The 57,671-nt window shown below is 60.6% G+C and carries 47 protein-coding genes and 4 pseudogenes (2 of these 51 cut by a window edge); 24 read left to right on the top strand and 27 right to left on the bottom strand.

Annotation, left to right across the window (positions count from 1 at the left end; translation table 11 throughout):
- From C4S73_RS20600 to C4S73_RS20580, 5 genes are all read right to left on the bottom strand, one after another.
- Positions 1-442, bottom strand: partial view of a gamma-glutamyltransferase family protein gene (locus C4S73_RS20600; RefSeq protein ID WP_103874404.1) — the beginning only. Its footprint begins 1,109 nt before the window's first position; 442 of the gene's 1,551 nt are visible here — the first part of the coding sequence; its start codon is at positions 440-442; its stop codon lies beyond the left edge, outside the window.
- A gap of 4 nt (positions 443-446) precedes the next feature.
- On the bottom strand, positions 447-1,205 hold the full coding sequence (locus C4S73_RS20595) for an ABC transporter ATP-binding protein (protein ID WP_103874403.1): 759 nt from the start codon (positions 1,203-1,205) through the stop codon (positions 447-449).
- A 4-nt stretch (positions 1,206-1,209) separates the two neighbouring features.
- Positions 1,210-2,196 (bottom strand): ABC transporter substrate-binding protein, encoded by a 987-nt coding sequence (locus C4S73_RS20590; protein ID WP_103874402.1) that lies wholly within the window; start codon positions 2,194-2,196, stop codon positions 1,210-1,212.
- Positions 2,197-2,234: 38 nt separating this feature from the next.
- Positions 2,235-3,002, bottom strand: a complete 768-nt coding sequence (locus C4S73_RS20585; protein WP_103874401.1) for an ABC transporter permease — start codon at positions 3,000-3,002, stop codon at positions 2,235-2,237.
- 68 nt (positions 3,003-3,070) lie between these two features.
- Positions 3,071-4,252, bottom strand: a complete 1,182-nt coding sequence (locus C4S73_RS20580) for a M24 family metallopeptidase (RefSeq protein ID WP_103874400.1) — start codon at positions 4,250-4,252, stop codon at positions 3,071-3,073.
- Between the two features lie 62 nt (positions 4,253-4,314).
- Here C4S73_RS20580 and C4S73_RS20575 point away from each other — a divergent pair, with 62 nt between their 5' ends.
- From C4S73_RS20575 to C4S73_RS20565, 3 genes and pseudogenes are all read left to right on the top strand, one after another.
- Positions 4,315-5,295 carry a LysR family transcriptional regulator gene (locus C4S73_RS20575; RefSeq protein WP_146071453.1) on the top strand — a complete coding sequence of 327 codons (981 nt, stop codon included), beginning with the start codon at positions 4,315-4,317 and terminating at the stop codon, positions 5,293-5,295.
- A gap of 365 nt (positions 5,296-5,660) precedes the next feature.
- Positions 5,661-6,980, top strand: coding sequence for an aspartate ammonia-lyase (locus tag C4S73_RS20570; protein WP_103874398.1), 1,320 nt, complete (start codon positions 5,661-5,663; stop codon positions 6,978-6,980).
- A 1-nt stretch (position 6,981) separates the two neighbouring features.
- Positions 6,982-7,141, top strand: a pseudogene (locus C4S73_RS20565) (amino acid ABC transporter ATP-binding protein); the annotation flags it as partial.
- Between the two features lie 468 nt (positions 7,142-7,609).
- Here the strand turns inward: C4S73_RS20565 and C4S73_RS20560 are convergent.
- Together C4S73_RS20560 and C4S73_RS20555 are read right to left on the bottom strand one after the other, a co-directional pair.
- Complete coding sequence (locus C4S73_RS20560; RefSeq protein WP_103874397.1) at positions 7,610-8,092, bottom strand: Lrp/AsnC family transcriptional regulator; 483 nt, start codon at positions 8,090-8,092, stop codon at positions 7,610-7,612.
- 317 nt (positions 8,093-8,409) lie between these two features.
- Positions 8,410-9,300, bottom strand: coding sequence for a GntR family transcriptional regulator (locus C4S73_RS20555; RefSeq protein WP_103874396.1), 891 nt, complete (start codon positions 9,298-9,300; stop codon positions 8,410-8,412).
- 194 nt (positions 9,301-9,494) lie between these two features.
- Here C4S73_RS20555 and C4S73_RS20550 point away from each other — a divergent pair, with 194 nt between their 5' ends.
- The 7 genes from C4S73_RS20550 to C4S73_RS20520 all read left to right on the top strand — a co-directional run bounded on the left by C4S73_RS20550 (position 9,495) and on the right by C4S73_RS20520 (position 18,038).
- A complete protein-coding gene (locus tag C4S73_RS20550; protein ID WP_103874469.1) occupies positions 9,495-10,520 on the top strand; it encodes a zinc-binding alcohol dehydrogenase family protein in 1,026 nt (341 codons plus the stop codon).
- Positions 10,521-10,694: 174 nt separating this feature from the next.
- Complete coding sequence (locus C4S73_RS20545) at positions 10,695-11,609, top strand: carbohydrate ABC transporter permease (protein ID WP_244595699.1); 915 nt, start codon at positions 10,695-10,697, stop codon at positions 11,607-11,609.
- A 4-nt stretch (positions 11,610-11,613) separates the two neighbouring features.
- On the top strand, positions 11,614-12,462 hold the full coding sequence (locus C4S73_RS20540) for a carbohydrate ABC transporter permease (RefSeq protein ID WP_244595698.1): 849 nt from the start codon (positions 11,614-11,616) through the stop codon (positions 12,460-12,462).
- A gap of 58 nt (positions 12,463-12,520) precedes the next feature.
- Positions 12,521-13,897 (top strand): ABC transporter substrate-binding protein, encoded by a 1,377-nt coding sequence (locus tag C4S73_RS20535; RefSeq protein ID WP_103874394.1) that lies wholly within the window; start codon positions 12,521-12,523, stop codon positions 13,895-13,897.
- Positions 13,898-14,086: 189 nt separating this feature from the next.
- Positions 14,087-15,481, top strand: coding sequence for an amidase (locus C4S73_RS20530; RefSeq protein ID WP_103874393.1), 1,395 nt, complete (start codon positions 14,087-14,089; stop codon positions 15,479-15,481).
- Between the two features lie 44 nt (positions 15,482-15,525).
- Entirely contained in the window at positions 15,526-16,620 is a 1,095-nt protein-coding gene (locus C4S73_RS20525) for an ABC transporter ATP-binding protein (protein WP_103874392.1), read from the top strand.
- A gap of 2 nt (positions 16,621-16,622) precedes the next feature.
- Positions 16,623-18,038 carry a M20/M25/M40 family metallo-hydrolase gene (locus tag C4S73_RS20520; protein WP_103874391.1) on the top strand — a complete coding sequence of 472 codons (1,416 nt, stop codon included), beginning with the start codon at positions 16,623-16,625 and terminating at the stop codon, positions 18,036-18,038.
- A gap of 197 nt (positions 18,039-18,235) precedes the next feature.
- On the opposite strand, the pseudogene C4S73_RS20510 reads toward C4S73_RS20520, so the two are convergent.
- The 4 genes and pseudogenes from C4S73_RS20510 to C4S73_RS20500 all read right to left on the bottom strand — a co-directional run.
- A pseudogene (locus C4S73_RS20510) lies at positions 18,236-18,430 on the bottom strand (electron transfer flavoprotein subunit beta/FixA family protein); the annotation flags it as partial.
- Positions 18,431-18,527: 97 nt separating this feature from the next.
- Positions 18,528-19,101, bottom strand: a pseudogene (locus C4S73_RS28745) (transposase family protein); the annotation flags it as partial.
- A gap of 192 nt (positions 19,102-19,293) precedes the next feature.
- Positions 19,294-20,085 (bottom strand): metallophosphoesterase, encoded by a 792-nt coding sequence (locus C4S73_RS20505; protein WP_103874390.1) that lies wholly within the window; start codon positions 20,083-20,085, stop codon positions 19,294-19,296.
- 51 nt (positions 20,086-20,136) lie between these two features.
- Positions 20,137-21,558 carry an HAD-IA family hydrolase gene (locus C4S73_RS20500; protein WP_160115856.1) on the bottom strand — a complete coding sequence of 474 codons (1,422 nt, stop codon included), beginning with the start codon at positions 21,556-21,558 and terminating at the stop codon, positions 20,137-20,139.
- Positions 21,559-23,604: 2,046 nt separating this feature from the next.
- Here C4S73_RS20500 and C4S73_RS20495 point away from each other — a divergent pair.
- From C4S73_RS20495 to C4S73_RS20470, 6 genes are all read left to right on the top strand, one after another.
- A complete protein-coding gene (locus C4S73_RS20495; RefSeq protein WP_103874388.1) occupies positions 23,605-23,835 on the top strand; it encodes a hypothetical protein in 231 nt (76 codons plus the stop codon).
- Between the two features lie 389 nt (positions 23,836-24,224).
- Positions 24,225-24,734: a PDDEXK family nuclease gene (locus C4S73_RS20490; RefSeq protein ID WP_103874387.1), complete on the top strand. Its 510-nt coding sequence runs from the start codon at positions 24,225-24,227 to the stop codon at positions 24,732-24,734.
- Positions 24,731-25,291, top strand: coding sequence for a hypothetical protein (locus C4S73_RS28025; RefSeq protein WP_146071452.1), 561 nt, complete (start codon positions 24,731-24,733; stop codon positions 25,289-25,291). The genes C4S73_RS20490 and C4S73_RS28025 overlap by 4 nt, the downstream gene beginning before the upstream one ends.
- On the top strand, positions 25,288-27,423 hold the full coding sequence (locus C4S73_RS20480) for a DDE-type integrase/transposase/recombinase (RefSeq protein ID WP_103874385.1): 2,136 nt from the start codon (positions 25,288-25,290) through the stop codon (positions 27,421-27,423). Before C4S73_RS28025 ends, C4S73_RS20480 begins: the two co-directional genes overlap by 4 nt.
- Before the next feature lie 20 nt (positions 27,424-27,443).
- On the top strand, positions 27,444-28,505 hold the full coding sequence (locus tag C4S73_RS20475) for an ATP-binding protein (RefSeq protein ID WP_103874384.1): 1,062 nt from the start codon (positions 27,444-27,446) through the stop codon (positions 28,503-28,505).
- Between the two features lies 1 nt (position 28,506).
- On the top strand, positions 28,507-30,336 hold the full coding sequence (locus C4S73_RS20470; protein WP_103874383.1) for a TniQ family protein: 1,830 nt from the start codon (positions 28,507-28,509) through the stop codon (positions 30,334-30,336).
- Here C4S73_RS20470 and C4S73_RS20465 read toward each other — a convergent pair.
- From C4S73_RS20465 to C4S73_RS20440, 6 genes are all read right to left on the bottom strand, one after another.
- Positions 30,333-30,779 carry a hypothetical protein gene (locus tag C4S73_RS20465; protein WP_146071451.1) on the bottom strand — a complete coding sequence of 149 codons (447 nt, stop codon included), beginning with the start codon at positions 30,777-30,779 and terminating at the stop codon, positions 30,333-30,335. The genes C4S73_RS20470 and C4S73_RS20465 overlap by 4 nt on opposite strands.
- Positions 30,780-31,034: 255 nt before the next feature.
- Positions 31,035-34,523: an ATP-binding protein gene (locus tag C4S73_RS20460; protein ID WP_103874381.1), complete on the bottom strand. Its 3,489-nt coding sequence runs from the start codon at positions 34,521-34,523 to the stop codon at positions 31,035-31,037.
- Positions 34,523-35,794, bottom strand: a complete 1,272-nt coding sequence (locus C4S73_RS20455) for a metallophosphoesterase family protein (RefSeq protein ID WP_103874380.1) — start codon at positions 35,792-35,794, stop codon at positions 34,523-34,525. The genes C4S73_RS20460 and C4S73_RS20455 overlap by 1 nt, the downstream gene beginning before the upstream one ends.
- Positions 35,795-35,859: 65 nt before the next feature.
- Positions 35,860-38,925: a TrlF family AAA-like ATPase gene (locus tag C4S73_RS20450; protein WP_103874379.1), complete on the bottom strand. Its 3,066-nt coding sequence runs from the start codon at positions 38,923-38,925 to the stop codon at positions 35,860-35,862.
- A gap of 214 nt (positions 38,926-39,139) precedes the next feature.
- Positions 39,140-39,988, bottom strand: a complete 849-nt coding sequence (locus C4S73_RS20445) for an HNH endonuclease (RefSeq protein WP_103874378.1) — start codon at positions 39,986-39,988, stop codon at positions 39,140-39,142.
- Positions 39,988-40,584, bottom strand: a complete 597-nt coding sequence (locus C4S73_RS20440) for an AAA family ATPase (protein WP_103874377.1) — start codon at positions 40,582-40,584, stop codon at positions 39,988-39,990. The genes C4S73_RS20445 and C4S73_RS20440 overlap by 1 nt, the downstream gene beginning before the upstream one ends.
- Positions 40,585-40,675: 91 nt before the next feature.
- Here C4S73_RS20440 and C4S73_RS20435 point away from each other — a divergent pair.
- Positions 40,676-42,043, top strand: a pseudogene (locus tag C4S73_RS20435) (response regulator); the annotation flags it as partial.
- Between the two features lie 1,287 nt (positions 42,044-43,330).
- Here the strand turns inward: C4S73_RS20435 and C4S73_RS28355 are convergent.
- Positions 43,331-43,477, bottom strand: coding sequence for a hypothetical protein (locus C4S73_RS28355; RefSeq protein WP_160115855.1), 147 nt, complete (start codon positions 43,475-43,477; stop codon positions 43,331-43,333).
- Between the two features lie 1,042 nt (positions 43,478-44,519).
- Here C4S73_RS28355 and C4S73_RS20420 point away from each other — a divergent pair.
- Positions 44,520-44,708: a hypothetical protein gene (locus tag C4S73_RS20420; protein WP_146071450.1), complete on the top strand. Its 189-nt coding sequence runs from the start codon at positions 44,520-44,522 to the stop codon at positions 44,706-44,708.
- Between the two features lie 142 nt (positions 44,709-44,850).
- Here the strand turns inward: C4S73_RS20420 and C4S73_RS28020 are convergent, their stop codons facing one another.
- The gene (locus C4S73_RS28020; protein WP_146071449.1) at positions 44,851-45,114 is read right to left on the bottom strand and encodes a hypothetical protein; all 264 of its coding nucleotides are present in this window, start codon (positions 45,112-45,114) and stop codon (positions 44,851-44,853) included.
- Between the two features lie 862 nt (positions 45,115-45,976).
- Between C4S73_RS28020 and C4S73_RS20415 the strand changes: the two genes are divergently transcribed.
- Positions 45,977-46,969, top strand: a complete 993-nt coding sequence (locus C4S73_RS20415; protein ID WP_103874373.1) for a sensor histidine kinase — start codon at positions 45,977-45,979, stop codon at positions 46,967-46,969.
- On the opposite strand, the gene C4S73_RS28015 is transcribed toward C4S73_RS20415, so the two are convergent.
- Positions 46,966-47,286, bottom strand: coding sequence for a hypothetical protein (locus C4S73_RS28015; protein ID WP_146071448.1), 321 nt, complete (start codon positions 47,284-47,286; stop codon positions 46,966-46,968). The genes C4S73_RS20415 and C4S73_RS28015 overlap by 4 nt on opposite strands.
- Between C4S73_RS28015 and C4S73_RS28490 the strand changes: the two genes are divergently transcribed.
- Together C4S73_RS28490 and C4S73_RS20410 are read left to right on the top strand one after the other, a co-directional pair.
- Positions 47,285-47,728: a hypothetical protein gene (locus C4S73_RS28490; protein ID WP_200828065.1), complete on the top strand. Its 444-nt coding sequence runs from the start codon at positions 47,285-47,287 to the stop codon at positions 47,726-47,728. The genes C4S73_RS28015 and C4S73_RS28490 overlap by 2 nt on opposite strands.
- Before the next feature lie 9 nt (positions 47,729-47,737).
- Complete coding sequence (locus C4S73_RS20410) at positions 47,738-48,616, top strand: hypothetical protein (RefSeq protein ID WP_103874372.1); 879 nt, start codon at positions 47,738-47,740, stop codon at positions 48,614-48,616.
- Positions 48,617-48,915: 299 nt separating this feature from the next.
- Here the strand turns inward: C4S73_RS20410 and C4S73_RS28340 are convergent, their stop codons facing one another.
- The 4 genes from C4S73_RS28340 to C4S73_RS20390 all read right to left on the bottom strand — a co-directional run bounded on the left by C4S73_RS28340 (position 48,916) and on the right by C4S73_RS20390 (position 50,753).
- Positions 48,916-49,089, bottom strand: a complete 174-nt coding sequence (locus tag C4S73_RS28340) for a hypothetical protein (RefSeq protein ID WP_160115852.1) — start codon at positions 49,087-49,089, stop codon at positions 48,916-48,918.
- On the bottom strand, positions 49,076-49,255 hold the full coding sequence (locus C4S73_RS20405) for a hypothetical protein (RefSeq protein WP_146071447.1): 180 nt from the start codon (positions 49,253-49,255) through the stop codon (positions 49,076-49,078). Before C4S73_RS20405 ends, C4S73_RS28340 begins: the two co-directional genes overlap by 14 nt.
- Before the next feature lie 625 nt (positions 49,256-49,880).
- Complete coding sequence (locus tag C4S73_RS20395) at positions 49,881-50,417, bottom strand: general stress protein (protein ID WP_103874369.1); 537 nt, start codon at positions 50,415-50,417, stop codon at positions 49,881-49,883.
- Between the two features lie 42 nt (positions 50,418-50,459).
- Positions 50,460-50,753, bottom strand: coding sequence for a PepSY domain-containing protein (locus tag C4S73_RS20390; protein WP_103874368.1), 294 nt, complete (start codon positions 50,751-50,753; stop codon positions 50,460-50,462).
- Between the two features lie 159 nt (positions 50,754-50,912).
- Here C4S73_RS20390 and C4S73_RS20385 point away from each other — a divergent pair, with 159 nt between their 5' ends.
- The 3 genes from C4S73_RS20385 (at position 50,913) to treY (ending at position 54,908) form a co-directional block, all read left to right on the top strand.
- Positions 50,913-51,416 carry a YciE/YciF ferroxidase family protein gene (locus C4S73_RS20385; protein WP_103874367.1) on the top strand — a complete coding sequence of 168 codons (504 nt, stop codon included), beginning with the start codon at positions 50,913-50,915 and terminating at the stop codon, positions 51,414-51,416.
- Between the two features lie 229 nt (positions 51,417-51,645).
- Positions 51,646-52,194, top strand: coding sequence for a DUF1345 domain-containing protein (locus tag C4S73_RS20380; protein WP_160115851.1), 549 nt, complete (start codon positions 51,646-51,648; stop codon positions 52,192-52,194).
- A 95-nt stretch (positions 52,195-52,289) separates the two neighbouring features.
- Positions 52,290-54,908, top strand: a complete 2,619-nt coding sequence (gene treY, locus C4S73_RS20375; protein WP_103874365.1) for a malto-oligosyltrehalose synthase — start codon at positions 52,290-52,292, stop codon at positions 54,906-54,908.
- 115 nt (positions 54,909-55,023) lie between these two features.
- On the opposite strand, the gene C4S73_RS20370 is transcribed toward treY, so the two are convergent.
- From C4S73_RS20370 to C4S73_RS20360, 3 genes are all read right to left on the bottom strand, one after another.
- On the bottom strand, positions 55,024-55,449 hold the full coding sequence (locus C4S73_RS20370) for a 4-alpha-glucanotransferase (protein WP_280177615.1): 426 nt from the start codon (positions 55,447-55,449) through the stop codon (positions 55,024-55,026).
- A gap of 73 nt (positions 55,450-55,522) precedes the next feature.
- A complete protein-coding gene (locus C4S73_RS20365) occupies positions 55,523-56,008 on the bottom strand; it encodes a pyridoxamine 5'-phosphate oxidase family protein (RefSeq protein ID WP_103874363.1) in 486 nt (161 codons plus the stop codon).
- A gap of 736 nt (positions 56,009-56,744) precedes the next feature.
- Positions 56,745-57,671 carry the 3' portion of an IS1182 family transposase gene (locus tag C4S73_RS20360; RefSeq protein WP_103874362.1) on the bottom strand. The gene runs 513 nt beyond the window's last position, so 927 of the gene's 1,440 nt are visible here — the last part of the coding sequence; its start codon lies off the right edge, out of view — the gene reads right to left on this strand; it ends in the stop codon at positions 56,745-56,747.

Here is a 57,671-nt window from a genome sequence, read left to right as displayed (position 1 = left end):
TATCCAGTGCGACGCCTCGATCTGCCAGTTCGATTGCTGGCTCCAGCATCTCGGCGAAGCTCCGCGAACCGAAGCGTTGCAACAACGTCGACCAGCCGTGCACCGCACCGCAAACGCTGATCGGCAACGGTCCGCGCTGCGGAATCTCATTCAGACCCCGTTCCGCGAAGGCGGCGACGTCAGCAGCTGCGGCGGTCTTACCGCTCCCATTGATGGCATAGACCCGCCGCTCGGAGGCGACGTAAGCCAAGGCTATGGCGTCACCGCCCAACCCATTCATGTTGGGAATTGCTACTGCTAGCGTGGCAGCGCAAGCGACGGCTGCGTCGAAGGCGTTGCCGCCACTCCTCAGGACTGCGGCCCCCGCTTCCGAAGCCTTGTGGTGCCCACTGACGACGACGCCGGCGTCCGTCATGAGAATGGGGCGGCTGATGTTGCTCATGTGCTTACTCCGTAAAGCCAGTCGCGTTCATCAGGAGCCGAACCTGATTGCAGGCATCCTGGAACTCCGGCGTCGCGATATCGGTGAAGGATCGTGGCCGAGGCAGCTTGACATCGATCACGCTGGCTATGCGCCCTGGCCGCGACTGCATCACAACAATACGGTCGGCCAAGAAAACCGCCTCAATGATGCTGTGGGTGATCAGGACGATCGTCTTTTTGGTCTCCATCCAGATGCGCTGGATTTCCAGATTCATCTGCTCCCTCGTCATCGCGTCGAGAGCACCGAATGGTTCGTCCATGAGTACGAGGGAGGGATCGTGTATCAGCGCGCGGCAGAGCGCCACACGTTGCTGCATGCCGCCGGACAACTGGTAGGGGTGGCGGTCTTCAAAACCGCGCAATCCGACCAGATCGATCATTCGGGTCAGTTCCGCCTGGTGGCGTCCGACATCGAGTTTCCTGACCTCGAGGGGCAGCTCGATGTTCTGCCGAACATTCCGCCATGGGAGCAGCACCGGCGTTTGAAAGGCGATGCCGACGTCATCGGTGGGACCCGTAACCTCACGGTCAGCGATCCGGATCGAGCCACCGCTGGTCGGCATGAGGCCGGCCACCAGCCGCAGCAATGTGCTCTTTCCACATCCGGAGGTTCCAACGATCGATACGAACTCCCCCTCCGCGACGTCCAGGGAGATCGATTCGAGCGCCGTGAACGGCCCGAACCGCTTCGAGACGTCTTCGAGCGCGATGATGCTCTTCATCACGTCAACTCGGCAGAAAGTCGTTAGAGTAGTACTGCTCCACCGGCAACGAACGCTTCATGCCGCCGAACTTCACGAGCACGGCCTGCGTTTCCTCCCAGTCACGCGGGTCCATCCACCCGAACGGCTTGCCCTGCGTGTTCTTGGTGGTGAGCGCCTTAGCCGACAATTCCAGTTGGCGCTTGAAAACGTCCCGATTCCTGCGCTGCTCAGGCAGCGTTTTGATGAGCGCATCGATAGCGAGATCGGGGTTATCTTTGGCTTTCAGGAAAGCCTCTTGAGTGGCTTTGAGAAATGCTTTCACCGCGTCCGGATTTTTCTCAAGGAAGGCCGCATTCGCCACGACGCCATTGTTCATCTGACTGAGGCCATAATCCGAAAGCAGGAAATACTCGACCTTGGCGCCGGCCTGCTCTAGCTGCGCCACTTGAACGTTATAGAATCCGGGGATGGCATCGGCGCGCTTCTGCAGAAACATGGCGTTCTTCGCCCCGAAAGCAGGGTTGAGGACGCTAACGCTGGCCGGATCGACGTTCTGTGACGCGAGCAACGCCGGGAACACCTGGGCTGTGGATTCCGAAGGAGCAAACGCCACCACCTTATTGGCGAGGTCCTTCGGCTGCTTGATAGGACTATCGGCGTGCGAGATGATGCAGGCCGCGTCGCTGATCACACGCATAACCGCCTTGAGTGGCAGGCCTTGCTCGACGGCACGCGCAGTGCTGCCGAAATCGACGAAGCCCAATTGGTCGCCGCCCTGTGCGACAAATTTCGCGACAGTCGCCGAACCTTGGCCTTCACCGATACGCACGTCCAGGCCAGCGCGATCGTAAAGCCCCTCTTGCAAGGCCAGAAAGAACGGCGCGTGGGTTCCGTAAATCGTCCAGTCCAGACGGAAGCTGATCGGAACTTTCTGCTGAGCATGCACGGTCGTCGAGACAGCTGCGGCAGTCGCCGCGGCAAGGCCTATCAGTGCTTCACGCCTGTTCATGGCTTTTCCCCTTGGTTTTGTGGTGAGCTAAGTCAGTCCTAGAGAGCGGGTACCTCCTTGAGGCGGACGCTGGCGTGCCAGGGAATGAGGCGCTGCTCGAACATCTCCACCGCGTAGTAGAGAACGATGCCCAGCACCGTCAGAATGGCCAGGACGGCAAACAGCAGCGCCGTGTCGAGATTGGCATTAGCGGTTAGCAGCAGATACCCGAGCCCTTCAGTCGCTCCGACCCACTCAGCGATAACGGCGCCGACAACAGAGAATGCGACCGAGACCTTGAGGCCGGAAAACAGGCTGGGAAGCGCCAAAGGAAGCCTGAACCTCCAGAAAATTTGGAAGCGGCTCGCCTTCATCGACCGGGCGAGCTCCAGCATCTCGTTTTCCATCGAACGCAAACCGACGACGGTCGAGATGACGACCGGAAAAAACGCGACAAGAAATGTCACCAGAATCTTGGGCACGATGCCCAGCCCGAACCACACGACGATAAGAGGAGCCAGAGCAACTTTTGGAAAGGTCTGGGACAGCACCAGCCAAGGCATGATAGCCTTCTCGACGATACTCGACGATACGATGATAAACGCCAGGGGGACGCCGATAAGAACGCTCAGCAAGAAGCCGCCGAGCGTTTCATAGGTCGTGACCCATGCATGGCGCATGAGGTAGCCGAAGTCCTGCCCGAGCCGTTCGATGACCGCTTCCGGGCGAGGCAGCAGATAGGCAGGGACCTCGAACAGAATCGAGATCGCATACCACCCGAGCACAAAAACGACGAAAGTACCGAGTGGGTAATAGGCGCTCTTCATCGGGTTGCTCCTGAGGCCTCGGTTAGCGAGATCGACACCGGCTCGCGAACGAGATGCGCTGGCTGCCCTTAGGCCACCGTACCGGGCACCAGCAGCTCACGCGGGTATTTGGCGAAGGTCTCCGCGCCGGAGGCCGTGACCACGAAGGACTCCGAAACCACCAAACCGTACTTGTCGAGCCAAAGCGCCGGTATACAGTGGAACGTCATGTTCTCTTCGAGAACAGTCTTGTCACCCGCTCGGAGGCTGCAGGTCAGCTCCCCCCATGTCGGGGGGTAACCAATGCCGACCGGGTAGCCGATGCGGGAATCCTTCTCGAGGCCGTGCTTAGCCGTGACGCTCTTCCAAGCGGCCGCCAGGTCTTCACACAGCACGCCGGGCTTAACCGCGTCGAGCACCGCTTCGAGCCCTTCGCGAATGATCGCAGTAGTGCGCACCAGTTCGCTTGGCGGCGTACCGATGTAGATGCAGCGGGAAAGCGGGGAATGATAGCGGTGACGAACGCCGCCCATCTCAATGTAGAAGATCTCGTCTTCTTTTAGCGGCGCGTCGGTCCAGCTCAAGTGCGGCGCGCTGCAATATTCGCCGACCATCGCGTTCGGCGGCTTGCATGGGAAGGTTCCGCCGAATTCAGGGGTGCCTGCGGTCGTAACCTTGTAGAGCTCCGCCATGACGTCGCATTGACGAACGCCGACTGCAGCCTTGTTCCGGGCAGCTTCCATGGCGGCCCCTGCAATCGTGCCGGCCTGGCGCATGAACGCAATCTCGTTCGGGGACTTCACCATCCGGATGCGGTTAACTAAAAGGAACGCATCCTTGAAGGTGGCGTTCGGGAGCTTCGACGTCAGAATGGAATGCCATTTCGCCGTGTAGTAGTAGTCGTCCATCTCCACGCCGATGCGCAGATCAGACCAGTTCCTCTCCTGGATCAAATCGGCGAGATACTGCATCGGATGCAATTCCGACGAGCCGACATATTTGTCCGGATAGGCAATGACATTCGCGCTCGACAAGAACGCCGTGAATTTTGCCCCCACGGCATCCATCTTGCGACCGAACCAAATCGGCTCTTCCTGATCCAGGGAGACGATGACCATCTGCGGGGTATAGAATGACCAACCGTCGTACCCCGTAAGATAGAAATGATTGGCGGGATTCGAAACGAGCAGGAGTTCGATGCCGGCCTTTTCCATGGCCCGCTGGGTTTTCCGCACCCGCTCCAAAAACTCTCCGCGCTCGAACAGGATCATCGCAAACCCTTTTTTCCGCCTGCGCTGATTAAAAACTAATCAGCGAACGCAGTGACTGTGCGGTGAGCAATTCGATAAGTCTATTGAGTTTATTTCACTATTTTCATACCTTTTTGGTTATGCGTTACCCCAACCTTCGCCACCTGGAAATTTTCCGGACACTCACCCAGACGTTGAGCGTCACCGAGACTGCGCGACTGCTGAACATCACCCAGCCGGCCGTCAGCAAGGCGATAGCTCAGCTACAGGATTCTGTAGGCATTCAGATGTTCAAGCGTGTCCGCGGGCGACTTCAAGCCAGCGAGGACACATTGAGGTTGCTCGCCGAGACAGAGCGGCTGCTCAATCAGGTCACGCTGTTTAGCGACGAGGTAACGGCACTGCACGAGGCCCGCCACGGTCGGCTCTCAGTCGCTGCCGTACCCGCGCTTGCAATTGGAGCAATCGCGGGAACGGTGGGCTCTTTCATGCGATCTCACCCGAAGGTGAAAGTCGACCTTTCCGCAGAGATGTCGTCAAGAATAGTGACGGAGGTGGCGCAGCATCGAGTCGAGCTGGGCTTCATCCATGGCGATCCGCAGAACCTCAACATCCGCGCCGTTCCGATGGGAGAATCGGAAATGGTCTGTCAGTTCCGGTCGGACCATCGTTTGGCGAAGAAGGACCTGATCTCGCCGCAGGATCTCGCGGGCGAACCCCTCGTTCTGCTCAGTCCCGCCTCTCCACCTAATCACTTGATCAGGGAAAGCTTCGCCAAGGTAGGCGTACATCCAGACGTGGTCGCCGAGGTCAATGCTTCTCATTTGTCGGGGGAGATCACCAGCCACACCGGCGTGGCCTTCGTCGACCCGATGTCCGTCGCTGCCAACCGCAGCCGCACAACAATCTGCAGGCGCTTCCACCCTTCAGTAGTATTGCGCGTTTACGCTATCTCCTCCGCCCTGCGGCCAATGTCACGCATCGCCACCGAATTTCAATCGTTGGCTCAGGCGTCAATCCATAAGGCGATTGCCGCGGCGCAGCGAGCCGTTGACCGCGGATAAGCCATGGAAACACGATCAGCGATAGGAAAACCGCGATCCGCTTTTCACATCAACGCTCGTCCAGACCGGAGCGTCACCCGTGACGCATGAAGATCCGGGTCTCGCACCGAGCATGCTCGACCTGTGCGCGGCTTCCCATGATGCTCCCGCCGATCCGCGTTCCCTTTCGAAACAGGGCGCCCCGCCGATGATTCGAAGGAATCCTGCGTTTTTTCCCGATTTTAGACCAAAAGCCTAACTCTACGTTCAAACATCGCAGGAAAAACACGCTGTTTCTCGGTAGCCTCATCGCATCCGAAAATTCCGCGATCGAACGAGTAGACGAGATCGCCCTTCGAGCAGCGTCAAGGGATGCAAGTAAGGCGATGAATACATCGACGCGAATTGAAGGCGATTCTCTTGGAGATGTCGAGGTTCCGGCTGAACGGTATTACGGTGCCTCGACGGCGCGAGCGCTGCGGAACTTCCAGATTTCGGGAGTTGCCTTATCGAGCATGCGACATCTCATCATCGCACTGGCAGAAGTTAAGATTGCGGCAGCCAGAGCCAATGCGGATGACGGGGCGTTAGATCCCAGAAAGCTGGCGGCGATCGAGGAAGCCGCGCGCGAAATCATCGCAAACGAGCTTCGCGACGAGTTCCCCATCGATGTTTTTCAGGGTGGAGCAGGAACGTCGACGAACATGAACATGAACGAGGTTATCGCTAACAGAGCTAGCGAAATCCTAGGCGGCCAGCGGGGCCAAGACCGGCTCGTTCATGCGCACGATGATGTCAACCGCTCACAGTCGACGAACGATGCGTATGCGACTGCGGTCAGGCTTTCGATGGTCTATGGTAGCCGGCTATTGCGGAAAGAGTTGACTGCTCTTTCAGCAGTGTTCCGTGACAAGCAGCTTGAATTCGCCGGGATCGCGAAACTCGGTAGAACCCAGCTGCAGGATGCCGTGCAGATGACCTTGGGCGACGAGTTCGGAGCTTTTGCGACGACCTTGTCGGAGGACGTCGAACGACTGGCGGAGACTGAAAAGCATCTGTGCGAGATCAATCTCGGCGGGACGGCGATCGGAAGTGGAATTGCAGCCAGCGAGAGCTACCGTCGGAACGTTTTGCCGCATCTGAGACACGTCACGGGGCTGCCGGTCGAACGGGCGCGCGATCTGTATGAGGCGAGCTGGGACATGGGCGTGTTCATGTTGCTGTCCGGTCTCCTGAAGCGGACTGCGTGTAAACTCTCCAAGATAGCGAACGATCTGAGATTACTGTCCAGTGGACCGACGGGAGGGATCGGCGAGATCAAGCTGCCCGCACTGCAGCCCGGCTCTTCGATTATGCCGGCCAAGGTCAACCCCGTGGCAGCCGAAGCCGTCAACCAAGTCTGCTTCTATGTGTACGGCTTGGACACAACCATCGGCAACGCGGCTGAAGCGGGCCAGCTTCAGCTCAATGCGATGGAGCCCGTGATCGCGTTCAGCCTCCATCAAGCGCTGTCGCTGCTCACCAACGTCGTCAAGTCTTTTGCAGAAACTTGCGTCCGCGGCATCGAAGCAGCCCCCCAAAGGTGCTCACACAACCTCGGCAATAGCTCTGCATTCGCGACTGAGTTGGTCTCGACCATCGGTTATGAGGCGGCGACTGTCCTCGCGAAAAGCAAGTTGGCGCCAGGGGACGGAGCAGTGGCTTAAAATTGCCGCCGCCCACGAGATGGGCTTTGCCCGTCAGGTCGCCGACCGCGTCATCTTCATGGATGCCGGGCAGGGTCGTCGAGGTGAACGAGCCCAACGAGTTCTTCAAGAACCCGCAGCACGAGCGCACGAAGCTCTTCCTCAGCCAGATTCTGCACTGAGAGCGGTAAGCGAGCCGAACGAAACGCTCGGGCCTCGGCAAAATCGCAGGGAATAGCATGATCCGGCTGCGGGGGGCGCGCGCCTGCGGCCACTCCGCACGAGAGTGGTCGTTGTGTCGGCGGAGCCTAAATTCATCTTCAGAACATTCACAGTCTGGCCCGAGAAAGAGCACATTAATCGGGCGATTCACCAAACCTCTAATGCAGCGGAGCCGTCGGCTGCGCCCCGAAAACAGCAAGCTCGCCCCGGGCGTTCGGCTGCCATCCAGATCGATGGCGCCCGCGTGAAGGTGATGACGGAGATCGGCGCCTCTCTGGCGCGTTGGTTCTTGGTGCGTTGAAGGCGAGTCGCAATCGGACCGACCGGGTCGGGATCGCGTGATGGTGGCGACGAAGCTGGTCGACTTGCGGGAGGCTTCCGAGCCAATTTCATTTATCGCAGCACGCATGTTTCCTGGACAGGCGCGGCTACATTTCTATTGGCATCGAAAACCCCGTCTTGACGCGATCCATGACTACCATCGTCTTAAAGCCCTTAATGTCGGGGTTCTCATAGAAGAATCGTCGGGTGAATTGCTCGTAGTCCTCCATGTCACGTGCGGTGACGACGAGGACGAAATCGGCATCGCCGGTCACATAGAACCCGATCATCACCTCGGTGGTAGATCGGATGGCGGTCTTGAAGCGGTCGACGATGTCAGCGCGTTCTCGCTCAAGGGAGACGAGGACCAGCATTGAAACCGGGCGACCGACCGCTTTCGGGGACACGATCGAGACGTCTCCCTCGATAACCCCCGCCGCGCGCAGTCGCTTCATGCGGCGCTGGCACGCCGTTGGGGATAGGTTCGCCAATTCGGCTAGTTCTTCCGAGGTGAGGCGGTTGTTCGCCTGAACCGCCCGTAGAAGTTTGAAATCAATTTGATCTAACGTCACGGCGCGCAAATCCTGCATTATGTCTGCTTCTGGCGCAGGAATTCTTATACCAGAGCCACATTGTTGCCGTCAATCCGCGCACTGAGAGGGATCGATCCCGCCTCCTGGGAGCGACGTTGTCGTCCCTTCGGAAAGAGCGGCAAGCGACGGAGAGGTGTTTGATGTCGTCGCATAGTCGCAAACGTTACAGAGCGGGAACCATCGCTCCGCTGGGCGACGATGCTCTCATCGGACTTTCTGCTGCGATCGCCTGGGTCAGCGGAGCCCGCGCGAGACAGGTCGCTGACCTTCAGCGCCGGCAACACCAAGCGGTAAGCACAATCCGAAATGGCGCCTCAATGGCCGCGAAGCGAGCGGAACAGGGAGTTGCGCGCCGAGCTCATATGCACGGCCACCGCCTTGCGCGTGGCACGGGCATCGCCGCTTTCCAGCCCCTCGATGATCGCCAAGTGCTCGTGGATCGCGATCTCGTTGCGCTCGCGCTCATCGACCTTGTTCCACTGGAAATGATAGTGGAAAATCAGCGAGATGATCTCGTAGAACTCGCGGATGAAGCGGTTGTCGGCAGCATCGTTGATCGTGCGATGAAACGCTTCGTCCAGCGGCGAAAACTGGGTGAAATCGGTCTCGATCCGGCCCAGCAGGTCGATATGCCTGGCCTTCAGATCGGCCAGCCTGCGGCGCAACGGCTCCTTGTGGATCTGGGCGGCAAAACGCTCGATCGACTGCATCTCGAACAGTTCGCGGATATCGCATAGCTCGAGCGCGAAGGACGAGGTGAAGCCGCGGAAGACCCAGCTGGCGTTGGGACGTCGCTCGATCAGGCCGAACCGGCTGAACCGGTTGAGGTATTCGCGGATGCCCGATGTCGAGACCTCAAACCGCCTTGCCAGCTCGAGGCTGTTGATGATGGAGCCAGGCTTGACGTCGCCCGTCAGCAGCCATTCCTTGAAGCGGCGCTCGATCAGCTCGGAGCTGGCTTCCGTTTCCAGATCCGGAAAATACTCTGCGTCGAGCGGATGCCTGAGCACCTGTCTGCTGCGCCCTTCCAGCGCGATGACACCGGCCGCGGCCAAGGCGACGAGGATTGAACGGACGGTCGTACGGCTGACTTCGAGCTCACGCGCGAGGGCCGGCTCGGAGCCCAGCAACGCTCCCGGTTCAAGGCGCCTGATGAGGTCGAGACACGCATTGAAGCTGCGCTTGTAGACGGAGTTGTCCTTCATTTCGGGCTACGATCACGCGGCATGGCGCTGGCGCTCAATGTCTGCTGGGCGCCAGCTTTTCGCATAATCAGGCATTGTGTTCAAGTGCACTTTAACGATAACAGACAGACATGACTCTTGAAGAAGCGAGCCGGCCATGACGGAACGCGCCTTACGAAAACCGCGTCCGGCCCAGGGATGATCGACGAATGGACATGCAATCACTGGTTTGCCGAACCCCCGGCGATATCGCGGTCGAGGAGCGCGGGCGCCCGGCCCCCCTGTCGCCGGGATGGGCTCTCGTCGAGACGGCCTATGCCGGCATCTGCGGCACAGACTACCATATCTACGAGGGCAAGCACCCGTTCCTGAACTATCCCCGCGTCATCGGCCATGAGCTCTCGGGCATTGTCGCGGACCCCAACGCCAGCGACGTGTTGCGCAAGGGCGATCGCGTCGTGATCAATCCCTATCTCGCTTGCGGTCGCTGCGGCGCATGCCGGAAAGGCAGGCCGAACTGCTGCGAGGCCATCGAGGTGCTCGGCGTCCACCGTGACGGCGGCATGTGCGAGCAGATCGCGGTGCCGGAAGGTAATCTCATCCCTGCCGGTTCGCTGTCGCTTCGCGATGCGGCGATGGTCGAGTTCCTGGCCATCGGCGCGCACGCCGTTCGCCGTGCCGGCTCCGGGCAAGGCAGCGCGTTGGTCGTCGGCGTCGGGCCGATCGGCCTGGGCGTCGCGATATTCGCCCGTATCGCGGGTTTCGATGTTACGCTGGCGGACGCTAGCGCCGGGCGCATCGAGCAGGCAGAGGCCGTCCTCGGCGTCAATGGAGGCATTCTCGTCGGCGATGCCGAAGCTGCTGCGCGCGTGCGTGGCGTCAGCCCGGGCGGGTTTGACGTAGTCTTCGATGCCACAGGCAATGCTCGCTCGATGATGGCCGGCTTCCAGCACGTCGCCCATGGCGGAACCTATGTTCTCGTGTCGGTCGTGAAGGATGACATCACCTTCTCCGACCCGGAATTTCACAAGCGCGAAATGTCGTTGATCGCCAGCCGCAACGCGACGGCCGTCGATTTCGAACACGTGATCGCGTCGATTGCAGCCGGGTTGGTTCCGCTGGATCGCCTTGCCACGCACGAGACGACCCTTCAGGACGCGGCCGAGGATCTGCCGCGCTGGGCGACGCAGAAGGAGGGGCTGATCAAGGCCCTGATTAGGATCGGCGCGCCGGCAGCATAGTCTCCCAGGACCCTGCAAATCACACGCATTCCGACGCCGACTGACGTTTTTTATGGATAAAAGCGCGATGCTTGACAGCCTAATCGATATGCATATTGTGGATAAACAACAATTTGCAGCCTCACTTCGGTTGAGCCGCTGCCCTGGGCACGAAAAAGGCGGATCGCGTTCCCGATGACCATGGCGACGAAGGCTGCTGCGGGGAGCGCGGCATCATGGCGGCGCGAGCGCGGCTATTTCATTCTGATGATGCTCACCCCGGCCATCGTCCTGCTGACAGGGCTGATCCTTGTCCCGTTCGTCGTCGGCTTCGGGGTCAGTTTCACCGACTACATCCTGTCCCTTCCGCCGGCGCAATTCGCCGGTTTCGGCAACTACCTCAAGCTTGTTTCCACGCCGGAATTCTGGGATGCGCTGCGGGTCACGCTGATCTTCACGGTCGCCTCGGTCGCCCTGCAGACAGTGATCGGGCTCGGACTGGCCGTACTCCTCCATGAGGAGACGCGCGGCGTTCCCGTCCTGCGGGCGATCTACCTGCTGCCCATGGCGGTGACGCCGATCGCGGCCGTGTTCACCTTCCGCATGATGTTCAATCCCAGCCTGGGTGTCTTCAACCACCTGCTGGTCTCGATGGGCCTGCCGCCGCAGGACTGGCTCGGCACGGGCAACATGGCGTTGTTCTCGCTGGTGCTCGTCGATACCTGGCAGCACACCCCGTTCATCCTGCTGATCATCGCGGGCGGGCTGGCCTCGCTGCCGGGCGAGCCCTTCGAGGCAGCCAAGATCGACGGCGCCACGCCCTGGCAGATCTTCTACATGGTGACGCTGCCGCTGCTGAAGCCCTTCCTGGCGATTGCACTGCTTTTCCGCTCGATCGATGCCTTCAAAACCTTCGACATCATCTATGTGCTGACCGCGGGCGGCCCCGGCACCGCGACCACGACGCTCAACATGTACGCCTACAAGCAGGCGATCGAATTCGTGTCGCTGGGCTACGGCTCGAGCGTCGCTATCGTGATGCTCGCCATCATCACCATCGTGACCCAGATCTTCCTGCGCCGGTCACGCCTGCTCACCGTTGCGGACTAACATGATGGCCAAGACTGCGATCAGAAAGAAGAAGCCGGCCCTGACGCTCGGCATCGTCATCAGGCGCGCGATTCTCTGGGGTTTCGCGGTCTGGTGCCTGTTCCCGATCTACTGGCTGATCAACATGTCGCTGAAGGAAGCCGTGGACGCGATCGCGCGACCGCCGACCTTCATCTTCATCCCGACCTTGCAGAACTACATCGACGTCATCCAGGATCCGCGCATCACCAAATTCCTGGTCAACAGCCTGATCATCGCCTTGTCGGCGACGTTCCTGGGCCTGTTGATCGGGGCGCCTGCGGCCTATGTTCTGGCGCGCCATCGCTTTCGCCTGGACAGCAAGATCGCCTTCTGGATCCTCGCCACGCGGTTCACGCCGCCGATCGCGATGCTGATCCCGTTCTTCGTGATCTTCTACAATCTCGGGCTACTGGGCACACATGCCGGCCTGATCATCGCCCATATCGGCATCAATCTGGCGATGATCGTCTGGATTCTGCGCGGGTTCTTCCAGGACCTGCCGCGCGATCTCGAGGATGCGGCGTTCATCGACGGCGCGGGACGCTTCCAGTCCTTCCGGCGCATCATCCTGCCGCTCGCCCTGCCCGGCATCGCGGCCGTCGGCATCCTGACCTTCCTGTCGTCCTGGAACGAGTTCCTGTTCTCGATGGTGCTCGGCGGCAACGACGTGATGACCGTACCGGTCGGCATCTACGCCTATATCGGCTTCGAGCAGATCGAATGGGGCAAGCTCTCGGCCGCCGCCACGCTGATGCTCGCGCCCGTCATCGCCTTCATTCTCCTGTTCCAGCGCCAGCTCGTCCGGGGCCTGACGCTGGGTGCCGTGAAGTAGTCGAACCACCAACGGGCATCACCAAACGCTGTGCCTGCCAATCGTAAGGGGACTTCGCATGAACGACGACACCAAAGGCAAGAGCCCGTATCTCAGCCGCCGCGCCTTCGGCCGGACGGCGCTACTCACCGGCGCCGCCATCGCAGCTCCCGCAATCCTGGGTCGCGCGGCCTTCGCCCAGAGCGCCGATGCGCTGAAGGACTACACCTCCGCCAATATCGACTGGAAGCGTGAGGCCGGCGCCGAAATCATGGTCGGCGGCGCGACGCATCCCTGGTCGAACGCCGTGACACCCTTCATCCCCCAGTTCACGGCCCTGACCGGCATCAAGGTGACGACCGATTTCCGCTCGGAGACCGAGTTCCTGACCGCGCTGCCGATCAAGCTCGCCAGCGGCAGCACGACGCCCGACGTCTTCATGTACCTGGCTTATGGACAGGGCATTACGGCCGGCTGGCTCGAGCCGCTGAACGCCTATTATGGCAACAAGGATCTGGTCGATCTCGCCTGGTACGACGAGCAGGACGTCCTCAAGCCGGCCCGCGAGTATCCGCTCTGGCGCGACGGTGAGCGCTACGCCTTCCCGATCACGGCCGAGGCGCAGACGCTTTATGTCAACAAGGCGATGCTCGACCAGAAGGGCCTCGCCACGCCCAAGACCTTCGACGAGATGCTGAAGGTCGCCCGCGCCCTGAAGACGTCGACCACGGCCGGCATCGCCATGCGCGCCAAGGCCGCCGGCAATGCGACGTTCCCACTGACGGGCTTCCTCTACTCCTATGGCGGCGAGCTGATGAAGGACGGCCGCGTCGTCTATGACAGCCCCGAGGCCGTGGCCGGCATCGAGATGTTCACGACCATGCTGCGCGAGGCCGGCCCGATCGGCGTCAGCAACTACGACTGGTACGAGGCGCTGGGCGACTTCATGCAGGGCGCCGCGGCAATGACCTCCGACACCAGCAATTTCGCCACCGACATCTCGAACCCCACCAAGAGCAAGGTCTCTGCGCAGGCCCAGTTCGCCGGCATGCCGACCGCCGGCGACAAGCCCTCGCGTCCGAACATGTCCTGCTGGCAGGCTGCCGTGAATGCGAAGTCGCGCAACAAGAACGCGGCCTTCCTGTTCATGATCTGGGCGACCAGCAAGGCGACGTCGCTGCAGACCTCCGCGCGCGGACTGGCCACGACGCGCGCCTCGGCCTGGGAGAGCGACGGCTTCAAGAAGGCCTTCGGCCCGCAGGCGGCGGAGGCGGCCGTGCTCAACCTCAAGAATGCCGATGCCGATCTGGCCAAGCGCGTTCGCTTCCATCCTCAGTCGCCACAGATCCTCAACGAGTTGGCCGTCGGCGTCAGCCTCGCACTGAGCGGCAGCGAAAGCGCGGCCTCCGCGATGAAGAAGGCGGCGGCGAAAGCCAACGCCGCCTTGCGGACCTGAGCCCCGGGCCGGCCGCGCCAGCCGCGGCCGGTGCCGACCCGACAAACCCGAGGCGAGACGGATGTCGTTTTGCTTCGGGCCCATGCCCTTCACCGGCGTCATCGAGTGAAACACGCGGGCACCGAGCCCGCTGATTCTTTGCCGCGACCATGCCAGGCCCTCGCGCCGCGCCTTCCGGATTTTCGCCCCATGTCCAAGCCTCATCTTCTGTCCGCACAGGCTCTCGTCGAGGCCTATCGGAAGCGCTCGCTGTCGCCCGTCGAGGCGACGCGCTCGTGCCTGGACCGGATCGCGGCGCTCGACGGCAGGCTGAACGCCTTCTGCCTCGTCGACGAGGACAGCGCGCTGGCGGATGCCCGCGCCTCCGAAGCCCGCTGGATGCGCGGCCAGCCCGCGGGTCTCGTCGATGGCGTACCGACCTCCATCAAGGATCTGTTCCTGACGAAGAAGTGGCCGACGATGCGCGGTTCGCTCACCGTCTCGCGCGAGCAGAGCTGCGATGTCGATGCCCCCCCGGTCGCAAGGCTGCGCGAGCAGGGCGCCGTCTTCCTCGGCAAGACGACCACCACCGAATTCGGCCACAAGGGCGTCGGCGACAGCCCGCTCACCGGCATCACCCGCAATCCCTGGAACACGGACCTGACGCCGGGCGGCTCTAGCTGCGGCGCCGGCGTGGCCGCGGCGGCCGCGATGGCCCCGCTCAATCTGGGCAGCGACGGCGGCGGCTCGATCCGGATCCCGGCCTCATTCTGCGGCGTCTTCGGCATCAAGCCCGGCTATGGGCGCGTGCCGAGCGCACCCGCCGGCACGGCCGGCTCACTGCCGGCTAACGGCCCGCTGACGCGCACGGTGGCGGACGCAGCCCTGATGCTGCAGGTCATCTCCGGCGACGACAGCCGCGACTGGACCAGCCTGCCCGAACCCGGCCTCGAACTGCTCGGACAGCTGGAAAGCGGCGTATCGGGCCTGCGCATCGCCTATGCGCGCACGATCGGCACGGCGCCGGTCACCGGCGAGGTCGATGCTGCCGTGGCAACCGCCGCCGAGACTTTCAGGTCGCTCGGCGCTGATGTCGAGGAGATCGCGCTCGATCTGCCGGGTGCCGTCGAGGCGTATTACGCCATCCTCTCCGTAACGCTCGGCACCACACTGGACGGGTTCACCGAGGCGCAGCGCGCGCTCGTCGATCCCGGCCTGCTGATCCTGGCCGATGACGGCCGCCGCCTCAGTGCCTTCGATTATGCGCGCGCGCTCCATGTCGCACGCGCGGCGATCGGCGTTGCCATGCGAAAGCTCCATGAGCGTTACGACCTGCTGCTTCTGCCCAGCATGCCGCGCACGGCCTTCCGCGTCGGCGAGGATTTCCCCGGCGACACCGGCGGGCAATGGCGGGCCGATTGGACGCCCTTCTCCTTCCCCTTCAACCTGACCTGCCAGCCGGCCTGCTCAATTCCCTGCGGATTGAGCTCGGACGGCCTGCCGATCGGTCTCCAGATCGTCGGTCGCGTACGCGACGAGGCGCTGGTCCTGCGCGCGGCGCGCGCCTTCGAGACGACGCGCCATTTTCCTTCCCCGAATTTGTAAAGCCGCGCTCGCGCGGCTGTCGGCATCATGCGGAGCTGAACATCATGGCCCAGGTATCGGTCGACAAGATCGTCAAGCACTATGGGGACTACCACGCCGTCCGCGGCATCGACCTTACCATCGCGGATGGCGAGTTCATCGTCCTCGTTGGGCCGTCGGGCTGCGGAAAATCGACGATGCTGCGTATGATCGCGGGGCTGGAGGACATCACCGACGGCGAGTTGAGGATCGGCGCCAACATCGTCAACGACATGCCGCCCCGCGACCGGGACATCGCCATGGTGTTCCAGAGCTACGCGCTCTATCCGCACATGAACGTCTTCGACAACATCAGCTTCGGTCTGAAGCTGCGCAAGCTCGCCGCCGACGACATCAGGACGCGGGTGGAAAGCGCGGCCGAGATCCTGGGTCTCACCCCCCTGCTCGACCGCAAGCCCAAGGAGCTCTCGGGCGGCCAGCGCCAGCGGGTCGCGATGGGCCGCGCCATCGTGCGCAACCCGGAGGTCTTCCTATTCGACGAGCCGCTGTCGAATCTCGACGCCAAGCTGCGCGTCCAGATGCGCACGGAGATCAAGAAGCTCCACCAGAAGCTCGGCACCACCACGATCTACGTCACCCATGACCAGGTCGAGGCGATGACACTGGCCGACCGTGTCGTGGTCATGAACCATGGGGTGATCGAGCAGGTCGGCCCGCCCCAGGAGCTCTACCGCAATCCCGCGACCCGCTTCGTCGCGAGCTTCATCGGCAGCCCGGCGATGAACATCGTGCCCTGCAGGTTGGAAAGCGCTGGCGAGGGCCTGGTCGTGCGCCTCGCCGACGGAGCGGGCCTGCCCATCCCAGCCGCGCGCACGCAGCGCTATGCGAGCTATGTCGGCAAGGCGCTGGAACTGGGCCTGCGGCCGGAACACCTCAGCGACCGGGGCATCGGCACGCCCGGATACGCGCTGCTGCGCATCACGGTCGATGTGGCCGAACCCATGGGCGTCGAGACGCTGGTCCATTTCCAGCTCGGCGACGCGGTGATGTGCGCCCGGGTCGATCCCGAGCTCGAACCCGCAGCCGGCCAGCCGCTCGAACTAGCGGCGAACATGAACCACATGCATCTGATCGATGCCAAGAGTGGCAAGGTCCTGTGACGATGACAGCCCCCTACCCCCGTCTGGCGCTCGACAAGGCGTTGGCGCAGGCCGATGCCAATCTCGGCCAGAGCCTCGAGCGCTTCTATGACCTGCTCCGCATCAAGAGCATCTCGACGGAACCGGCATATCGCGACGACTGCCGGCGCGCAGCGCAGTGGCTCAGCGACGAGCTGATCGCGCTGGGCTTCGATGCCTCCGTGCGCCCGACACCGGGCCAGCCGATGGTGCTCGGCCATGATCGCTCCGCTGGCGGCGCGCATGTGCTCTTCTACGGCCATTACGACGTGCAGCCGGTCGATCCTCTGCATGAATGGGCCACTGATCCCTTCGAGCCGACCCTGATGCCCGCCGCCAATGGCGAGACGCATATCGTCGCGCGCGGCGCATCGGACGACAAAGGCCAGCTCCTGACCTTCGTCGAGGCCTGCCGCGCCTGGAAGGAGGCCAACGGCAACCTGCCGCTCTCCGTCTCGATCCTACTGGAAGGCGAGGAAGAGGCCGGCTCGAAGAGCCTAGGCCCGTTCCTCGACGAGACCGCGTCCGAGCTGAAGGCCGATGTCGTCCTCGTCTGCGACACCGACATGTGGGACGACGTCACGCCCGCCGTGACCTTTATGATGCGCGGCCTCTGCGGCCTCGAAGTGGAGATTTCGGCCGCCAGCCGTGACCTGCATTCCGGCGTCTATGGCGGCGCGGCGCGCAACCCGCTCCAGGTTCTGACCACGATCCTGGCGAGCCTGCGCGACGACGAGGGCCGCATCCTGCTCGATGGCTTCTATGACGGCGTCGAGGAGCTCTCGCCCGATGTGATCGCGCAATGGGATCGGTTGGCCTTCGACGGCGACGCGTTCCTGAACAAGGTCGGCCTCTCCACACCCGCCGGCGAGAGCGGCCGCGGCGTGCTCGAACAGATCTGGGCGCGTCCGACCTTCGAGATCAACGGCATCACCGGTGGCTATGCCGGCGAGGGCTTCAAGACGGTGATCCCGGCCAAGGCCTCCGCCAAGGTCTCGTTCCGGCTCGTCGGCCAGCAGGATCCCAAGGCTGTCTGCGCCGCCTTCAAGGCCCATGTCGAAGCGCGCCTGCCGGCCGATTGCAGCGCGACCGTGACCATCCACTCGGCCAGCAGCGCGACCCATGTCAGGACCGGCACGCCGCACCTGGCGAAAACGCTTCGGGCGCTCTCGGAGGAGTGGGAGACGGATGCGGCGCTGTCGGGCAATGGCGGATCCATCCCCGTCATCAACGAGTTCAGGGACCGGCTCGGCATGGACGCGCTGCTCGTCGGCTTCGCTCGTTTCGACAACCGCGTGCACAGCCCCAACGAGAAATACGACATGTCCAGCTTCACCAAGGGCATCCGCTCTTGGCTACGCATTCTGGATAAGCTCGCAGACGGCCATAGCGGAGCTTAGAGCTATTCCCGTTTGGGTTAGGTCACGTCAGGGGGCACCGGATCTCCTGTCGGTGCTTGGACATGGCGAGACGACGGCCCAGCAGTACGAGGGCTTTGCGCCCGCGACGGAGTTCGTTCTCGCCAAGGCGCTGGACGGCTTCGCCTTCGTGGACCGCGACAAGTTCAAGGCCGGCTTCGCCCACGACGTCGCCGACGGGGGCCGATCGAGACCACGACCACCTCGGTCGCCTTGCCGGCTTCCTTCAGACGCAGCGCCTCTTCGACCGCGATCTCGTCGTAGGGGTTCATCAACATCTTCACATTCGCAAGCTCGACGCCCGAGCCGTCCGCCTTCACGCGGATCTTCACGTTGTAGTCGACAACCCGCTTCACGGGCACAAGGATCTTCATCTGCCAGCACCTCGATATGGGAGTGGCTGACCTAGCGGTCAGCCACCAACCGAATTAGGAATGGCCTCTGCCGATGTCGAACGACACGCCCTGAGCGAGCGGAAGCGCGGTCGAATAGTTCAACCGGCCGACGGCGCTCAAGATCGCAGACGATTGCCGTAGCGGTGATTGCGCCGCCAGGCGAAGTCGTCGATGCCGATCACGCGCGATGGTTCGCTCGGCGTCTTGGCGCGCCGGCGGACCACGCGGAGCAATGTGTCATTGCTGACCGGCAACATCATCCTGGCGGCAAGGCTCGCTCCGGGCCTGCCGCCCAAGGCGAGGCCGAGATGCTGGACGATATGATCGAGGCGCTCGGTCCGGCGTGAGCTCGCCGCGAGGACGCCGGTGTCCGAGCGCTCCGCGAAGATCTGGCGGCCACATAAGACGCTGTCGCAGCGAAATCACCGGACCAGAACCTGCAGCTCGACCCACCGGCCGCTCAGCGGCAGGTCCTTTGCTCGTCGCCAGTACCGGCTCTGGATCCGTCGCGAGATCGCCCCACAATCAGGACATCGGCACGCCGCTACGGGAGATCTGACCCGGACGAGGACGAGATCGCTTTCGATCGCAACACCGTCGACGATCAATCCCGCGGGAACAAGGCTAGCTTGCCGAAATCGCTGATCCATCATACTGATTCCTCACGGAAAACAGCGCCAGATCACCCGCTACATGCAGCAGATTTGAGTCAGAGCCAAACTTGCACGCCGAAACACAACCGGAACGGCCAGTGGCGGAAGCAGGGATTTCGGCCAACGACGTCTGGATTGTCCGGCAAGAGGCTAGCCCAAAGAAGCAGTTCGTATGCACTCGTCGGCTAATCAAACCTCGACGACGCAAAGCGGATCGAACCACGGATTTTCGCGATCGCCGTGCAAATTTGGATAGCCGGCCTGGTTTGCCAGTACGCGTGTGCGCCCAATTTTGTAATCGTGTGATCCGTGATCATGACCGTGAATCCAGAGTTCTGGCTGGAAGTCATCGATCAGGGCACTGAGATCCGAAACGAAGGCCGGCGAGAGAGCGCTGCCCTGATGCCTTGGCTGGACCGATTGCGGATGGGGCGCGTGGTGCGTGACCACAACGGTCGGCCCGTCATGGGGCTTCCCGAGTTCGTTGCGTATGAATGCGACGTCGAGCCGGTGCTCGGCAGCCGCATGCCAGGGCATGAAGCGGCTGTAGTGACCGCCCTCCTCCCGATAGCGAATGAGCCGGTGATCGTTCAACTCGTGCCCGGCAAAGACCATCGACGGTTTGGGTGTGCCGAGAAGGCGATAGTCCGTCCAAAGCGTGCACCCAATAAATCGAATATGTCCGATGACCACAGTTCGGCGATCCAACAGGTGGATGCCCGCTTGAGCAGCCTGCTCGGCCCCAGCGGCCAGGTTGCCTTTCATCTCGCTGTTGTAGAATTCGTGATTGCCCGCGACGTAGACGATCTCTCGGCCCCGGAGCGGCCCGGCCTCTCGCTGATCCGTCATCCACTTAAGCGCGGCAACGAGGGGCCGATGCATATCGCCAGCAAACACTGCGACTTCAAATTCTGGCATCTGCTCTGGAAAAGCGAACGGGCCAAATTCAAGATGTAAGTCGGAAATCACGAGAAGCCGCATAGTGCCCCCTCCCCTTCGACATTGTGTTGGCTGACGGCGAGGCGATGGATGTCAGGGGCCCAGTTCGGACCTGATTGCCCGTGAGACGATCCACGAACGCTTTGGGTGGCCGGGTTGAAGCACAGCCTGGACCGCTGCCCTGAGTTCACTCCAGCCGATCTCCTCCCCCTCCACGATCCGTGTCAGGAGGGCTTCGTCCGTTTCGTCAAAGAATGTCCCGAGAAGCAGCTTCACGGCGGGATCTTCAACTCGCTCGACCTGGATGGAGCTGCGCAAGACATGCAGGAGCTGCTCTCGCTCGTACCCCAGACCCGTGCTGGCGTTGACTTGAGCCAGCGCCGCGTCGAGCGCCTGCTCTGGGGAATGCGGGAGCTGAACGCGTGCCCGCTGCTCCAGCCCGCGGATGCGCTCGAAGAGCTCGGTAACGGCAAGCGGCGCGGCCTGCGCGAACCGTTGCGCCAGGGCGGCCTCGAATTGGTCGATGTGCATTGCGAACAAGCTCGCAGCACGTGGGCCGCGCACGTCTGCCTCTAAGCTGTCGCCAACAAACAAAACCTCATCCGGCTTGAGCCCAAGCTGCCTGCAGACGAGCTGATAGATCTCGGCCTGGGGCTTCATCAAGCCGACCCTGAAAGACAGGACGAGCGCATCTGGCGCGTGCGGCAAGCAGCTAACCAGTGCGTCCTCATACTGCATGGCCAAGTTGGAGCAGACGCCGATCTTTACTCCGAGACGACGCAGCGCCTCCCACACGGCCCCAATCCCCGGCCGCAATAGCGTCGACGCACATTCAGCCTCGAGGTCCGCCGTGAGTTCGGTCAACCTGGTCTCACCGAGCGGGAGCCCAAGATTGCGTGCAAGCTCCCACAGATGTGTTGAAGTGGTCAGAGCCTTGGCCGTCGCATACGAGTGGGGCGCATGCCCGAACAGTGCTTTGAACGGTCGACGCTTGTCGCGGATCTCGACGAGAGTTCCGAAGCCATCAAAGCACACCGCCTTGATCTGCGGGGCAGCGTCATCCCAGATCAGGTCCTCGTCTGCGTAAGGCGCGAAATCACGATCAATTTCGTTTGGAGCTGCCACACCGAGTCCAATGCCATAAACATACCGGCGGACAGCGATCTGGTCCTCGAGCGTTCCGCGAAGGAGATCGAGCGGCGCCCGCCCAGCGAATGGCTCCGCATTATGTGGGCGGGTCAACCATTCTCGTTCTCGATCCGCGGACGCAAGAAATTGCCGGAGTTCCGCGAAAACGCCCAGGACCGCAGAGAGTCGCATGACCACCTCGGTTTCCAGGACGAGGGGACGGTGAGCGCGCGCGATGCTCGACCAATCCTCGAATTGTCGCGCACTGCATTGTATCAGTGCGATCCGGTCGGCCGAGGACAGCTGCCAGCGTTCTGCGATATTCAGGAATGTTCGGAGCCCCGGCCCGCTGACGCGAGCCCGCTCATCGAAATTTGGTTCAACCATTGCAATCTCCCTTCTCGATGAAACCCGCGCGCCCGATCGGCGAAGTGCCCGACAGAGGGGGTCCCCAACTAGTTCCGGAAGAATTAGTGACCGGGCCTCGACCTGCCCCGGCGCATTTGCCATGCTTGGACAGCGACAGAATCTGACATCAGCCGACAGCTCCGATCGAACGCCGTGTGGCGCCGTCTTGGAAAGCGAAGCGATGTCAGAGCGGCTTTGTTTGGTTTAGCGAAGAGCGGAGCAAGGATGGAATCTCCGTCCAGGACCGGATCGAAAAAGCGGCCGCGAAGCGCTCGCAGGCCATTCAGCGGCGAGCATTATTATACAAGTTCTGTAAAATTATTCCACTTAAATGATGGCGGACCAGACATTCTAACCGGCCGCGCATTTCTGCCAATGCCCGCAGACGCGCCGATCCGGGGCTTCGTCTGCAAGGCCGCCAGGCTGCTATTAGGCCGGTCGCAGGAGTGGCTATCGACCGCATCCGAGGTCTCAAGAAAGACGCTAAATGACTTTGAAATCGGTGAAATTGAGCCAAAAATCGCACTGAATATTCGTATTCGAGATGCACTCGAAGGTGACGGGGCAAGCTTTGTCAGCGGCGATTCTGTGGTCGGCGTTGTCGTTTTCTCAAAACCGGATTCACCTCAGACCAGTCCAAGGGCCAACCACCTCGCACGTTAACCATAACTTGAATCAATCAGTGCTATTTTTTAGACAAAATGTATAATATGGCAGTTCGATTTTGAATGGTCGACGGAGACAAACCAGGCTCATCAGAACGATGCCGGCGCCTACTCGCTACCTGGCCCTTTCCAATGCGAGGAAATTCTCATGCGCAGTGTGCGACCCACGTTTTCGCGGATCCCAGCAGCGATGCGATCAGCACCTATCGCGAAGCCCGACGTCCGACGTGCCTATTTAGACCGTCACTGGCCAAGCGGAGACCCCTCGACCGATCCGTCGCTGCTCGATGAGGAGTTCGATGATTTAGGTTGCGACGCGCAGGTGCTCCTGAGAGTCGTAAATCAACCCTAAAACATGTCTCGCCTCGAATTCTGAGACCGTCACGAGCATTGCGCCCTTTCCCGTTTCGGAGCTGGGATCGCAAGCAAAATGTCACGGCTCCGCTCAGCGGCCCTCATCCCGCTGAGACTGTTGCCAATCCAAAACGAAAAAACATCCTAGCGGTCCTGGCGACACTCCGGATCCGCGACGCGCTGTTGCTCTGCGCAGTGAGGCAACTCGTTCTGTGATTGCGCCCTCACGGCTCAAGCGCATCGACCTTTGGAGGTTGCGTCGTGGTCCACTGTTTCAGCGAGCCGCCATCTTCCAGAACTCGTCTGTGCCCAAGGTCATGATTGCACTGTTTTTCAGAACACCGCCTTACGCGCGTCGGACGAACTGATCACGCGTCAGAAAGGAGCGCGATGACGCGATCGCGAGAAAGAAACTGCGATAACATATTGACATACAACAATTATTATGCCCGCTCGGTCGTCAGAAAAATTAGTTTATAGATCAACCTTCGCCGCTTTTCGCATGTGCCTGCCCCTTGAAGCTGGCAGCTGAAGGCTGAATCATAAACTGACCGGCGAAATAGAAAATTACCCGGAAAATTCCAGGAGAAATAAAATTTCGACCCTCGCGCGTACGCCCTCGCGTGCATTATGCATACGCGCGTGCCATTCGCGCCAAACGATCGTCAAATGCGACTCCGAATTTTTAATTGGCTGGAAATTCGCCCGACGCGTAGCTGAAATTCGGCCTAATTCTTTCTGCTTGCATCGAAAATTGGTCATCCGGCAGACTCGTGAACGCCAGGCGAAATTGCCGCTTGGTTGAAGCGAAGCAGGATCGAACGACCAATATTGAAATGAACATTGAACTCGCGAGGCCTCGATTGATTGGCCGGCACACGCCGATCACAGCCACAGCGGATTTCACGAGCACGCTAAATCGGCGTGCTCTCGGTGTTCGCCCTATTTTGAAAGGAACCCACATGAATCGTGAATTACATCGTAGTCCAGGCCGGGAGGGTCGAGCATGGATAAGCTCGCCGGTCTGATGGTCCGCTTAGTCCAAATGAACAGCGAATTCGGGCAACACGTGTTCGACCGGGCGGTAAATGCGGCATCAGTCGAGATCGCTCGCGTCGCCCTTGAGCACGCCGAGGGCGTCGCAAGTCGACGTCTCTGGCGTCCGGAGATCGTTATCTTTCCGTTGGAGCGGGTCCAACCCGGGGGCTCAGAAACGAGCGACGAAGACCCGAAGTAAAAAGGGCATTCCGCGCTCAAACGGAATGCCCTCTTTTCCGACGCCGCTTCCACAATGGCCTGAGAACCTCGGAAGCAGCCCACCCTGAAACGGCGCAAGCCGCATCCAGTCCCTCACGTATACACGTGCGCGCAAAGCTGCGCAAGCGTATACGTGAGTGTTCTGGACATGCGTTTTCGCGTCATAAAGACGAAGTCAGCATGTTACAAGACCTTCCCCGTTCACCTGCTCCAATTTGGCAGGGCCCAAAGGAATCCCGCGCATACCGAGCAGTCGACAGTCGAAGCCGAGGCGCTTGCCGTGTCGCGACAGTCGCTTTTGGCTACAAGATATTTTGCGAAAGCTATCTTGAGCGACACGTTCTCTATAGTGGCGAGGCAAATCCTGATGTGGTTGACATCCAGGAGCAGCTGCCACCGGTGCTGTATCCGACCCCGGACGGCAAACTGCGTCGGCATCATTTCGACTACCGGTTCACGCTTCTATGCGGAACTAGGCTCGCGGTTGCTGTGAAGCCATCGGCGAGCGCCGAAAGGCATCAGTTGCTTGATGAACTGAAATTGATCGCACCACACATGCCAATCGAACTAGCCGATGGCGTTTTGCTTATGACTGAAAAGGACGTTCCAAAGGACCTCGTCGCAAACGCAACGTTTCTGCATCACGCTAAGCGCGAGTCTAATCCTGAGCATGACGAGATTGTCCGCGCGATCGTGTCTGAAGGCACTGTCATGACAATCGGATCTGTCGTCGCCAGAAGCGGCCTGGAAGGCGCCGCCTTCAGGACGATCGGAAGACTGATTGGTCGCCAAGAGATCGATGTGCTCGACGACGGGATATACGACTACCCTACTCGCATTCAGTCGGCAGCGGCTCGCACCGAGGTGCTGGCAGCATGAGTATCTTCCACTTCCGCCTCAATGCCGTTGATCGCATTTGGATCGAGGAAGAAGCTTATCGATCGGTCGGACGGCTCGAGGCGAGCCACCTGCTTCTCGGCGAAAATACTCGCGCGGTTCGCATCTGCTCCGATGACGAGCTGGACGGCCTTATCTTAGCCGGGCAGGTCCGCATTGATCATCGTACCATTCGGTCGCGAGCGTCCTCGCCCCGCGTTTCCCCAGTAGCAGATGTCCATATTGCTCCGATGCCGCGGCAAGAAAGGGAGCGTATAATTCGGCGCGAAATTTATTGCCGCCGCTTCCTCGAGATGGAACGAGCCGGCGACGCCAAGCGTTCTGACGCCGCAATGCATCGTGCGATTGCAATCATCCATGTTGAAATGAAAGAAGCCGAATGGCTTCCAGGGACTAAGGCCGACCGTTCCGCCGGCCATATCGTCGCCGTCCGTCCGCCGCCAAGCGTCCGAACAATGCGGCGGGCACTGGAGCAGCTTGAGCAGTCGGGCTTTTCGCGAACGGCGACCGCAGCTCGCAGGATTAGGGGGGCAAAATGAGCTCTCCCATCCTCTATTTCCGTTTCAACTCCAAGGACCGCCTATGGATTGAGGGCAAGGCTTATCGCCCGGTGGAGCGCGAGGAGGAGGGACACCTCCTCCTCCGCGAGGATGACCTTAATACCGAACGCTTTTTCTCCAACGAAGAGCTGGATAAGCTCGTGTTGGCCGGCGAGGTCCGCATCGAGCGCAGCGCCTTTCGACCTGAAGTCATGCGGGCACGGGCGAAAGCGGAAGCCCAGCGCATTAACGATCTGCCTGAGCGCGAACGGAGTCAGGTCGCGCGTCGCGAGATATACTGCACGCGCTTTCTCGAAATGGTGCAAGCCGGACAAGCGACGCGTTCAGATAAATCCATGAAGCGCGCGATCTCGACTATCGAGGGCGAGATCAACGAAGCCGAATGGGCTGCAGCTGCCAGACTGGGCAAGGATGGTGACCTCATCCGTCCCCGTGTCGATCAAGAGATAAGGACCCATAAGCCGCCAAGCCCAAAAACCCTCCGCCGATCGCTGGATATACTCGAAGGCGCGGAAGGCCAAGCGTTGGCCTTGCGCAAGGCCTATCGGCGGTGCGGTGACCGGCTCACGAGTCGACATCCGGCAGATGTTTGTGACCTCGTGGATGAAATCTCTATGAGTTTCAAGGGAGAGGCCGCTGAAGCTCGGGCGTCGGTGCGCACCCTTCACAAGCAACTTGGGGCGAAATTGCTCGTCATCAACGCGGAGCGGAAGGCTGCTGATTTAACAGAATACAGTACACCTTCGTACCATTACCTTCTTTCGCGGGTGAAGGAGCTTCATGCTCTTGAAACCCTGGCGAGTCGACATGGCGTAGATATAGCTGAAGCAAAAATGGCCGCCGTCGCTCGCGGCGTTATGGCCACTCGACCGCTCGAACGCGTCGAGATCGATGAATGGAAGATCGATCTCTACACAGTCTTTGAGCATCATGGACTACTTGAGGATCTTACGGCGGATGAGATCTCCGACCTGAAGAAGCAGCGCTTCTGGCTCTGCGCGATCATCGACGCCGCGACGCGCGTCATCCTCGGTATGAAGATTGGCAAGAAGGTTGGCGTCCAACTGGCCTTGGACACCGTCGAAATGGCCGTCTCGCCGAAGGTGCCCTATGCTCGAATAGCTCCATCTGTTTCTCGTTGGCTATTCTGCGGCGCGTTTGAGCAGCTCGTTCATGACCAAGCCAAATGGTTCATGTCGCTTGCTTTCCGTACCCCAATACTGGACCTAGGATCCGAGGTCCTAGCCCCGCCGGCGGGCAAGGCTCGCATGCGGCCAAAGATCGAGCGCTTCTTCCGAACAGCGAAGGAGGCGCTAGCGTTTTTTACCGGCCGGACGTTCGAGAACGTCGTCGTAAAGGGCGACTATGATCCAGTAGGCCGGGCCAGCCTTACTGTTCCAGAGCTATGCGAAGTTTTCGTGCGATGGACGGTGGAGCAATATCACAACTCACCGCATCGTGGGCTGAACGAGCAGACACCTGCCAGAGCTTGGGAAAAGCTTACAAAGAAATACGGCGTAATGGTAGCACCGCATTCGCATGATTTGCGGGCAATATTTGGCGTCAGAGTCAAGGGCCTGACGGTGCATCCATCGGGAGTAGAATTCTGCGGCCTCTTCTACAATTGCCTAGAGCTTCAGGAATTCCTTCAACGCCGAGGGAGCGCGGTCCTAGATATCAAGGTGAATCACCGCGATATCAACTGCATCTCAGTTGAACTTGGAGATAACTGCTGGCTGGCGGTGCCCTGCATGCGATCGGGCATGGCGCATGTCCCTCTCGATGTTTGGCTCGCGACACGGCAGGCGCTTCGGCGGCAGCACGAAGATGAATCCAAGCTTGATGACACGATCGTCAAGGAGTCGGTTCTAAAGATGATGGAGATTGCAAAAGCTGCCGAGCAACGGACAGCGTTGGTTACAACGCGTCCTACCACCGAGCAGCTGACCAAGCTCCACCGAGACGTGAATTTTCCGTTTGAATTCCTGCGTCCGGACATTGGACCGACACCTCTGAAGGGGAATTTGCTCGCAGCGGCGATCATCCCCGCTCGGAAAGCCCTGCCCGCTCCTCCTTCGAGCACCAGCAAGCCGTCGCGAACCATCAAGTAATATTACAGGATATTTTTAAAATGAACCAAAACTCGAATTCTTCGATAAACGCTATTCTCGCCTCGATGTCGCTGAACGCCCAAGAGGTAGTCGGCAAGATGGAGGCCATCAAGAACAATTACATTGAGACCGATTGGGACGATGCGCTCAGGCGCCGGTTCGACAAATTGCTACGCACGGTCGTGATGCGTCGTTCCGCCACCGGCGAAGCGTGGACCGAGCGGCGTGAGACGAGGGCGATAGTCTATTCGGGTGAGGAAGGCATCGGAAAAACTGAATCCCTCGACCGCCTCTTTCGGACCCATCCGGCGACCACAGGATATAACGCGTTTGGGTCCGGATGCCCCCTGCTATCAGTCTCCGTTCCTGCGTCTGCCTCACCAATAGCCCTCGGCCATACGATCCTGCAGAAGGCTGGGCGGCCGATTTATAAACCACTCGCGGAACACGCAGTCTGGGCTCAGGTTCACCACCAACTGGAACTCGCTGGCATCGCCATTCTTCATCTCGACGAGATGCATAATCTGACGGATAGCGCGAACGTCAGCCAGATTGATCACATCAGAAAGCGCCTGAAGGCATTGATGGTCTCGCCGACTTGGCCAGTCGCTTTGGTGATCTCAGGATTGCCCAGCATCGTCCCGGCAATGCGGGCAGTCGGCGAGATCCGGAGACGCGGTCAATTTATCGAAATGCCATTGATGGAGATGCCTGCCGACGCCGATTTGGTGAGCGCGGCGCTCGACAGAACCTGTCAGCTGGCAGACCTAACTTGGTCAGATGATCGCGCCTTGCTTGTCAGCCGCCTCGTCCATGCAGCCATTTATCGTTTTGGCGTCATGATCGAACTCATCCAGGAGGCGGTCGAGCTCGCACTGCTCGACGGCGTAGAGGCGCTTACGGTAGAGCACTTCGCCGCAGCTTATGCTGATCGCACGGGCTGCGGGCGTCGCATGAACCCGTTTCTCGCCGCGGATTGGCTGCAGCTGGATTGCTCGCTTGTTTTGATGGCCGAGCCCCCCTCCCAGATTTTGCCCGCAGGAAGTTCTGCATTGGGCCACGGTCGGAAAGGCGGCAAGTGATATGCGCCTTTATCCGACCCTTCCCCTTCTGCTGGATGAGGCGCCCGTCAGTTACATCTCGCGGCTTGCTCTGCTGCACGGGTTCCACAGTGCGCGAGCTTTTGCCAATCAGATGGGCGTTCATTCGGAACGACTGGCTGACGGTGACGTCGAAACCCTTGCGTTGCTGTCAGATCTGAGCGGCGCTCCGGCGATCGACCTTGCTCGCAGCGCGGTCGTCAAGGTTGGTAGCAACTATCAGATTCTCGGACAGGCGCTCGCCAAGAAGGAGAGCCACAAAGCTCGTATATGTCCCCGGTGTGTTGCCGAGGACCTGGGGCCGTACCGTGAGGGATGGCGAACCGGAGTACGGTTTCAGTGGCAACTGGGGCCGCTGCGATGCTGCCGAAGGCACGACATCGTGCTTGTGGAATTGGAACGCAAGCCCAGCCAACGGCTATTCGATTGCGCCAGCACGCTGCAACCGGAGTTCGGCAAAATTCTAGGAATGGCCGACGCTGCCCGAATGAGGCCAGCGTCACCGCTGGAAGAATATCTAACAGCGCGGGTCGCAGGCGCAGCCACCTCACCCTGGCTGGACGCCCTGCCCTGGTACGCGGCCGCGAAAGTGTCTGAAATGGTTGGCGCCCTCCTGATTGACGGGAAAGAGGCACACACCAGCGCTTATACGCCCGAACAATGGATTGCAGCTGGGGCAGCAGGCTTTGCGGTAACATCCATGGGCGCCGACGCGGTGTACGCCGCGTTGGACAGAGCGCGGCAGGCCGTAGATTCGCCAACTCGCAATCCGCATCTTCACATCTGGTTCGGGAGATTCTTTTTGTGGATCAAGCAGCTCACCGACCATGGGGCTTACGATCCGCTGCGCGAGATTTTGCTGGATATCGCCAAGGCCAATATAGCTTTGGGCCCTGAAGATCATATCTTCGGCCGACAGGTGGTCGAAAGGCGGCGACTGCATTCGATCTCTTCGGCGCGCTCGCATACGGGGCTCGGCTCGGTCCACCTCCGCCGCAAGCTAGCCTCCGCGGGGTTCATTTCGCCCGATCACAAGAGGCACATCGATCCAAGACTCCTCCTGCAGGCGACCCCCGAGCTCGAGGAGTTTCTAGAGAAAGCTCGGCACTCACTGACCCAGCCAGAGGCCGCGAAATATCTAAACGCAAGCTCCGTCCAGATGAAGATTCTCGTGAAAGAGGGCCTGATCAGACCGTTTCAAGGGCAGGAAGAGCTGCGCAATCGCTCATACGATCGGCGCGCCCTCGATACCTTTCTGCAAGAGTTCGAAGAGGGCGCGGAGCTCGTCGAACAGCCATCATTTCCCCTCCTCAGCATTCCAGCAGCATCCCGCCTTTCAAATTGCAGTGCAGGCGAAATCGTTCAGGCGCTTCGCGACGGGCGCTTGAGCTGGAAGGGTAAGGCGGCAGGTAAGAGGGGCTACGGGGCACTACTCGTGAATTATGAGCAAGCCAGACAGGTGCTGTTCAAGGCCTCTCACGATGCGCTGGTGATGCCGGCGGCGTGCCAAGTGCTCAGCTCCACGCGCCAGGTCATGGTGAATCTGATCAAGATCGGCGCCATCGACGCCAGGCGGGTCACGCTGCCGCGGCAACGCACTCAATATACGCTCGTATCCCGTGCTTCGCTCAACAAGTTCATGCGCGACTATGTCTCGTTGACGGAACTCGCCAGTGAGCATCGCCGGTGGCCGATTCACATCAAAAAGGTCTTGCGGGGGTTGGCTATACCGACGGCTTTTGAAAAATCCGAAATCGGCGCGACCTTCTACCGTCGGAGAGACGTGCCGGCCGCCCTTGGCGCTCACGCCTAGGCGGATGCTCTAGGTTTGATATCGATCGAGCGCCGTAAGCCGCATTGTAGTGGTTCCGTGTCTTCCCAGCCGTAAATCTCGGTGCGGAGGTAGCGGAGCTCCTCTTCCTCAAGCTCGTCATCGATCTCGATCCACCAGGCTCTCGGCCTGCCATCGCTTCCATCGGACCAGCGATAGCCTCGGCTTTTGAGATATTCCTTCATGTCGAATGGCGCGTTCTCCGCATAGGTGCGGACGCCGCTGCGTTGGCTTGACCGCAAGAGCTTCGAGAATGGTGGCGTACCACCCTCCCCCGCAGGCCTCGCCAGCACCTCGAGCAGCGCGTTGCAATCTTCCGTCGCGGTGTGGACCTCCAAGGACAGCAAGGTTGCGCCAGAACCTGCATCCCCATCGGAGCGAACGCAGCAGTTGTCAGGCCCGAAGGGGCGCGTCAGAATCGCCAACGGCCATCCCAAGAGCCGCATCAATGAACTGCTGACCTGGACCTATCCGGCTCAGCCCTCTCAGCACGTCGCCTGAAGACCAACGGCGCCTACACCGAAATCAAGCGCATGGTGTGAGCCGATGGAGGGTGGCGCAACGGCGTCGCTCTCCTACGCGCCATAAGCGGAAGTTGCCACCCTACCCAAAATCGGACCTTTATCGCACACCCGTGTGAGGGTCGGAATCGCCTCCTCTGCGACTTGTGCCTTCGAGTATCATTGCGGACCAACGGCAAGCTCATGAACCCTCGCACCCGGGCACACCCGCCGCGCGATCTCGCAAAGGTGCGGATGATGGGTGAGGTAGATCACCTGCCCGACCTGCGCCATCTCACCGAAGAGCCGGAACGCTTCCTCTGCCCGGAAATCATCAAATGTCTCCATGATGTCGTCGGCGATGAACGGCACAGGCTGCCGAGAGGCGACGAACTCGTAATAACCAGCCAACCGCAGCGCGAGATAGAGCTGGAAGCGCGTGCCCTTCGACAGCTCCGCAGCCTCTTTGGAGCCGCCGCCCGCCGCCAGCGCGATCAGGATCTCGCCATCTTTCTCCGGCTGAGCGGCGAGTCCCGTATAGGCGCCACGGCTGATCGTCGCGAAGGCCTGGGAGGCGCGCGCCATCATCGAACTGCGATGCCGGTCGCGATAGGCGCGCAGCGCCTGCTCGGCCGCGGCAGCACCAAGCTTCAGCCTGAGATAATGGAGCGCGCGATCCTCGATATCGAGCAGCAGCGTGCGCTTCTCCTCCTCGATCTTCGCCACCGCGCTATCGCCGCCGACGGCCTCGACCCGGTCGAGCGCCTTGCTGTGGACAGAGAACAGGTCACGGCTGCGCTGGTCCTGATCATCGAAGCGAGCCTTTAACTCGAGAAGCTCCGCCTCCAGGGCAGTGTGATCAGAGAGATCGAGGGCAGCTTCCGACTCGTCTATCGTGGGCAGCCGAAGCGCGCCGAGGATGTCACGCTCAGCGGAGTCGGCCTGCGCCGCCAATTCCGCCTTCTTCTCGATGGCCGACAGCTTGCCGGCGACCTCCGCCAGGGTCGCGGCGCCGAAGAACGCAGTCATTTCCGTCTTGCGGCGATCGTGAACCGCCAAGGTCTCGGAGAGCATGCGTTGCCGAGCCCCCGCGGCCTCCAGGTTTTGGGCCGCGGCCGCCCGCCGCATATGTTCGGCGTGGGCTTCCTGAATCCGAGCGCCGACTACCTGCGCCAGATCCAGGACATCGCCGGAGGACGCAGCAATCCCCAGCTCGCTGGCTAGCGCTTCAGCCTCATCGCGGAATGCGGTCTGATCCTTTTCCATCTTGCCGATCCGGTCGACGAGACTAGCCTTCTTCTCCAGCACGGGGCCGAGCTCGGTAATGGCCGCGAGAATTTCGCGAACGGTCGCGAGCGTCGGCACGGTGGCGCCGTCTCCCAGCCAACAGGCCGAGCAGGCTTTGGTCCATGAGGCGTTCCATTCCCGGTCGGCCCCTGTGGCCTTTTCGACCTCGCGCTCGCGGCTAGCCAGGTCGCGCTGCCGTTCATCCATGCTGGCCCGCAACGCCTTCAGCTCCACCTCCCGATCGATGGCCCCCTGCCCTGCGACCAGCAGCGCCTCGAAGCCGGCATCCGTGCCCTGCGGCAAACCAGCCGTGCTCAGCGCGGCGGCCAATCGATCTCGCACAGCCACCGCGTCGGCTTCCGCCTCACGAAGATCGCTTTCCGCTGCATGGACGAGCGCTCTCGCCTCCAAAGCCTTGTCTCGTCGGCCGAGCCAGGCTTCGAACTGAGACAGCGGCATGCTGTCTGACAACGCCGGGCAGGTCACGGCTACGGCCGCCGCGATCTCGCGCCGGAGGCCTTGCAGAGCCGTCGTCGCGACATCCCGAAGTTCGATGGCGCGATCACATTCTGCCCTCGCGATGGCCAGCGCTTGGCTCACCTGATGGAGTTTTGCGACATCCGCCATATGACCGAGTCGTCCACTCGTAACGATGTCGTCACGCCGAAGCGCCGCCTCGAAGCCGTCAGCCGAAGCCGTATCGAGCTTGCCGCGATGCTCGGCCCAGGCCCGCTCCCGGATCGCACGAATGCTCGCAGCCTCCTGATCAGAGACGAGACCTGAGATTCCACTGAACGCGTCAAGCTCGGCCGTCAGACGGACCTGCTCCGTCGTCAGGCGCTCGACCTCGCCGGCATGCTGATCGATCCGCTTCTGTGTCTCGGCGATCGTCAGCGTCCAGAGCTGAATCTCCGCCGCAGCGGGAGCAGGCAGATCGACGAGCTCGTCGATGTCACCGTTCCAGGGTCGCAGCTCGCGCAGGCGATCCGCCAACGTCGCGCGGGCGGCAACTCGAGCCCGTTCGGCCAGCCGGCGGCGCGCCGCATGGTCGTCCGCCCGCGCAGCCGCAACGGTTGCCGCGAGCGATGAAATCCGTGTCTCTCGCCCCTGCCCTGTCTCTGGAGCGCCGCCGGCCTCACCTAGCCTGGCCTGCGCCTCGTCCAATCGCCGACGAGCCTCGGATAACTCGTCGGCAGCCGATTTCAGCGCGGCCTCGATGCCGGAGCGCGTCTCGATCAGCGTGCGAAGGGCACCCACGACCGAGGCTCCCAGAACAAAGCGATGAGGATCGGCCTCTTCCGTCCGCTCGATGCGGCCCAGGATCGCGGAGATCGTGAATTCGGCTGCGCGCAGTTGCAGGCGGCGTTCAGGGATGTCCTTCTCGGCCGTGACATGGCGGGCGCGCAGATCAGCGAGCCGCTCGACCTTGTCGGCCAGCCGCAAGGCCGTGTCGTCCACCGCGATCGCGTCGAGTTGCCCCGACAGCTCCGCGATCTCCTCCGTGAGGCCTTGCGCGCGAATGCCGAGCTCCATCTCGTCCTTCTGCAACTGCGGCAGCACTTGCGCCCAGCCGCGCGGAGCGTCGGGAAGGTCGGCCAAGGGCGCAATGCGCTGACGGAGAGCGCGCAGATCCGCGAGGCGCGGTAAGGCGTTCAGATGGCGCTGGATCTCGTCCATGCGCGCCTGGATCTTCCCGCGGCTGACGATCGCCTCTTCGTACTGGATAGCAGCTCGATCGCGCGCATCAATGAGCTGGGCATAGTCGGACGCTAGGGTGTCGACCCGCTCCCGCTCTGCCTTAAGCTCTCCGAGGCGGGCCTTAAGGCCCGACAGCTCGCCGGTGCGGGCCTTGTATTTGTAGAAGCCTTCGGCTTCGCTCTTCAGATCGACGAGGGCTTTGCTGAGATCGGCCAGACCTGCGCTCGCTGAAAACAGGAGTTGGCCGAGATCGCCCTTGCTCGACAGGATGCTTTCGCCGCCTGCCTCCAGCGTCGCATCGTCGAGCGAGAACATCGTGCGATAGGAGTCACGGTCGATGCCGCCGAGTTCTCCCAGGAGGGTGCCTTCGGAAATCGGCTGGTCGCGGGCATTGAGCAGGCTGTTCTGTGGCCGCTTGATCCGAACGAGCTCTTGGGGACCGCCAGCGAGCTCCAAGGTCCCGCCTACCCGCATCGTCGGATAGGGGTGGATGAAATTGAAGCGGCTGCGCGTTTCGATCCCGAAGACGAGATCGAGAAAACCGGCCAGAGCGGTCGATTTGCCGGCCTCATTGGGACCATAGACGATGTGCAGGTCAGGCTGGCCCTCCACTTGCTCGCCAAACTCGATGCGGTGATCGGTGAACTTGCCATAGCGTGTGAGATCAAGGCACTTCAGGCGCATCAGGAAACGCCGCCTTCCGCACCAGCGTGAAGCCGGGCGAGCGCGTCCTCGGAGCCGTCCTTCACTAGTCCCGCGATCATGGCCTTGAACGCTTGTTCGTCTGAACCGAGCAGGCCGCGGCATTCCTGCGGAAGCTGTGTCCTGAGCTCCTCGGCAATGGCCGCGACCTCGGTCTGGTAGACGTCGGAGCCGATGACCTCCTCGTCGATCAGGCGGCGCAGTTCAGTGAGCGGATCAGCCGTTGGGCCGGCCACCACGCCGGGCGCCCGGCAGTCGACCTCCAGCTTCTCAACCCAGCAGCTCCCGATGACGGATGCCCGATCGTCGGCTTCCGTCTTGAGGAGATCGAGCTCGCGCCGGATGCGCCAGGCGAGTGGTGTCGTTCCCGCGACCCGCAAACGAGCAACAAGGTGCTCCGAGGCGACGTCATCGCGCGTCTGCTCCAGCGCTCGTGCCAGCGCAGCGACGAGATCGCGCCAATCGTCGATGCCCGTCGCATCGACCGCAACCCTCTCGAACTGCGCGATGCTGGTGACGCGCTCCTCGATCCGAATCGAGCGATCGTCGCCGATCGTGACCAGGCTCACGGATTTGGCGCCGGCCTCGTTGATGTCGCGGCCCTGCGGCATGCCGGGCATCACGATCGCGCAGCCGCCCTCGACGACCGAGCGTTTGTGGACATGGCCAAGAGCCCAGTAGCGGAAGCCGGTGCCCTGCAGATCAGCCAGGCTGCATGGCGCATAGAGATCATGTCGTGCCGCGCCGGCCAGACTGGTATGCATCAGGCCGATATTCACGGCGCCCTCGACCGGTGGTCTGTACTTGCCGATCAGGCTTTCGGGGGCATGGGGCTGCGCGAAGCTGAGACCGTGGATCGCGACGGGAAACTGACCACTCTCTCGGTCAATCGCAATCGCCTCGGCGCGGCCGCCGAACAACTTCACTGAATCCGGCAAGGTCAGCTCCTTGGTGATCCGTGACAGCGCGTCATGATTGCCGCGGATGACGAAGACGCGGATGCCAGCCTCGTGCAGCCGGCGGAGCTGCTCGGCCAGGAACCGCGCCGTCTTCATCGAAGTCTGGTCGCCATCATAGAGATCGCCGGCTAGCAACAGCGCGTCGACCTGCTCGTCGAGGCACAGATCGACTATGCGCACGAACGCACGCCGGGTCGCGTTTCCGATCAGATCGGCAAGATCCGCATCGCGCAGGGCTAGCGAGCGCAGCGGAGAATCTAGATGAATGTCCGCCGCGTGAACAAAGCGATACATCTAGGCGCCTTCAATTACCAGGGCGCGCATCGGAAACACGTACGCCGAGCAGGGCAAATAAATGTTCAATGATATTTCTGACCTCTGTTGTTAAACGCGACCTTAGTTCCTTCTAGAACATCCACGACAGCGCGGTTCATTATCCCGTCTTCGATCGAGCCAGACCGATAGGAAATGCGCGCGCCGCTCTTCCTGTCGAATGTTGCATGTATTATCTGCTCGGCATCACACACGACCGCTAAATTCGGATTGTGGGTAACCATAATGATCTGACGGGACTTCTTCGCCTCATTGAGTACCGGCACGAGCAAGCTCACGACCGTCTCATTGTCCAGGTTCTCCTCTGGCTGATCGAGCACGATCGGGTTTCGTCCCTTGTCTACAAGCAAATAGAAAATCAACAGAAGGGCGCCTCGCTGCCCGGGTGATAATTGCTCTATCTGCGTATCCTGGAAGAGGAGTGTGTACTTTGGCTCCAAATATTGAAGACCGAAAATATAATTGTATACCTCTGCCGGATCCTTTTCCTTCCGCATGAGGGTCCTGATACCGGGAACATCATTTGCCGCCTTCCCCGCACTCTCGGTCAGCAGAGAGGCGATGTCCTCCGCAAAGCCGGTCGCATCGGTTGCACTCTCAAAACGATACCGTTCAAATCTACTACGAACAGCGGCGAGGCTCTCGTCTTCTCCGCGGAGCTCACCAATATTCTGCTTGATAGCGCCGAACAGATTGGTCGCGATGGCGTCGGATGAACCAAGAAGCTTCGCTTGAAATTGAAGCTTGTATTCGTCTCTGATCAGAGAATTTTCTTGAATTAACTCTTGCAGTGGCGCAAACAGTGCCTCTCGCGCAGCGCGTTGCTCTGCCAGCACTGCAAAAATCTGGATGGTTATCTCCCGACGAGATGCCCGCTTCTCCACGACATTCGTTGGCAGCTCCGTTATTTGTGCTACCCGTCGCCGTAAACCCCTAAGGCTTTCTGGCTCTGTTTCCGAGCCTTCGATCACCTCCAACGCTGTTTGCCATTCCTTCAGCGATTGAACGTTTGCTTGGTACTTCTGCTGAGGCTCGTTTAGCTGCTCGGAGAGCTGCTTTTCCTCGCCGACCAAAGCGGCTTCAGCAGCAACATCTTGCTCGCCCTTTTTCGCGATCTCGTCATCGCTGGTCGCCAATGCCTGCTGACGCCCTGGCAAGACAGTCCGGTCTATGGTCAGCTTAATCAGATCATCAGCCTTCAAGCCGGCAGCGGCAAGATCCCCAGCTATTTCGGCTATGAAAACTGCGAACTGCTTCTCGAAGAGCGTGATGCGCTCTCCGATGTTACGCAACGCTCTTTGTTTTCGACCGATAGTCTGTCTGTCCTCGGCAGCCTTTTTGGCGTCGCTTTTTAGCTTCTCCAGCGCTGCACCGATCTCAGCAAGCCTAGCACTCGCCCGCTGCTGATCCGCAGTAAGTTCCTCAGTTGGCTCCTCCACAGCCACCGGCTTGATTGAGGTGTGCTCCTCGATCTGCTTCTGCTTGAGCCGTATCTGCTCTGCGAGGTTCTTCTGTACATTCGGATGCAGTTGATCTTCGATATCTACTATCTGCTCATTGAGCGCCCGCAGCGATTTGCGCAACTCGCTTGCCCGCGCTCTGAAGACGTTCTCCTGTTGTTCAATCAGCTGGTCAAAACTCAGAGCCTCAAGACGAACCGTCTTCGGTACATGCGAGAAGATTACATCTCGCAATTCCTTCTCGAACTGATCGGTCTTGCCGGATACGTGATCATTGCAGAGCGCTTCGAACCGGCCCTGTGGGATGTATCGAACGAGTTCGACGCGTTCGGCCGATGGGTCGTCGGCAAGGGTCATCACGCATGGATCACCTGCGAGCCATAGTAACTCGCCTGTGAACTGACGAGCCGGCTCACCCGATTTTCCGCGAAAGCGATCGCGCTTCAGGAACGAGAAGTGAGCACTTTGCTGAGAGTTCCCCAGAAGTGCGAGTATGTCTGCAAGTGCGCTCTTGCCGCTTCCCTTATTGCCGATGATCGCAACGAGGTCCGGATTCAGAGGGATCTCTGTTCCGTCTAGCCAACTATCAGTGAGCGTACTCTCCAACGATTTGATTATGCGGATCCGATCTATGTAGAACGTCTTGTGTTGATTGATCCGTTCCAGCTTGGGGGGCCTCTCTCCCAGGAATGAGCGCTTTGCGGGCTCTTTTAGCGCTTGCAACAAGCCCTTCCAGGTTGGATCAGCCTTAAGCCACGATCGCTTTCCTGACGGAAAGTCGCCATACCCGCGCTTATCGTTGTCGCCGTTCCCACGAAACCTGTGCGCGTCGCTACCCGATACGGCAAGGCGTGGAATACCCTTCAGCGCAGCTTGAAAATTGCCAAACCACTTCTTGTTGCCTTCGGTTTCAACGCCACAAAAGGCAGCCCAGAGATCGGGCTTTCGCGTTTCGAATATCGGCGAGCTTTCAAAAAGACCGAGTGTATAGGCGTAGTGCTCCATCGCATCGATGGATTCGAGACCGTCATTCGTCGAGAAGGGCATAAACCCAATGGCTTGGCCGTCCGGCACTAGGCGAATCGCCTCCTTATAGGAATCCACATTGATTTCGGCGATTTTGCATCCAGCGACGAACGCCTGAGCATCATCCGAGGCGATTTTTCCCTTTTCAAAGCCGTGCTTCCTCAATTTATCAGCGCCAGCATTTCGGGCATATGCGATCAATGCATGGTGAGACAGCGGCTGATTGGTGAGTTCGAGCTTCAGCCTCGATAGAAAATCTTTGAGGTGCTGGTCCTCGATTTCGTTCGAGAAAATGACATGGGCATTCAGTCGCGCCGACATGGGCGCTGCCAATCGCAGCTCGATACCAGGAAAGACGGTCTTGGTGAGCTCGGGAGCACCCGCTTCTATACGTCGGGTCTTCAGCGCGAACCAACCGTCAAATGTCCAGTAATCCATAAGCGCATAGGCCGTCGGCGCAGCGTCATTGAGAGCACCAATCATCTCGTCGATGAGGTGATCATTGCAAGCTTTGTCGGAGCCGAATCGTTCACCGTCCCAATGAAATGAAGCCGGCGAGTGTATGTGCAGGTCCCATTCGCGCCATTCAGACCCTCGAGAAAACATACTTCGCAATCCCCCACAATTATCGATTCTTAGTTGAGCGCACAGCCTCGCATATTTAACTCAACGACAGCACGTCATCTATCCACTTCGCTATCGCCACTGCAGTCCCCCTGGGTACAAAGCGGGAGCTTCCAGCAGCTGGCATCAAGATTGCTGCTCTTCCTCATCGTCCTCGGTAACGGCCAGCCGAGGGAGACCTATCTCCGGTTTGTGGTCAACCAATCGGCGCGAAGCCGCCACCGCAAAACCAGTCGCTGTGCGCCCATGCTTCATAGGTCGCGGTTCGCCAGCCATTGCGCCGACCCCGTCGACGGCTCTCGGCTTCACCTTCCAGATGAGCGCGCACATCGTCGGCGCCGCCGGCATCGTGAAGCATGGCCAGCTGATGCCGCACATTAAGCAGCTCCTCGGCTGCCTCCGCAGCATATAGACGACCAAGATCAAACGTGACGAAATGGTTCGACAGGCGATCAGTGAGCGGGGCGCCGAGCGCCGCGGGCGCGTTGGCGTAGAATCGCAGTGCGGTGGGCCTAGTCTGAACAACCTCCGCAAACAGCCAGCGGCCAGCATCCACATCGTCGAAATAGGGATGCAAGGTGACGTCGATCGCCGTTCTCGGGTAGCCGGCGAGTTTGGCCTTGTTGCAGTCGGAACAGGACGGGACGAGATTGAGCGGCGCGACGGCAAGAGCGGGGTAGTGCGCTTTGGGGAGGTGGTGATCCAGGGTGGTCACCGAACGCTGGGCACAGATCGGGCACCTGCCGTGCGCCGGCGCCGAAATCAGCTCTTCGTAAATGGCGCGCCCAGGCGCGCCCTTCTTGGCCATTCTTTGCACATAGACGGCTTCCATTTCTGCACGTGACACAGTCCCACCCACCATAGTGTGCCGTGCGATCTGGTGAAGAGACTGCGCGACTGCGGCAATCTCGAAGGCGGCGGAGCTCGCGGCGATCGCATTTTCAACGCCGTCAAGGCGAGCGCGAAGCCCAGCGTCGCGCACCCGGCTAACGCAGGCGACGAAGCTTTCCCGCGCGGTTCGATTGGGCGGATCGAGTTTCAGCATCAGCGCGCTATGGCGTCTGGTCGGGCGCTGAGGATGGCGCGCAGAATCGCCTTGGCCTCACCGCCGAGTTCGCCGCCGAACCGCGCGACGATCTCCTCATAGGTCTCGCCCTCGGCCACGGCGTCGCGCAGCATCTTGTGGAACCCTGAGTGGCTGACTTCGAGCCCGAAAACCTCGCGGGTCAGGATGCCGACGTTCTCGCCGAAGGTTTCGATCTCCGGTCGCTCGGCCTCCATCTGCAAGCCGGACCGGCGAACCTTCCAGGCACAACTGCTCGGGACCTCCTGAAGAACCACTGGCGAATGGGTTGCGATAATGGCCACACCGTTGCGGTTGATCAAAAGGTCGGACAGTGCGCGAACAAACGCAGACAGCAGCGGCGGATGAAGATGCGCCTCCGGCTCGTCAAGCAGAACAAGTGTCCGTTCCTCTACCGTCTCAACAAGCCTGGTTATCGTGAGAAGCACGATCTTGTGGCCTGAGCTCAACTTGCCGAAAAGCGCCTTGGCCTGCTTTTTCAGTTCCCGCTCGTCAAGAGCGGCATCGGCGAGCTCGGCAACCTCAGCGTCCTTGAAGATCGGGTCGGCTTCCAGCATCTGCAGGGCGCGGCGCCAGCGGCTGATTCGCGCGCCTTGTCGGCAGATCCAGACGCTGCGGCCGAAGTCGCTCGACAGGCGGTCAGGTGGCGTAGCAAGAGGCTCTCACCTGTCATCGCAGCTGCTCGCTTTCGGTCGCCGACAGCCGCTTGAGCCGAAAGTCGTCAATGTCGGCCGCCTGGTCCGCGGGATGGACGACCTGCTTCGCCGGACGATCGGCGAAGCCGTCGAAATCGAGACGGTAATCGCTGGGGGGCTTTGGAACACGTTGGTCGATCCGACGAATCTTGAGAATGCGGTTCTCAACCTCGCGATCAATGCCCGTGACGCCATGGATGCGCGCGGGCACCTGACGATCGAGGCCGGCAACGCTTTCCTCGATGATAGCTACGCCGACCTGCATGCCGAAGTGGTCGCAGGCCAATACGTCCAGGTTTCGGTAACCGACACCGGGACCGGCATGACGCCGGAAGTCATGGCACAAGCTTTCGAGCCATTCTTCTCAACCAAACCGCAGGGCAAAGGCACAGGCCTTGGCCTCTCTATGGTCTTCGGCTTCGTCAAGCAGTCTGGCGGGCATGTCAAAGTCTACAGCGAACCCGGCCAGGGCACGACCATCAAACTATACCTCCCGCGCTCCATGCAGGCCGAAGACGCGCCGGCCGAAATAGACGCCGGCCCCATCGTAGGTGGCAACGAAACGATTCTTGTCGTCGAAGATGACGAGGCTGTCCGGGAAACGGTTGTCGCGGTCCTCGATGAGCTTGGCTATCGCGTGTTGAAGGCGCCTGACGCCCAAAGCGCGCTGGTGGTGATCGAGAGTGGCGTCGCTGTCGACTTGTTGTTCACCGATGTCGTCATGCCCGGCCCTCTGAAAAGTACGGAGTTAGTGCGAAAAACCAAAGAGCGCATCCCACAGCTCAGCGTACTCTTCACCTCGGGGTACACGGAAAACTCCATCGTTCATGGCGGGCGCCTGGACGAAGGCGTCAATCTGCTGTCCAAACCTTATTCGCGGGATGCTCTTGCGCGAAAGATCAGACAGGTCTTCACACGGGACGGCAAAATCCCCCGACTGGAAATGCCATCCGTCGAGCCCGAGAAAGCGCCTCGAGATGCTCTGGTTGTACTCATCTGCGAGGATGACGCGATCATCCGGATGGACACAGCCGATATGGTTCAAGAGCTCGGGCACACCGTGATCGAAGCGGAAACCGGGCTAAAGGCCCTTCAGATCGCATCCACGCGAGAGATTGACGTTCTCCTGACCGATGTGGGCCTGCCCGACATCTCGGGGGGTGAACTGGCCCGGAAAGTGAGAGCACAGCGGCCCGAAGTCGCAATCGTCTTTGCAACCGGCCACGATACGGTCGCAGGAATTGACGAGGTGCCTGGGGCGAGCGTGCTGAGGAAGCCCTATCAGTTCGCGCAGATCCAGAAAGTGCTAGCCGACGTCTGATATCTGCGCACATTCGTTCGGTCGGCAATTTTATTGAGGCGCTTTTGGCGCGACGTCCGTCAGTCAAATGTCGCCCCAGCTATGCGCTTCCCTTCCCGCTTTGCCGGAGCGGGCGTAAAGCGCGCCATCAATGGTATTGATAGCACCGAAGAGCCCCCGACATAGCGGAAATCGTCATGTCAAAGGCTCTAGCGCGAAGCCCGCCGACCTGCGGTATCACCAGTCGAACAAGTCAGGATTACGGGGGTTTGCACCTCTCGCCCGATCAACGACGGGAACGGAACTGCACTGTCGGCGTTCGATCGTTGAAGCCATGCGAAATAGCAGGCGGGATCGCGGGCAATGACATGCAACCAGAGCAGCTCTTCAAGCGCCCGGCGAAGCCTGGTTCCCCTGGCAGGGTGCAGTGAGCATGTCGGTTTTAGTGCATTTAGTCGGACTGTGGATTGCTCGCGATATCGCGCAGGGACGATACCCTCGCCAATTTGCGGTCCCTCTAACCTTTCTCATCGCCCGGCTTCGCACCCCAGTGCTCATGATAGGAGTGCTGGGATATCTCCTCCATCATCTGAGCAACGAAGGGCGAGCAGCCAACGCGAAAGACGTGACGCCGAAGCGGGCTGGAGAACACGACTCCGAACCGAAACCGCGGCGCAATCGCAAACCGACGCCCCGCAAATCCGGGTCCGTTAGGTAGCGATGGTACCGATGCGACACAGAATGAACGGCAGGGAATTCGGCGCGGCGTTGCAGGCTTTAGGACTGAGTCCGTTGGATTGGAGCAATCTCGTCGGAATACGGAAAGAAAAGGCAATGCGCTGGCTGCACGACGAGGAGACTATACCCTCATGGGTGCCGGGTTATTGCGCTGCGATGACGGTTCCCGAGGCTAGAGCATTGGCTGTTGCCGCTATAGACCGCCTCCACGCGGCGCCGCCCCAAACTCAATAATTGCTCCAGACTGGCCGCCGAGGTGGCCACGATCGACGCCGCATTTTCAGGCGAAACGCGGATCACGCTGCCGCTGCCGTCTTGAATATTAGCTGACCGGCACTTGTCGCGCGCTCGGCCTCTCTGCTCCGGAATTCTTCACGCCTAGCCCGCCGCCGCGGTCGGCGACGCAGCCCAAGCGGCCCTGACCGAGATCGCGGGAATGCTGCCGCACGCGGAGGCGCTGGACAAAGGCGTCGCGGAAGCGGCATCACCACATACGAAAATTATTCCCCGCAGCAAGTTACAGTAAAGCCTCCAGGACACTGAAGGCCTTACGTAATGCAAGGAGTCTGATCAGATCACGGTCGACTTGTAAGGTTCGGCCTTCTCGTCAAAGCGGTTCCAGCCCTCGGCGCGGTATTGCGCGAGACGGGTATCACGGTCGATGGGCGAAGCGTCATCCTGGCGCTTCGGAAGCGGACTTCTGGCAATCTCGGCCACGGGACCCGAGCGCAAAACGCGACGCGCGCACATAACACAACTCCGACACACACGAGTCGAAACCGGAGCGTCGGTGAATCGTTCCAGGCAATAAAAAGGCCCAGCCACTGGATGCGACGAGGCCTACTGCGCCCGAATTAATTCGATCACCGGAAGGGCCCGATGGCCTACTCTTCGACTACCTGACCACCGAACTGCATGTGGAATGCGTGGGCATATCGCTGCTCGGGAAAGCTAATGCGGAGCCGGTCGTTTTGCGGCTGCATCGACACGGGGGCTTGATGCGGGATCTGCCATTCAACAAGCCAAATCCCGATATCATGCAAGCGCGGCAGGAGGGTCCGAGGGTCCAGCGGCACGTCGACTCTAAAGACGCCTTCGCACCCAATCTCTGTGGTCGCGGAAACGGTTTGCGGAGCCATGACGTGCGTCCGAGTTGGATTGCTCTGATCTCAGCTTTGTAAACTGCGCCTGCGACGGCACGATGTCACTGGACAACCCCTGGCCCGCCCGGTGAGGGGGCGCGTGGCCCACTTGCCAATGGGGGAAAAGGACAGCGAGCCACGCGACGCCTAGCGCGCGTCGTTGAACGGCACCCAGCGCGGATTTTCCCTACATACAGATGTTTACAGAAAAAAGTCGCCGTCCTGAAAAGGACAACAGCTGGGTGCGTTCCATTTCAGCCTTGGAGTCAGGCGGGACTGATCACGTCCAACGCGAAATTGCCGCTGGCCGTCATGGCAGCGTGCTCTTTGCGCCACGCCGCCTGACGAATGGGCTCTCAACCCGACTTCGTTCTTGTGACGCAAACGCGTCCGCGCAAGCCTGAGGTGGGGGCGCAAGGGAGTTGAGCATGCGAGCGCAATCCGACGTGACGATGAAGCACTGCCACGGCATTCTCATCCGCTCCGCGATCGTGATTGTGATCGCCGCCGTAACCTTACTGCCTCTGATCAGGTGAGACGGCGCCGAACTTCGACGGCGTCGCAATGGCATCGCGGAACGTTAGACCCGCCACTTGGTTGAGCTGTCGGAGGGGGCCATGAAAACCAAAATTCGCCAAGATAGAGACGAGCCTGCCCGTAAGCTGTCCTTCGTAATCGAAACGCCCGAGGATTACGCGCTAGCAGTTAGACGAGTGAAGTCGCTCGCCAAGGGCACAAAAGACCATGCCGCGCAGCAGGAATTGAATGCGCTCGCGAAGGCGATCCAAGCTTGGGATAAAAAATGAACGCTGCGACTTGAGCTGCTCCGACGAACTCTAATGCCGAAGCTTGGTGTCGTCATGAAGATATTCTTGTGGTTATGGACTGCCTGCATCGCCACTTCCGTCACTACGATTGTCGCCGATGCTCGCTCTGACGGTTTGGCGCTCAGGAATCCTGCGACTTAGCGAGATCCGATTCCGGGGATAAATGATGTGCGCTGGCAAGGTAGCGCTCGACGGCCTTGGTCGGCAGGTCACAATCGGGATCAGCTCCCCAAATTACGAACACAATATGTCCGAGGCGGTCTCGCTCGGCCAGCGCGCGAGGCAATGGCACGCGCTTCAGTGCCTCAATCTCAATCCACGCTTTTTCAAATGCTGACCGCAGTTTTTCGAGATCGTCTGAAGAGACGACCGATTTGAATGGCATAACTTTTACCTCGGGCTCCATCCTACGCCCGAATGCAAAAGGTCCCTAGGAACATTCCCGTTTGTGGGTGATTTCCCCCCGATGAGAAATCCTAGCCGCCCGCCCATCGAGTTTTGGCTATGGCTCGCTGTCGCCGGGGTCATCGTGATCTTCGTAAGCTTCGTGGCGTTGCGACCGCATCCGTTCGTATCGAAGCCGATTTCAGGCAGCAGACTGTCGAGCGATCTCGACTGAAAAAGGTCCGCCCCATTTCGGAGTGCCGGGCCTCTGACCTTCGTCGCCTCGTAGCCAACCGCCGTTGCTGAACCTATTTGGTCGGCCGCCCTGGATCGATGGGGCTCCACGAACTCGATGGCTTCGGATCTCCAGGAGGGTGTGACTTAGCCGGAGGGGCGTCGCCTTTTCCGCGCTGGTTCGAACCGGGCGTCCCTGAGCCGGGTCGAGGCCTGCTGTCGCTCCCGCGCCGAGTCTGACCGACAGTGTCGTCTTTTTTGTCCGCCATACTGTCTCTCCCTAATTTGATTTTGATCGGAGTTGAACGCGTGGCCCGCTGGCCGATGGGAGGAAGCAGCGAGCCACGCGACGCCGGAGCGCGCTCGGACAACCGGTTCATCCGGCGCTTGTTCCGCACAAAAAAAGCCGGCGCTCCGAAGGAGGCCGGCAAGTGCCATTGCGGCGGCTGGTGGCTGACGCCGCATTTAACAACTGCCGAACACGCAACTCGGTTCATCTATTTATGCCATAGACACTTCCGCGAAGAAGAAGGACCGGCGCTCAGGGTGTTATGCCCAAAAGACATAGGGTGACGCGGTCTCAGCTGTTAGCATGGCTTCTCCTGCCGCAGTGTCCCCAGAGTCTTATCATGCCGACAAGCCCACTGTTGTGGAACGCCGACAGCTTGCGATACGCGATCCGAGCAGCAGGTGTCGCCCTGTGGTCCTGGAATGTGGAGACCGACCTGTTTGCGATGGACGAACGGGGTTACGCCTTATGGGCAGTGCCGCGCGGGGACCCGGTAAAGTTCGAGGACCTTTCGGCCCGCATCCACCCCGCCGATCGGGATCGTGTTCGGGCTGCTTTCACGGCGACGCGGGCCATCGTCGGCGCTTATGAAATCGACTTCCGCATCATCATCGACAACGAGATCCGATGGATTTCCGCCCGCGGCATCGGCGACGATTCCAATCTGCAACAGGGTATAGCGTACGGCATCTTCCTCGATGTGACCGGGCGCAAGCAGGCCGAAGAGGGCCATGAGTTGCTTGCCGGCGAGATGAGCCATCGCGTCAAGAACCTGTTGGCCATCGCCTCCGGGCTGACGCAGATCTCCTCGCGCTCGACCACAACGGCCAAGGAGATGGCCGTCGAATTGACGGGGCGTTTATCGGCGCTGGGACGCGCACATGATCTCGTGCGGCCTCTTCCCGGCCATCAGGGCCACGCCGCACTGTTGGGCGACTTGGTGTCGATCCTGCTCTCTCCATATGAGGATATGGGCGCCTTCAGCGGGCGCATCCGCGTAGCGGTTCCGCGTATGGGCGTCGGCGAAGGTGCCGCGACCGCACTGGCGCTCGTACTCCATGAACTCGCGACGAACTCGCTAAAGTATGGCGCGCTATCGGCGGAGACAGGCACACTCGATGTATCGGGTTCCTCGGGCGAGGAGGACGTCACGATTGTTTGGACCGAGCATGGTGGCCCCACCGTCGAACCGCCCAGCGGCGCCGGCGGATATGGCAGCCGCCTTGTCGTGCGCAGCGTGTCTGGGCAGCTTGGGGGAGCGATCGACTACAACTGGTCGCCCGAGGGCGTAATAGTGACACTCCGGATCAATGCATCGAAACTCGCCAATTAGGCGGCTTGGCGAACTGCCTGCAAAACACTCGCTTCCGAGTATGGCTTACGGAGGAACGCCACATCGGTCGGCATCTCGTCGGGCTGTGGACGAATCCTGCCGCTGGCGATGATGATCGCCACTGGCGGCCAGCGGTCGCGCACGGCAAAGGCGAGCTTCATCAACCGGTCGAACAGCGTTTCAATGCGCCGGTCGATTGCGTGAGATCGGTTGCGACATTCGGCGAGCTTGTGACGGTCGGCGAATGGCCACTTACGAATTTTATGAACGGCTGAAAGAGGCGGCCGCCGGCTCCTTGGCGCGGGCGAAGCGGCCATGGTCGCCGGAGCCAGATCGCTACAGCGGCGTAAGAGCGCGTGGCGAGCGCTCGGCTTTGGCAAGCGCAACCACGCCCCTGCCAAGTATCAGGCCAAACGAAATCTTTCGGTGGGGATAAGTGCGCTAGCGAAAGAACGCCAGGAGCAGGATGATTGGAAGAGGAATGCCCAACATCCAGAGAAGAATTCCGCGGCCCATGATAGCCTCCTCGTATTGAACGATTGTGAATCTTTCAACGAAGGGCGGCCCTTCCTGTTCCATCACCACTTCCTGTTCCATCACCACCTCCCGATCGGAACTTCCTTGGCGCGCTGCGTGTTTTGCCAATGCAGCGATCTTCGCCGCGAATATCATTGGGAGAGCGCTATGGACGGTATCATTTATCTCGTCGGCCTGGTCGTGGTCGTATTGGCGATCTTGTCGTTTCTTGGCCTGCGTTAGGAGAGCAAGATGACCCATATCAACGAAGTTCAGCCGGCCCCGACCCGTCAAGTTCATGCGCACTCCTATCTGGAGTGGGCTCCGATCTTTGGTGGTGCAGTGCTTGCCGCCGCAATATCGACGATCATGGCGACGTTCGGCTCGGCACTGGGCCTCTCGCTTGTGTCGGCCGACCCGGCGCGAAGCACGAGTGTAACTGTCCTGGCTATCGTCGCCGGGCTTTGGGCATTGTGGATTGGCGTGTCGGCATCTGCTGCCGGCGGATATCTGGCTGGTCGCATGCGTCGACCGGTTGGCGACGCGAGCGCCCACGAGCGCGACGTGCGCGACGGCACACATGGACTGGTCGTTTGGGCCACAGGTGCGCTGCTGGTCACGCTGCTCTCGACGTCATCATTGCTTGGCGCCGCCAAGACTGCAGCTCAAGGCATCGCGTCGGCAACCTCAGGCGCTGCGAGTTTGATCGCTCAACAGGCCGACCCAATGGCCAGCGCCGTTGACAGCATGATGCGCTCGACTGCCCCGGCAGAGGCCAACGGATCCGACAGCCGAGAGAGCACGTCCCGCATTTTCATCAACGGGCTGAGGTCAGGGTCGCTGAATGCTGCGGACCGCGACTATCTCGCAACGCAATTGGCGACCCGCACGGGCATCGCCAAACCGGACGCCGAAAAGCGAGTTGATGAAACTTTCACGAAACTGACGCAGGCCAAGGAGACAGCGAAGCAGACCGCAGAGAAGGCTCGGAAAATGGGCGTTCTGACCGCGTTTCTGACCGCTGCCGTGCTTCTCGTTAGCGCTGCTGCGGCCTGGATGGCAGCTATGCTGGGCGGCAAGCATCGCGACGAAGAAATCGATCTCAGCCACATTATCGGCCGGCGATCATAGTTCCAAAGCAAACCCCGATGCTGTTGCAACAAGTGCCGTTGCGACAGCGTTGGGACCCATAATAAGCCGCTCTTGGACCAGGCTGGAGCGAAGGGCATGGCGGTGGCTAGAGCGACGCTTTCTCGCCCTCGTAGCCAGTGTTTATCCAGCGAAGTTCGTTTCCGGCGGCTTGGACCCATTCGGTCTGATCAACACCGCCAAAACGCTATCGGTCAACTCTGAAGCGCTGATCCATCTTTGGGTTGCGCTTAGCCTGGCAGGCGGATGGCTGCATCCGATTGTATGAGGGCGCAATACTCTTACTCGTCATCATCCTCGTGTCGGGCTTCCCATTTCTCGACCGCCTCGATCAACCCGAATAGCTCGGCCTCTTCCTCCGACCCGCTCGGAGGATTGCCAAGTTCGGCAATCCGCTCTGTTGCGCGCTCATAGTCATCCGGGCATCGGACAATAGCTTTTTTAATCTCGATCACTCGCCATCTCCCTGGTGAGAGCGGGATGGTTGCGGGTTTCGTAAACGACCATCGCCGCGTTGATTTCGAAAAACTCGTCCTGATCGGGACCGTCGGCAGGGTTTTCTCCAAGCTCCTTCAACCGTTCGATTGCGGCTTGGTACTCGTCGCTCGTTTGAATCGTCATCATATTGTCTCGCCCGCTCGCCCCCGTTTGATTGAAGCAACAGTTGGGGACGCTTATCGTTCCTGTCCATCTGCCATGTCTCGCTGCATCGACAATGTGGCGCGCAGACCCGTAACGGCGGCGGTCAGGTCCACTCAGGTCGCACTATCGAATTCACTTCCGTTCGACAGCGAACCGCCCCGCTTTGTTGGAGGCCCAACTTCTGAGAGGATGGGGCTATGACGAACAGGACGGCGAACAGTTCGCGGCCGAGATCCGCGCGCGCCTGGTACGGATGGTGCTGGATCACGAGGCCGAGCTCCCGTCGCGCTAGGCGGGCGGCGATCTTGTCCATCGCGGGCAGGATCGGCTGCACAGCGCAGACGCTGAACGAGTGGTGAAAAGGCCAGGTCGACAGTGGCCTCAGCCCCTGGACCAACGATGGACGTGGCGTCAAAGCTCGATGCGCATTCACCTGTCGCGCGAACTCGACCCCGACAGCGGTTATGATCGCCTTCGGCATAGACTGCGGACGGAGGTGCTGCGAAAACGGTGTCGCCTTAAACAGAGGACTGATTGCCCGCATCCAGTCGCAGTAAAGCCTCCAGGACGGGTCCTGAAGGCTTTACGTAATGCAGGAGGCTGATCAGATCACGGTCGACTTGTAAGGTTCGGCCTTCTCGTCGAAGCGGTTCCAGCCCTCGGCGCGGTATTGCGCGAGGCGAGAATCGCGGTCGATGGGCGAAGCGCCATCCATGATCGATTCCACGGTGGCAGCATGCTCATCGGCCGCTTTCACCGAGACGACAGTCCCGCCACGACGAACCGTTTCCGCATGGTAGTTGGCATCTTCCTCGCTGAGCCCGGCGCTCGTCAGGGAGCCGACCAAGCCACCGGCGGCCGCTCCGGCAACGGCGCCTGCGGCCGTAGCGGCAAGCCAGCCGGCAGCGACCACCGGCCCAACCCCTGGGATCGCCAGAATGCCGAGGCCAGCGAGAAGGCCAGCCGCGCCACCGACGCCTGCGCCGATTCCGGCTCCCTCGGCCGCATTGCTATCCTTGGCGCGCTCGTCCCGGCCCACCACGCTGATGTCGGAGCCGGAAATGCCGGCAGCCTCCAGGTTTTCGACAACGGCACTGGCGGTTTCGTAGTTGTCATAGGAACGCGTGATCGTGCGGGTCATGTGTATATCCGAAATTTTTGGGAACTGGGAATAGAAAGTGACTCAGTTGCGGACGATGTTGCCGCGATAGTCAACGGACACGTTCACCTGCGCACCACTACGCGTCGCAGTGCCCTTCCAAACGCCGCTGTCGTCCTTCTTCAGGGCCATCACGTTCGAATAGCCGTTGGCTTCAAGGCGGCTCTTGGCCTGGCCCTCGGTGAAGCTGTTGGCACCCGGAAGCGGGGCGGTGGCGTCAACCGGCGAATTGGGAGTTGGCGCGGTGGTGGACGTTTGGGCCATTGCGCCGAAAGAGGTCGCCGAGGCTATCAAGGTGGCGATGAGCAGCTTCTTCATTGTCGTTCTCCGTAGGCCGCGGACAAGCCGCTGATGCCCAGCAAAACGGCGCGCTGCACAAAAGAGTTCCAGAAATAAACTGGTGGATTGGAACGGAACACGCAGGGCGCGGCCCAGTTGAGTCCCGCGTTCCTTCACTCACCGCCGGGAGATATTACGATGGCCACGACATCCAAGCCACTCGATGAGCTGTTCCACGACATGCTCAAGGACGTCTATTACGCAGAGAGGCAAATCCTGAAGGCTCTTCCGAAGATGGCCAAGGCAGCGAAATCACCGGAGCTCAAGAAAGCCTTCGAAACACATCGGACGGAGACCGAAGGGCAGGTCGAGCGCCTGAGCGAAGTGTTCGAGATTATCGGAAAGGCCCCGCGCGCCAAGACCTGCGACGCCATCCTCGGCATCCTCGAGGAGGGCAAGGCGGTCATGGAAGACTACGCCGACAGCCCTGCCCTCGACGCCGGTCTCGTCGCCTCGGCACAAGCCGTCGAGCACTACGAGATGGCGCGCTACGGTACCTTGAAGGCATGGGCCCAGCAGCTAGGCCACAAGGACGCCGTGACCCTGCTCGCTGCGACACTCGCCGAAGAGACAAAGACGGACGAAGCACTCACTCAGCTGGGTGGCCCGGCGAACCTGGCTGCCGTTGCCAAGGCCGCCTGAGCACGACCAAATGCGCCCCGGCAGCCCGAACGTTGCCGGGGCGATTTCTAATGCGAAGATTGATATACAAAGCAAAATCTGAGCCGCACTGCTCTTCAGGCGACCTTCCAAGGCGGTTATGAGAATCCTTCCCAAGGCTCTGCTTGTCCGCCCGAGACTGTTGATTGCGCTGGGTGCCATCGCGATTTTCGCAGTTCTGATGCCCAGCGACTGGCGCTGGACGACGCGTATGCTGATCGCCTGGGACGCGGGCGCAGTGCTCTACCTTGTCCTGCTATCAATCACGATGTTTCGAGAAGGCGTAGCCGAGATCAAGACACGGGCGGCTCGGCAGGATGAGGGCGCACTGGCAATACTGATCATCGCCTGTCTTGCGGCTGGAGCCAGCGTTGCCGCCATCGCCGTACAGTTGGCAGGGCTGAGCAATGTGCCTGGCGCTGGGCGAGCCCCGCATTTGGCCCTGGGGGCTTTCACGATCCTCTGCTCCTGGACGCTCGTGCATGCGTTCTTCACCTTGCACTATGCACACGCTTATTATGGCGACAGCGGCAAGGAGGTGGGCCTGGATTTCCCGGGTGATTCAGAGCCCGATTACGTCGATTTCCTGTATTTTTCCTACACGATCGGCTGCACCTCCCAAACCTCGGATGTTGGTGTCACCACACGGGAAATCCGAAGTGTCGTCCTAGCGCATTCAATTCTCGCCTTCTTCTTCAACACGAGCATTCTGGCATTCGGCATCAATGTCGGCGCATCGCTGATATCCGGCGGGTCTTGAGCCCGTTAGGCGGCAACGTTCTCGGGCGGAACAAGCACCGCCATTCGTCGTTCAAATTGCGGTCGTCTTCGCGGCTGCAAACTTGAAAGCCGATCATGACGAACGCGCCAACGCATTCCTTTTCAGTATCGAAATCGACTCCAAATTCTACCTATCGCCTGCAGTTCCACAAAGGTTTTCCATTTTCGGCCGGACGGGACCTAGCCGCCTATCTCGAGGAACTTGGCGTCAGCCATATCTATTCCTCGCCCATCCTGACGGCGCGGGCGGGCTCGATTCATGGCTATGACGTGGTCGACTACGACGCGATCAACCCTGAGCTCGGCGGAGAGCCGGATTTTCGCTCCATGGCGAAAGCTTTGCGCGATCGGAACATCGGCATCATTCTCGACATCGTGCCCAACCACATGGCGGTTGGCGGTGCGGACAACAAGCTCTGGCTGGATCTGCTTAAGCACGGCCGCAACAGCGCCTATGCCTCCTGGTTCGACGTAGACTTCGATTGTCCTGACCTGGAGCTGAGCGGAAAGGTTCATGCCCCCTTTCTGGGGACGCCACTTGGCGAAGCGCTCGCGTCGAACGAACTCTCGCTCGTCGCGCATGGCAGCGGTTACGCCGTGAGTTACGGCGAGCATCTCTTCCCGATCCGGCCTGAAGATGAGGCGGACATTTCGAAAGCCGGTCTTGCTGCCTATGACGATGCCAATCTCCTCGAGACATTGATCGCGCGACAGAATTTCGTCCTCGACTGGTGGCGCAATGCCGGTGACCGCATCAACTGGCGTCGATTTTTCGATATCACCCAGCTTGCTGCGGTGCGCATGGAGGAACCGGCGGCCTTTGCAGCCAAGCATGCGGTTGCACTGCGCCTCTATCGCGAAGGCCTGATCGACGGTTTGCGGATCGACCATATCGATGGGCTTGGCGACCCTGCCGGCTATTGCCTCGAATTGCGCCGCCAGCTGGATGATCTGCAACGGCAGCGGCCGCAAGAGTTGAGGACAGAGCGGGCCTGGCTGCTCGTCGAAAAGATTCTGGCGCCAGGCGAGCATATTCCGACTGGCTGGGACGTGGACGGGTCGACTGGCTACGATTTCATGGACCAGGTGTCCGCTTTCCAGCATGAAAGCGCCGCAGATTCTGAATTGGCCGAGCACTGGGCCACGATCAGCGGCCGGACACGGGATTTTCACGGCGAAGAGGAAATCGCGCGCCACCAGATATTGTCCCACAGCTTCGATGGCCAGCGCGAGCGCCTGATCGACGCATTGGTGGAAGCGGGGTGCGAGCATCGCGACGGCGAGGGCTTCACGCGCGCGGCGCTGCGGCGAGCCGTCACCAGCCTCATAGCTCAATTGCGGGCCTATCGAAGCTATGCGACTGGCCGAGATGACAGCGTTGGGCCGGGCGCGCCCTTCGAGGCCGCCCTGCGAGCGGCCTTGGCCGAACCGCTCAACGACCCTCCTGCCCTGCACTTCATAGCCTCCGTGCTTGCCGGCAAGGGTACTGAAGCCATGCGACCCGCGCGCGTAAGGGCAATCCGGCTCTTCAATCAACTCACGGCACCGCTTGCTGCCAAGGCTGTCGAAGACACCGCGTTCTATCGCCATGGCCGCCTTCTCTCACGCAACGATGTGGGATTCGATGCCGGATTGCTGGGGCTTCAGGGCCAAGAATTTCACGCGCTGATGCAGGCGCGTGCGGAACTGACGCCGCGCGCGATGTTGGCGACGGCGACGCATGATCACAAGCGCGGCGAGGATGTTCGCGCCCGTCTGGCGGTGGTCAGCGAGATGCCCCGAGAATGGATTGCCGCAACACGGCGCTGGAAAGCGCTAAACGCGGCAATTCGACCTGCGCAGTTCGATCCGGGCGACGAGTACATGTTTTATCAAATGCTTATTGGCGCCTGGCCACTTAGCTTGAAGGCCCGGGATGCTGCGGGGCTTTCGGAATTTGCGGAGAGGCTGGTGGCGTGGTCACGCAAAGCTCTGCGTGAAGCCAAACTTCGCTCTAGCTGGGCCGCGCCCGACATTGCCTACGAAACGATCGCGGCCGAATTCATTGTGGCCGCGCTGACGCCGTCGCGCAGCGCCGCGTTCTTGTCGGAAGCCGAGGCTTTTGTCGGACGCATCGCGGGTCCAGGTGCAATGAATGGATTGGTCCAGCTGGCACTGAGGGCGACCGTGCCGGGCGTCCCTGATACCTATCAGGGAACGGAGCTCTGGGATTTCAGCCTGGTCGATCCAGACAACCGCCGGCCGGTGGATTTCTCGGCCAGACGGATAGCGTTATCGCAGGATCTCAGGCTCGATCTTCTGGCCGACACCTGGCGCGACGGGCGGGTCAAGCAGGCAGTCCTGCGCAAGCTCCTCACCTTTCGCCGATCAGAGCCCGAGCTATTCTTGGCAGGCGGTTATGAGGCGCTGGCAATCCAGGGCGAGCGTGCTGACAGTGCAATCGCTTTCATGCGCCGACACCGAGACAAGGCGCTCCTGGTTGTCGTGGCCCGGGCCTGCTCTGAGGGGATGAGTGCGACTGAGCGACTTGTACCCGATCAAAGCTGGTGGGCCGATACGGCCATCGACTTGGCCGAGCCGGCGGCGAAAACGAGCGCTATCATCGGGCCGGAGATTGCGGGCGCGGTCCAGCTCTCTGTGGGGCAGATGCTACCCGTGGTCCCCCTGGGCGTCTGGGCACTTCAATACAGCTAGGACTCATTTTTCAGGACTTCGCGGGGGCGCAAGGTGACCAAGCCGATGGCGAACCGCCTCGTCGTCCAACAGAGTTCCAGCGTCGCCGTCAAGACGGTGGCGCCAGTTTGGCTTTTCAGTCGTGGTGCCAGGAACGTTCGGTGGGCCTCGATGCCCAGCGCATCCTCGATGGATAGCAATTTGAGAGTGCATGGCGCCTTGGCGATGAAGCGTATTGCGGCATCGACGACAGGCAGGGTGTTCGGTGCAGTGCGCTGGCCATCGACAAGGTGGTCAAACCCCAGCTTTGCCCCTCCGCGGAATAGTAGTCTGGCGGAGCCCCGATGCTGAGACCACCGAGCACTTCATGCTGGCGACTCCATCCATGACTGCCTCCATCCATTCCGATGGCGAGGTCGGCAATTAGCCCCACCTTCATACCGCTCTCGCGGCAGACGCGCTGGGCCTCACCATAAGATCGCCCGGTCAGCCACTGCAGGAAGACCCGGCCGCACACGTCAATGGGAGCGCGAGCCGAAAAGTGCGCACACTCGCTTGACACATTTGCGGACAAGATAACCCTGCCAGGTCTCCCTGGCAGGCTTCAAATCACGACTCCATAGTGACTAGTCCCGTCAACTAAAGCTGACCTCGGCGACGTTGTCCTTGTAGTCCTGCTTGGGATCGACCCCGAACAGTATCTTGATGCTGGCCAGGAGGTTGTTGGCATTCTCCCAGATTTCCGCATGCTCGGGATCGAATCGCAGCAAGGCGAGGTTGGGATCGTCCTCGCCCTGTTCGAACCAGGCTGCGATGAAGCCGTTCCAAAGCCGGGCGATCACCTCCCTATCCATATCGACAGATAGTTTTCCTTCGACCGATGCGAACAGATCGTGTCCTTTCGACACCAAGCTGAAGGCTGCGGGCTTGCCTTGGCTAAGCGCCTTGACGATCTCGGTGTCGCGCGAGGCGAAAAACCATATCGGCCCGTGCTCCCCTTCGATTTGCGCGGTCATCGGGCGCGTGTGACCTCGTTCGGATTTTGAAAGGCCCAACATCACGGTCATGTCGGACTTCAACGTTTTCCAGAGCTTCGCCTCAAGTTCGGCTGGTGTCGGCATTGGTTCCTCCTCGGACTTCAATGCGCAAGGAACGACTGGCCGATCGCGCGGTTCCGAAAAGAAGCAGCCGCCGCCCCAAGTACCCTCACATTTCAGGTTGTCTCGCGGATCTACCGCTGCGTCGTGACCGGCCCGTCGATGGTGGGCGCCTCATCGGATTCAGGCTATTCGGCGTCGGGATTGATCTGAGTGTAGAGGAATGTGTTACTTTACGGCCTCCGTTAGCGAAGCCGCATTCAAGTCGCGTATTTCGGCACCCTCGGCACCGCGGAGCCGTTCCAATACGAAACTTGGGAACGACGCGGCCGCCGCCCCTGTTGTCAGTGCACCCGGCGGCGGTTTTCGAGCTTGGCAGTTTGCTCGATGAAGAGCGAGGCATATTGTTGCCGCGATTGTAGGTCGAGTTCTGGACGACGCCCGGCACCACCGGGCGTCGCTCGTCCTCCAAAACAGAATCGAACGCGAAAGCCGGCAGCGAGCAATCTGAGTAGTTCCGGGACTTCGCAGCGTCGCCAGTTATTTATTGCGCAGCGTCGTCGGTGAATTTCTTGCGAGTGTGAATGGTGCCGCTTGGCACCAAAAGCTTGCCTTCGGTTCCCGCCGGCCCGCCCTCCCCTCCTGCGCTCAGGAACTCATTGATCTTGAGCAGGAAGCTTCCGAATCTGGTCGAGACTGTGTGCAAACGCGCTGACGGCGTTTGAGCGGCGAGCGGCTTGAACGCGTGACGCGATAGGGTTTAGGCGCGGATCGCTTCGATCAGCGGCCGGGTGCCGATGATGGCGATGACGCGCTTGAGGTTGTAGGCCAGGACGTTAAGGCCGATCTCGGTCTTCACGTTGGGCAGGCGCTTCGTCAGGAAGTGTGTGGCCCCCATCCAGGCCTTGATCGTGCCGAAGGGGTGTTCGACGAGCCGCCTTCGCAGGCGCATGGCGCCGGGCGTCAGGTCCATCCGCTGCTGAAGGGCGTCGATGAGAGCCTCGTGCTCCCAGCGGGTCACCCGCCGCTCGACGCTGGGTGTGCACTGAGCCTTGAGGGCGCAGGCCTGGCAACTGGCACGATCCCAGTAGCGGTGGAGCGTCATGCCCCGCTCGACCGTGGTCATATGGCGCGGCAGCAGCGCGCCGGATGGGCAGCGATAGACATCCTGCTCGGGCAGATAGACGAAGTCCTGCTTGCCGAACCGGCCCTCCGCCTTGGCGCCGGAGGTCAGCGGCTTGGGCAGATAGGGCGTCACGCCCAAGGCCTCGCAGGAACGGATCTCCTCGCCGGAGAAGTAACCGCGGTCGGCCAGCGCATCGAGCTTTTCCACGCCCATGGCGTCCTTGGCCTTGGCGGCCATGGTTGCGAGCTGTTCGCGATCGCTGCCGGTCATCACCACGTCGTGAGCGACAATCAGGTGATGCGCGGCCTCCACCGCAGACTGGACATTGTAGCCGACGATCCCGCTGCCGCGCCCGCTGGTGGCCATCGAGCGAGCGTCCGGATCGGTCAGCGAGACCTGTCCGTCCGGTGCCGCTTCGACCCGTGCCTCCATCGCCTGAAGCAACTTCATCTGCTCGCGTAGCCGCTCGACCTTCTCCGTCAGCCGTTCCGAACGCGCCGTGGCGGCCTCGCCTTCCTGGCGGTCGGCCGTGTCGAGGTCGCGCAGGTAGCCGGCGATGTG

It is taken from the genome of Allobosea lathyri, assembly GCF_900108245.1.
GTDB lineage: Bacteria > Pseudomonadota > Alphaproteobacteria > Rhizobiales > Beijerinckiaceae > Allobosea > Allobosea lathyri.
The sequence above is the reverse complement of the archived record's forward strand: the minus strand, read 5'-3'. Positions and strand labels throughout refer to the sequence as shown.

Coding starts and splice junctions, on each gene's coding strand:
- C4S73_RS20595 (WP_103874403.1), bottom strand. CDS start 1,205: ATGAAGAGCATCATCGCGCTCGAAGACGTCTCGAAGCGGTTCGGGCCG.
- C4S73_RS20590 (WP_103874402.1), bottom strand. CDS start 2,196: ATGAACAGGCGTGAAGCACTGATAGGCCTTGCCGCGGCGACTGCCGCA.
- C4S73_RS20585 (WP_103874401.1), bottom strand. CDS start 3,002: ATGAAGAGCGCCTATTACCCACTCGGTACTTTCGTCGTTTTTGTGCTC.
- C4S73_RS20580 (WP_103874400.1), bottom strand. CDS start 4,252: ATGATCCTGTTCGAGCGCGGAGAGTTTTTGGAGCGGGTGCGGAAAACC.
- C4S73_RS20570 (WP_103874398.1), top strand. CDS start 5,661: ATGAATACATCGACGCGAATTGAAGGCGATTCTCTTGGAGATGTCGAG.
- C4S73_RS20560 (WP_103874397.1), bottom strand. CDS start 8,092: ATGCAGGATTTGCGCGCCGTGACGTTAGATCAAATTGATTTCAAACTT.
- C4S73_RS20555 (WP_103874396.1), bottom strand. CDS start 9,300: ATGAAGGACAACTCCGTCTACAAGCGCAGCTTCAATGCGTGTCTCGAC.
- C4S73_RS20550 (WP_103874469.1), top strand. CDS start 9,495: ATGCAATCACTGGTTTGCCGAACCCCCGGCGATATCGCGGTCGAGGAG.
- C4S73_RS20545 (WP_244595699.1), top strand. CDS start 10,695: ATGACCATGGCGACGAAGGCTGCTGCGGGGAGCGCGGCATCATGGCGG.
- C4S73_RS20540 (WP_244595698.1), top strand. CDS start 11,614: ATGGCCAAGACTGCGATCAGAAAGAAGAAGCCGGCCCTGACGCTCGGC.
- C4S73_RS20535 (WP_103874394.1), top strand. CDS start 12,521: ATGAACGACGACACCAAAGGCAAGAGCCCGTATCTCAGCCGCCGCGCC.
- C4S73_RS20530 (WP_103874393.1), top strand. CDS start 14,087: ATGTCCAAGCCTCATCTTCTGTCCGCACAGGCTCTCGTCGAGGCCTAT.
- C4S73_RS20525 (WP_103874392.1), top strand. CDS start 15,526: ATGGCCCAGGTATCGGTCGACAAGATCGTCAAGCACTATGGGGACTAC.
- C4S73_RS20520 (WP_103874391.1), top strand. CDS start 16,623: ATGACAGCCCCCTACCCCCGTCTGGCGCTCGACAAGGCGTTGGCGCAG.
- C4S73_RS20505 (WP_103874390.1), bottom strand. CDS start 20,085: ATGCGGCTTCTCGTGATTTCCGACTTACATCTTGAATTTGGCCCGTTC.
- C4S73_RS20500 (WP_160115856.1), bottom strand. CDS start 21,558: ATGGTTGAACCAAATTTCGATGAGCGGGCTCGCGTCAGCGGGCCGGGG.
- C4S73_RS20495 (WP_103874388.1), top strand. CDS start 23,605: ATGGATAAGCTCGCCGGTCTGATGGTCCGCTTAGTCCAAATGAACAGC.
- C4S73_RS28025 (WP_146071452.1), top strand. CDS start 24,731: ATGAGTATCTTCCACTTCCGCCTCAATGCCGTTGATCGCATTTGGATC.
- C4S73_RS20480 (WP_103874385.1), top strand. CDS start 25,288: ATGAGCTCTCCCATCCTCTATTTCCGTTTCAACTCCAAGGACCGCCTA.
- C4S73_RS20475 (WP_103874384.1), top strand. CDS start 27,444: ATGAACCAAAACTCGAATTCTTCGATAAACGCTATTCTCGCCTCGATG.
- C4S73_RS20470 (WP_103874383.1), top strand. CDS start 28,507: ATGCGCCTTTATCCGACCCTTCCCCTTCTGCTGGATGAGGCGCCCGTC.
- C4S73_RS20460 (WP_103874381.1), bottom strand. CDS start 34,523: ATGCGCCTGAAGTGCCTTGATCTCACACGCTATGGCAAGTTCACCGAT.
- C4S73_RS20455 (WP_103874380.1), bottom strand. CDS start 35,794: ATGTATCGCTTTGTTCACGCGGCGGACATTCATCTAGATTCTCCGCTG.
- C4S73_RS20450 (WP_103874379.1), bottom strand. CDS start 38,925: ATGTTTTCTCGAGGGTCTGAATGGCGCGAATGGGACCTGCACATACAC.
- C4S73_RS20445 (WP_103874378.1), bottom strand. CDS start 39,988: ATGCTGAAACTCGATCCGCCCAATCGAACCGCGCGGGAAAGCTTCGTC.
- C4S73_RS20440 (WP_103874377.1), bottom strand. CDS start 40,584: ATGCTGGAAGCCGACCCGATCTTCAAGGACGCTGAGGTTGCCGAGCTC.
- C4S73_RS20420 (WP_146071450.1), top strand. CDS start 44,520: ATGAAAACCAAAATTCGCCAAGATAGAGACGAGCCTGCCCGTAAGCTG.
- C4S73_RS28020 (WP_146071449.1), bottom strand. CDS start 45,114: ATGCCATTCAAATCGGTCGTCTCTTCAGACGATCTCGAAAAACTGCGG.
- C4S73_RS20415 (WP_103874373.1), top strand. CDS start 45,977: ATGCCGACAAGCCCACTGTTGTGGAACGCCGACAGCTTGCGATACGCG.
- C4S73_RS28490 (WP_200828065.1), top strand. CDS start 47,285: ATGGTCGCCGGAGCCAGATCGCTACAGCGGCGTAAGAGCGCGTGGCGA.
- C4S73_RS28015 (WP_146071448.1), bottom strand. CDS start 47,286: ATGGCCGCTTCGCCCGCGCCAAGGAGCCGGCGGCCGCCTCTTTCAGCC.
- C4S73_RS20410 (WP_103874372.1), top strand. CDS start 47,738: ATGACCCATATCAACGAAGTTCAGCCGGCCCCGACCCGTCAAGTTCAT.
- C4S73_RS20405 (WP_146071447.1), bottom strand. CDS start 49,255: ATGACGATTCAAACGAGCGACGAGTACCAAGCCGCAATCGAACGGTTG.
- C4S73_RS20395 (WP_103874369.1), bottom strand. CDS start 50,417: ATGACCCGCACGATCACGCGTTCCTATGACAACTACGAAACCGCCAGT.
- C4S73_RS20390 (WP_103874368.1), bottom strand. CDS start 50,753: ATGAAGAAGCTGCTCATCGCCACCTTGATAGCCTCGGCGACCTCTTTC.
- C4S73_RS20385 (WP_103874367.1), top strand. CDS start 50,913: ATGGCCACGACATCCAAGCCACTCGATGAGCTGTTCCACGACATGCTC.
- C4S73_RS20380 (WP_160115851.1), top strand. CDS start 51,646: ATGCTGATCGCCTGGGACGCGGGCGCAGTGCTCTACCTTGTCCTGCTA.
- treY (WP_103874365.1), top strand. CDS start 52,290: ATGACGAACGCGCCAACGCATTCCTTTTCAGTATCGAAATCGACTCCA.
- C4S73_RS20365 (WP_103874363.1), bottom strand. CDS start 56,008: ATGCCGACACCAGCCGAACTTGAGGCGAAGCTCTGGAAAACGTTGAAG.